Genomic DNA, 54,773 nt, shown 5'->3' with positions numbered 1-54,773 from the left:
GTACGCGGGTGCCTCCGGGGACTTCAACCCGATCCACTGGAACGAGCGGTTCGCCAAGGAGGTGGGTCTGCCGGACGTCATCGCGCACGGCATGTTCACCATGGCCGAGGCGATCCGCGTGGTCACCGACTGGACCGGGGACCCGGCCGCCGTCGTCGAGTACGGCGTCCGCTTCACCAAGCCCGTCGTCGTCCCCGACGACGACGACGGCGCCACGATCGAGGTCAGCGCCAAGGTGGCGGCCAAGCTCGACGACAACACCGTCCGCGTCGACCTGACGGCTACCAGCGCAGGGCAGAAGGTACTCGGCATGTCCCGGGCGGTCGTACGACTCGCCTGAGGGCCCGGCCGGAGGACGGACGGCAGACGTAAGGGGCACCCGCACTGGTCGGGTGCCCCTTACTTGTGGGGTGCTCGCCCGTGGGGTGCTTGCCTGTGAGGTCCCTGCTTGCTCGGGTCCTCCTTACGCGTCGGACGTCCCGCCCCCGCCGAACAGTGCCCCGGCGACGTGCAGACCGGCCGCCGTGAGCAGGGCGCCCGGCAGTGACCGCTCGGCCATCGGGCCCGCGGCCGCCGCGCCCAGGGCGAAGCCGGCGATCTTCAGGCTGGCGCCGGTGGTGAAGACCTGGCCGCGCAACCGCTCCGGCGCCTCCCGGTGCCGCACCGTGAAAAGCGCGGTGAGCTGTGGCCCCTCCCCGGCGCCGGAGAGCACCACCGTGACGGCCAGCAGCGCCGGGCGGCCGATCGCGGCCAGGGCGAGAGCGGCGGCCTGCAGCAGCGCGCCGACCCGGACCACCGCGTCCGGAGGAAGTCGGCGTCCGGGGGAGCGGGCGAGGGCGGCGTTCGCGGCGAGGGACGCGACGGCGATCCCGGAGAGCAGCAACGCGCCGCGCCCGGCTCCCCCGAAGAACCGCGCCCCGAGTAACGGCGTACAGGTGATCAGCACGCCCTGTGCCGCGCAGGAAGCGACCGACGTGAGCGTGGCCCCGGCCAGGGACGGGCTGCGCCCGATGCACTGCAGACCGGCGGCGAGGTCGGCCAACACCGTGCTTCGGTGCGGTACCCGTGCCGGGTGGCCGGTGCAGCGGCCGTCCGTCACGGCGTCCCGCCGCAGAACCCGCCCCGCCGCCGGTCGCCGCCCCGGCAGTGTCCAGGCGACCGGCAGTGCCGCCCCGATGAGTGTCACCGACAGCAGCACCGCGGCCGGGGCCCCCAGCAGCTCCGCCGTGGTGCCGGCGAGGGCGGGGCCGGTGAGGCTCGCGGCGCCGAAGGTCATGGCGTCGAGGGCGGTGGCGCGTGCCAGCCCGTCCGGCGGGGCGACGCGGGGCAGTTGGGCGGTCCAGCCGCCCGAAAGGGCGGGCCCGAACAGGCCGGTGCCGACGGCGATCACGACGAGGAGGGCGTAGGGCAGGCGCCCCAGTGCCGAGAGGACCAGCAGCAGTCCGGCCGCGTGCAGGGCCGATGCGACCGCCAGCAGCCGGCCCGGTCGCGTCGACCGGTCGAGGAACACCCCGAGCACGGGGCCGCCCACCGCCGCCGCGGCCGTCACGGCCGCGAGCAGCGACGACGCCTGGGTGGCCGGTCCGGCGGCGGCGAGTCCGGCCAGAAGCAGCGCCGGGCCGGACATCTCGTCGCCGGTGCGGGCGGCCGTCGCTCCCGCCAGGTAGACGCTCGTGTAACGCTTTTTCATCCGGCCGACGTTACGTAAGCAACGCAAAAGTGCTCAATATGCGTTACGTTTCCGGCATGCCGCCCCACGCCTCCGACTGGTCCACCCGGCACTCCGTGCTGACCAACGCCCGCCGCGCCGCCGCCCTGGTCAACGCCCTGACCGGCGACCCGGACCCTGATCCGGAGGCGGTCGCCGCCGTACTGCGCGAGTACGGCGAGACCGAACACCCGCACCTGACCGCCCAGGACGTCCGGTGTATGCGGGCGGCCGCGATGCTGCTCCGCGAGGTGTTCGCCGCCGATCACGTGGACACGGCCGCCGCCACCCTCAACCGCCTTCTCCAGGAGTGCGCCCGGCCGCTGCGGCTGACCTCGCACAGGGGTGGCGCGCCATGGCATCCGCATCTCGACCGCGACGACGACGCCCCCTGGGGCGAGTGGCTCCTCGCCTCCTCCTGTCTGGCGCTCGCCGTCCTCGTGTGGGATCACCAGCGCCCACCTGGCCGGGTCTGCGCCTCGCCCGCCTGCGGGAACGTCTTCATCACACAGGGGCAGGGGCCCGAGCGCCGGTACTGCTCCCGGCGCTGCGCGACCCGTGAACGGGTCGCGGCCCACCGTCGTTCACGGCCGGGTGCACAGACCCCTTGACGTAGTTAGTGATTGAGTACTAACTTATGGGCATGGTCAGGATGAGCGCAGACGAGAGGCGTGAGAGCGTCATCCGCGCGGCGATGAGCGAGTTCGCGCGGGGCGGCTATCACGGGACGTCCACCGAGGCGATCGCCAAGCGGGTCGGTGTCTCGCAGCCGTATCTCTTCCGGCTCTTCCCGGGCAAGAAGGCGATCTTCCTCGCGGCGGCCGAGCGGTGCATGGAGGAGACCATCCGTGCCTTCGAGGAGGCCGCCGACGGGCTGAAGGGCGAAGAGGCCCTGCATGCCATGGCGACCGCGTACATCCAGGTCATCGAGGAACGGCCCGAGCGGCTGATGATGCAGATGCAGATGTACGTCGCGGTCGCGGCGGCCGAGGAGGAGGGTGACACCGCCTTCGGCGAGTCCGTGCGGGCCGACTGGATGCGTCTTTGGGACGTCGTGCACCTGCCGCTCGGCGCGGACGTGAACGAGACGACCACCTTCATGGCGTACGGGATGCTGGTCAACTGCCTGGTGGCCATGGGTTTTCCTCCCGGGCACCGGGTGTGGGAAGGGCTGTACCCGTCGGCGCGCGTCACGGGCCGGCCGGAGAAGTAGCGCGGGTCGAGGGGGTGGCGTCGCCGCCGCATGGCCGCCAAAGTTAGTCAGTAATAACTAAGTAGCGAACCGTCAGCACTCCCAGGGGGAGAGATGTCAGAGCAGAGCACACGTCGCGGGGGAGCCGTCTGGGCCCTCGTCATCACCAGCGTCGCCGGATTCATGGCGGCCCTGGACAACCTCGTCGTCACCACCGCGCTGCCCTCGATCCGCAAGGACCTGGGAGGCGCTCTGGACGACCTGGAATGGACCGTGAGCGCCTACACGCTCACCTTCGCCGTCCTGCTGATGTTCGGAGCGGCCCTCGGCGACCGCTTCGGCCGCCGACGGCTCTTCCTCGCCGGGCTCACCGTCTTCACCGGAGCCTCCGCGGCCGCCGCCATGGCGCCCGGCATCGGTTCCCTCATCGCCGCCCGTGCGGTCCAGGGCGCCGGCGCGGCCGTGATGATGCCGCTCACCCTGACCCTGCTGACCGCGGCCGTGCCCGCCGCCAAACGCGGGATGGCGTACGGCATCTGGGGCGCCGTCAACGGCCTCGCGGTCGCCTCCGGGCCGCTGATCGGCGGCAGTCTCACCGAACACATCTCCTGGCACTGGATCTTCTGGCTGAACGTGCCGCTGGGCGTCGCCCTGCTGCCGCTCGCCCGTCTGCGCCTGGCCGAGTCCCACGGCGCCGGTGCCCGGCTCGACGTCCCCGGCACCCTGCTCGCCAGCGGCGGCCTCTTCGGGGTCGTCTACGGCCTGGTCCGCGGACCCGCCGACGGCTGGACCGACTCCGTCGTCCTCACCGGTCTGCTCGTCGGCACCGCGCTGCTGGCCGGGTTCGTGCTGCACGGCTCCCGGGCCGAGAACCCCATGCTCCCGATGCGGCTCTTCCGCTCCCGCGCCTTCGCCGGCATCAACGCCGCAAGCCTGCTGATGTTCCTCGGCATGTTCGGCTCGATCTTCCTGCTCAGCCAGTACATGCAGGGCGTGCTCGGTTACTCGCCCACCGAGGCCGGTCTGCGGATGCTGCCCTGGACCGGGATGCCGATGCTCGTCGCACCGATCGCCGGAATCCTCTCCGACCGCATCGGCGGCCGCCCGGTCGTGGCCGCCGGGCTGTTCCTCCAGGCAGTCGGGCTGGGCTTCCTGGCCGCCGTGGACACGGTCGACGTCTCCTACGCCGCGCAGCTGCCCGGCCTCATCGTCAGCGGCATCGGCATGGCCCTGTACTTCGCCCCGGCCGCCAACCTGGTGATGTCCAGCGTCCGCCCGCAGGAACAGGGCATCGCCTCCGGAGCCAACAACGCACTGCGCGAGGTCGGCGGCGCCCTCGGCGTCGCGGTCATGTCCTCGATCTTCTCGGCACAGGGCGGCTACGAGTCCGCACGGAACTTCGTCGACGGACTGCGGCCCGCCCTCGTGACCGGCGCCGCGGTGGTCGCCCTCGCGGCGGTCGCGGCCCTGGTGATCCCCGGGAGGCGCAGCGCCTCCCGCACCGCGGAGGCGACCGGTGACCAGACCGGCGAGCAGCCCGCCGACCAGACCGGCGAGCAGCCCGCCGACCAGGCCGGCGAGCCGGCCCTGCAGCCCGCCGCCCACTGACCGCCCACCGCCACCGCCCACGGCACGCGCGCGTACGGCCCCGTCCAGCCGACGGGGCCGTACGCGCGCGTGGCGGTCCGCCACGGGCTCGCCCGGGGCGAGCGGGCAGGGCTGTCGGTGCCGTCTCGTAGTCTTGAGCGCGTGCAGGAACTCCACGACGCCCCCCTCGCCCCGCTGACCACCTTCCGGCTGGGCGGCCCAGCGGCCCGCCTGGTCACCGCCACCACCGACGCCGAGGTGATCGACACCGTCCGCGAGGCCGACGCCACCGGCACCCCGCTGCTGGTCATCGGAGGCGGCTCGAACCTGGTCATCGGCGACAAGGGCTTCGACGGCACGGCCCTGCGCATCGGCACCACCGGCTTCGAACTGCGCGACAGCACGCTGGAGCTGGCCGCGGGCGAGGTGTGGACCGACGCCGTGGCCCGCACCGTGGAGGCCGGGCTCGCGGGCATCGAGTGCCTGGCCGGGATCCCGGGCTCGGCGGGCGCGACACCGATCCAGAACGTCGGCGCCTACGGCCAGGAGGTCTCCTCGGTCATCACCGAGGTGACCGCCTACGACCGCCGGGCCCACGAGACGGTCACGCTGACCAACGAGGAGTGCGCCTTCTCCTACCGCCACAGCCGCTTCAAGGCCGACCCCGAGCGCTACGTGGTGCTGCGCGTCCGCTTCCGGCTGCAGGACGCCGACGGACTGTCGGCGCCGATCAGGTACGCCGAGGCGGCCCGTGCGCTCGGCGTCGAGCCCGGCGAGCGGGTGCCGCTCGCCGCCGCCCGCGAGACCGTCCTGAAGCTGCGCGCCGGGAAGGGCATGGTCCTGGACCCCGACGACCACGACACCTGGTCGGCCGGATCGTTCTTCACCAACCCGATCCTCGAGGACGCCCGGTTCGAGGCCTTCCGCGCGCGCGTACGGGAGCGGCTCGGCGACGGCGTGGAGCCGCCGGCCTACCCCGCGGGGGAGGGCCGCACCAAGACCTCGGCCGCCTGGCTGATCGACAAGGCGGGCTTCACCAAGGGGTACGGCACCGGGCCCGCCCGGATCTCCACCAAGCACACCCTCGCCCTCACCAACCGGGGCGGCGCCACCACCGAGGACCTGCTGGCCCTCGCCCGCGAGGTCGTCGCCGGAGTCCGCGAGGCCTTCGGCATCACGTTGGTCAACGAGCCGGTGACAGTGGGCGTGAACCTGTAGGCAAGCCCCCCGGGGCCGCTTCATCGCGCTGTCAGTACGCCACCCCCACCCCCTGCCTCACCGTCCCCGGATCCTCGATCATCCGCAGCATCGCGTGGGCCACGTCCGCCCGCGCGATGAAGCGGCCCCGGGGCGGGAAACCGCCGACGACCGTCCGGTACGAACCGGTGAGGGGCTTGTCCCGCAGCCGTGGCGGCCGTACGGACGTCCAGTCCGTGCTACTGCGGGCCAGCTCGTCCTCCGTATCCCGCAGGTCGGCGTAGACGTCCTTCAGCAACGCCGACACGATCCTGCGCACACCCCTGTCGAGGAAGCCGTCACCCTCCGGCTCGGGCCCGACGGGACCCGCGCTCACCACGAGCACTCGCCGCACGCCCTCGGCCCCCATGGCCCGCAGGACCGTACGTGTCAGCCGGGCCGCGACCCCGGCGTCCTTGCGGCTCCGCGGGCCCAGGGCCGACAGGCGGCGGGATGGGGACCGCGCCAGAAAGGTGTCGCCGAGGGCCACTCGGTGCTGATGTCCGGGCTTCCGGTGCCGGCGCAGCCGCCCGGCGGCGGGCATCCAGTGGAGGTGCTGATCTGCTACAAGAGGGATCCTCACCACGACCGGTTCAGGCGGCCGGGCCGGCCAGCCAGTCGTCCACCCCGGCCAGCAGCCGGGCCTTGACGTCCTCCGGCGCAGCCGAACCCCGGACCGACTGCCGGGCCAGTTCCGCCAGTTCGGCGTCCGTGAAGCCGTGGTGCCGGCGGGCGATCTCGTACTGGGCGGCCAGCCGCGAGCCGAAGAGCAGCGGGTCGTCGGCGCCCAGCGCCATCGGGACCCCGGCCTCGAAGAGCGTGCGCAGCGGAACGTCCTCCGGTTTCTCGTACACACCCAACGCTACGTTCGACGCCGGGCACACCTCGCAGGTCACGCCCCGGTCGGCGAGCCGCTTCAGCAGCCGCGGGTCCTCCGCCGCGCGCACGCCGTGACCGATCCGGCTCGCGTGCAGGTCGTCCAGGCAGTCCCGGACCGAGGACGGACCGGTCAGCTCGCCGCCGTGCGGGGCCGACAGCAGACCGCCGTCCCTGGCGATGGCGAAGGCGCGGTCGAAGTCACGTGCCATGCCCCGGCGCTCGTCGTTCGACAGTCCGAAACCGACCACGCCCCGCTCGGCGTACCGCACCGCCAGCCGGGCCAGGGTGCGCGCGTCCAGGGGGTGCTTCATCCGGTTGGCCGCCACCAGCACCCGCATGCCGACGCCGGTGTCCCGCGACGCGGTGTCCACCGCGTCGAGGATGATCTCCAGCGTCGGGATCAGCCCGCCCAGCCGGGGCGCGTACGAGGTCGGGTCCACCTGGATCTCCAGCCAGCCGGAGCCGTCCGCGCGGTCCTCCTCGGCAGCTTCCCGCACCAGCCGCTGGATGTCCTCCGGCTGTCTGAGGCAGGAGCGCGCCGCGTCGTAGAGCCGCTGGAAGCGGAACCAGCCCCGCTCGTCCGTCGCCCGCAGCTTCGGTGGCTCCCCGCTGGTCAGTGCGTCGGTCAGCGCGTCGGGCAGGCGCACGCCGTACTTGTCGGCCAGTTCCAGCAGGGTGGTGGGCCGCATCGACCCGGTGAAGTGCAGGTGCAGATGGGCTTTCGGCAGCTCAGAGACATCACGTACACACGGGGGGTTCGGGGGGTTCCCCCCTGAAGAGCTCAGCATTGGAGGATCCTGCCGTACGTCTCCGGCGTCCCGGTAGCGGATTCCCCGAACGTGGTCTTGCTCGCACAAATGAAGGAGGACGGAGGGTAGTGGAACTACTACCCTCCGTCCTCCTCTGGCGGGGACGTCAGTCCTGCGCCTCCGCCAGCAGCTTCTGGATCCGGCTCACGCCCTCGACCAGGTCCTCGTCGCCGAGCGCGTACGACAGCCGCAGGTAACCAGGGGTGCCGAAGGCCTCGCCCGGGACGACCGCGACCTCGGCCTCCTCCAGGATGAGCGCGGCCAGCTCCACCGTGTTCTGCGGGCGCTTGCCGCGGATCTCCTTGCCGAGCAGGGCCTTCACCGACGGGTACGCGTAGAAGGCGCCCTCCGGCTCCGGGCACAGGACGCCGTCGATCTCGTTGAGCATCCGCACGATGGTCCTGCGGCGGCGGTCGAAGGCCTCGCGCATCCTCTCGACGGCCGACAGGTCGCCGGAGACGGCGGCCAGGGCCGCGACCTGGGCCACGTTGGACACGTTCGACGTGGCGTGCGACTGCAGGTTCGTCGCGGCCTTCACGACGTCCTTCGGGCCGATGATCCAGCCCACGCGCCAGCCCGTCATCGCGTACGTCTTCGCGACACCGTTGACCACGATGCACTTGTCCCGCAGTTCGGGCAGGACCGCGGGCAGCGAGGTGAACTTCGCGTCGCCGTAGACGAGGTGCTCGTAGATCTCGTCCGTCAGCACCCACAGGCCGTGCTCGACGGCCCAGCGGCCGATCGCCTCGGCGTCCTCGGCGCTGTAGACCGCGCCGGTCGGGTTCGAGGGGGAGACGAAGAGCACGACCTTCGTCTTCTCCGTGCGGGCCGCCTCGAGCTGGTCCACGCTCACCCGGTAGCCGGTCGTCTCGTCCGCGACGACCTCCACCGGGACACCGCCGGCCAGCCGGATCGACTCCGGGTACGTCGTCCAGTAGGGCGCCGGCACGATGACCTCGTCGCCGGGGTCGAGGATCGCGGCGAAGGCCTCGTAGATGGCCTGCTTGCCACCGTTGGTGACGAGGATCTCGGAGACGTCCGGCTCGTAGCCGGAGTCGCGCAGCGTCTTCGCGGCGATCGCGGCCTTCAGCTCGGGCAGGCCGCCGGCCGGGGTGTACCGGTGGTACTTGGGGTTCTTGCAGGCCTCGACGGCCGCCTCGACGATGTAGTCGGGAGTCGGGAAGTCGGGCTCGCCCGCGCCGAAGCCGATCACCGGACGCCCGGCGGCCTTGAGGGCCTTGGCCTTGGCGTCCACGGCGAGGGTGGCGGACTCGGAGATCGCGCCGATTCGGGCGGAGACCCGGCGCTCGGTGGGAGGGGTTGCAGCGCTCATGGGCCCCATGCTTCCAGACCGGAAACCTGCACGGCACGCCGGTTTCACCCACTGAACAGCATCGGGCCGAGTCGTGAACAAGGGTCCGAATTCCCCCCGCGGCCAGGACGATCTTCCGTGCGGTGGTCCCGAACGGGCACTTTCTGTTCGACGCCGGGCGCGGGACCACGTACACTCTCACCTCGTTGGCCTTCAGCAGCCGCGCCCCGACCGGTGCACACCGAGCACCCGGTCGTATGCGGTACGTTGGGGAGCACACAAAGGGTCGTAGCTCAATTGGTAGAGCACCGGTCTCCAAAACCGGCGGTTGGGGGTTCAAGTCCCTCCGGCCCTGCTACACACACCGCCAGGATGTGTGCGCATGTACGTACAGCAATGCACCGCCGTGCGGCTCAGTAACCGGGCGCGGCACGGCCACGACCCGGGATCAGGTGAGGACGAATGACGGACGCCGTGGGCTCCATCGACACGCCTGACGCGGACGAGGTGCAGGAGACCCAGAAGAAGTCCCGCAAGGGCGGCAAGCGCGCCAAGAAGGGCCCCCTGAAGCGCCTCGCCATCTTCTACCGCCAGATCATCGCGGAACTCCGCAAGGTCGTCTGGCCGACGCGCAACCAGCTGTCGTCGTACACCACCGTGGTGATCTTCTTCGTCGCCATCATGATCGCGTTGGTGACCGTGATTGACTATGGGCTCAACCACGCGGCCAAGTACGTCTTCGGCTGAGCCGAGAGCGAAGGGCGCCGTGGTACCGGCGCCCGTTTTCGCATGTTCCACCCCTATGTATCCAGGAAGAAGCAGCCATCGTGTCTGACCCGAACCTGAACGACGACGCCACCGAGCCTCGCGGGGCTGCTGCCGAGACGGTGGACGACGAGCTCGACATCGTCGAGGGCGCGGACGACGAGGACGAGTTCGAGGCTGCGGAAGCCGCACTGGGTGAGCCTGCCGAGGAAACCGCCCTGCACGTCGAGGACGACGAGGCGGAGACCGAGGCCGATGCCGAGGTCGAGGAGGCCGAGGTCGAGGAGGCCGAGCCCGTCGACCCCGTCCAGGCCCTTCGCGAGGAACTGCGCACCCTGCCCGGCGAGTGGTACGTGATCCACACCTACGCCGGTTACGAGAACCGCGTGAAGACCAACCTCGAGCAGCGCGCCGTCTCGCTGAACGTCGAGGACTACATCTTCCAGGCCGAGGTGCCGCAGGAAGAGGTCGTCCAGATCAAGAACGGCGACCGCAAGACGATCAAGCAGAACAAGCTGCCGGGTTACGTCCTGGTCCGCATGGACCTGACCAACGAGTCCTGGGGCGTCGTCCGCAACACCCCCGGCGTCACCGGCTTCGTCGGCAACGCCTACGACCCCTACCCGCTGACCCTGGACGAGATCGTCAAGATGCTCGCCCCGGAGGCGGAGGAGAAGGCCGCCCGCGAGGCCGCCGAGGCGGAGGGCAAGCCCGCGCCGCAGCGCAAGGTCGAGGTCCAGGTGCTGGACTTCGAGGTCGGCGACTCGGTCACCGTCACCGACGGCCCGTTCGCCACGCTCCAGGCGACCATCAACGAGATCAACCCCGACTCCAAGAAGGTCAAGGGCCTGGTGGAGATCTTCGGCCGCGAGACGCCGGTCGAGCTCTCCTTCGACCAGATCCAGAAGAACTAGTTCTTCCTGGACCAACCGCTTCCGCGCAGGTCAGGCGAACGCTCGAGCGGGCGCCTGACCTGCGCGGTTTTCAGCCGCGCATCTATACCCGTTATCGTTGTGCGGTATGCCTGCGTCCGGGTTGTCCCCCGCTCGCAGGCAGGACCCGAACCGAAAGGACCCGGAGAGTAATGCCTCCCAAGAAGAAGAAGGTCACGGGGCTCATCAAGCTCCAGATCAACGCCGGTGCGGCGAACCCGGCTCCGCCGGTCGGCCCGGCGCTGGGTCAGCACGGCGTCAACATCATGGAGTTCTGCAAGGCCTACAACGCCGCGACCGAGTCGCAGCGTGGCTGGGTCATCCCGGTGGAGATCACGGTCTACGAGGACCGTTCCTTCACCTTCGTGACCAAGACTCCGCCGGCCGCGAAGATGATCCTCAAGGCCGCGGGTGTGGAGAAGGGCTCCGGCGAGCCGCACAAGACCAAGGTCGCCAAGATCACCGAGGCGCAGGTCCGCGAGATCGCCCAGACCAAGCTGCCCGACCTCAACGCCAACGACCTGGACGCCGCGTCGAAGATCATCGCCGGCACCGCCCGTTCCATGGGCATCACGGTCGAGGGCTGAGCCCCGTACCCCGTAGCAGTCAAGCGGCCGTAGCCGGTCGCACGTGGCAGGGCCTGCTCGGCCCGTACCACGACTCCTTTCAGAACACACAGGAGCAGTTGTGAGCAAGCGCAGCAAGGCCCTCCGCGCTGCGGACGCCAAGATCGACCGGGAGAAGCAGTACGCCCCGCTCGAGGCCGTCCGTCTCGCCAAGGAGACCTCCACGACCAAGTTCGACGGCACCGTCGAGGTCGCCTTCCGTCTGGGTGTCGACCCGCGCAAGGCCGACCAGATGGTCCGTGGCACCGTGAACCTTCCGCACGGCACCGGTAAGACCGCCCGGGTCCTGGTCTTCGCGACCGGTGACCGTGCCGAGGCCGCGCGTGCCGCGGGCGCCGACATCGTCGGTGCCGACGAGCTGATCGACGAGGTCTCGAAGGGCCGCCTGGACTTCGACGCCGTCGTCGCCACCCCGGACCTCATGGGCAAGGTCGGCCGCCTCGGCCGCGTCCTCGGCCCGCGTGGTCTGATGCCGAACCCGAAGACCGGCACCGTCACCCCCGACGTGGCCAAGGCCGTCACGGACATCAAGGGCGGCAAGATCGAGTTCCGCGTCGACAAGCACTCGAACCTGCACTTCATCATCGGCAAGACGTCGTTCGACGACACGAAGCTGGTGGAGAACTACGCCGCGGCGCTCGAGGAGATCACCCGTCTCAAGCCGTCCGCCGCGAAGGGTCGTTACATCAAGAAGGCCGCCATCAGCACCACGATGGGCCCCGGCATCCCGGTCGACCCGAACCGCACCCGCAACCTCCTCGTCGAGGAGGACCCGGCCGCCGTCTGAGCCTCGCGCTCACCCCGGTAGCCGCGTCACGGACGTGACAAAAAAGGGCGGGCCCCGCAACCTTCCGAGGTGCGGGGCCCGTCCTTCTTTGCGCGGTCTTTCGCGTGGCCGTCAGTGGCCTGGGCTACGGTGCAGGCACACAACTCGCATAGGGGTGGGACGAGATGAAGAGCACGACCGTGCGCCGGGTGACCCTTTCCATAGCGGTGGTGACCGCCCTGACGGGGCTGCCCGCCTGCGGGACCGACGACGGGGGCTCCGGGAAGGCAGACAAGGCGGGTGGCGGGAGCGTCACGCACGTCAGCCCGATCGCCGCCCTGCGCTCGGCCGAGAAGTCCACCGACAAGGCCCTCTCGGCCAAGGTCCGCTCCACCACGACCATCGGCAACGTGATGTCCATGACGGGGAACGGCACCGTCGCATGGGGCGGCGGCATGCGGGGTGACCTCACCATCACCTACACCGGCGGCAAGCTGGCCGACGCGATGCGCCGGACCGGCTCCACGTCGATGGAGGCCCGCTATCTGCCGGACGCCTACTACGCGCAGATGAGCGGGAAGGCCGCCGAGCAGCTGGGCGGCAAGCACTGGCTCCGTTACGGCTACGACGACCTCGCCAAGCTCGGCGGCGCCTCGGGCTCGTACGTGAAGGACCAGATGCAGAACACCACGCCGAAGCAGTCGGTGAACATGCTCCTGGCCTCCGGTGACGTGAAGAAGGTCGGCGAGGAGAAGGTGTCCGGCGTGCGGACCACGCACTACTCGGGCACGGTGAACGTCGCCGACCTCGCCGGCAAGAACAGCAACCTCAGCGCCGGCCAGCTCGCCGACCTCAAGAAGCAGCTCAGGAAGGCGGGCGTCACCACGGACACCGTCGACATCTGGCTCGACGGCCAGGATCTCCTGGTCAAGAAGGTCGAGAAGGCGAACATGACGGTCGGCCTGATGACCAACACGGTGTACTACACCGACTACGGCGTGAAGGTCTCCGTCCAGGCGCCCCCGGCCAGTGACACCAAGGACTTCAAGGACCTGATGAAGTCGCTCGGGGTCCCGGGCGGCGGCAACACCTCCAGCGGGTCGGGCACGAGCTCCTCCTGACCCCGGCCGGGCGGCCCCGAACGGGGCCGAACGGGCGGATTTGCACGACCGCGATCCGTTCACGTACTCTCCTACAGAAGCCAAAGACCGCTGGTCGTTGCCGCGCGCTTGAATGAGGGCGCGGTGGCCGAAGGATCCGCTGAAAATGCGGGCGACCCGCGCAGGTGACTGTGGAAGAGCTCCCGGAGCAGGCGCGCAACAGCGCCGTCACCGGTCGAGCCCGCCCCGTGCGCCTGCGCCGGGGCGTTTCGTTTTCCCCAGTCCTCCTTCGGGTCCGCGCGGTCAGAATCACCCGGAAGGAGGCCGAGGCTCTATGGCGAGGCCCGACAAGGCTGCCGCGGTTGCCGAGCTGACGGACAAGTTCCGCAGCTCCAACGCCGCCGTGCTGACCGAGTACCGCGGTCTCACCGTGGCGCAGCTCAAGACGCTGCGCCGGTCGCTCGGTGAGAACGCCCAGTACGCCGTGGTGAAGAACACGCTGACCAAGATTGCGGCCAACGAGGCCGGGATCACGCTGGACGACCAGCTCTTCGCTGGTCCGACGGCTGTCGCCTTCGTCACCGGTGACCCGGTGGAGTCGGCGAAGGGTCTCCGTGACTTCGCCAAGGACAACCCGAATCTCGTCATCAAGGGCGGTGTCCTTGACGGCAAGGCGATGTCCGCCGACGAGATCAAGAAGCTTGCGGACCTCGAGTCCCGCGAGGTTCTGCTCTCCAAGCTGGCGGGTGCCTTCAAGGGCAAGCAGTCCCAGACTGCGCAGCTCTTCCAGGCGCTTCCCTCGAAGCTCGTCCGCACCGTGGACGCTCTTCGCGCCAAGCAGGACGAGCAGGGCGGTGCCGAGTAATTCGGCTCGCTTTCTGACCCCGGCCGCCTGACGCGGCAGAGGTCACAGCGGGCCAACGTACGCCCGCCACTCATGTACATCCGGCACCAGCCGAATTAGTGGAAGGATCGCCCATCATGGCGAAGCTCAGCCAGGAAGACCTGCTCGCGCAGTTCGAGGAGATGACCCTCATCGAGCTCTCCGAGTTCGTGAAGGCGTTCGAGGAGAAGTTCGACGTCACCGCCGCCGCCGCGGTCGCCGTCGCGGGCCCGGCCGGTCCGGCCGCCGCCGCCCCGGTCGAGGAGGAGAAGGACGAGTTCGACGTCATCCTCACCGGCGCCGGCGACAAGAAGATCCAGGTCATCAAGGTCGTGCGTGAGCTGACCTCCCTGGGTCTGAAGGAGGCCAAGGACCTCGTGGACGGCGCCCCGAAGCCCGTTCTCGAGAAGGTCGCCAAGGACGCCGCCGAGAAGGCCGCCGAGTCCCTGAAGGGCGCCGGCGCCTCCGTCGAGGTCAAGTAAGACCGCATTCAGGTCGAGCACGACCTGAGCGACGGCCGAAACGGCCCCCTGGGGCTGTAACGGTCACGCACCGAGGAGCGATCATCCATCCGGGTGGTCGCTCTTCGGCGTTCCGGGGGTCCGGCCACGGTTGCCTTGCGCCCGTGACGGCGAGGGGTAAGGTGATCTTCGTCGTGGCCCCGGGGTATCCGCTTCGGGCTCTGGGGGGCCTTGACGAACCGCACGCAGCGCGCAATTCTCAGGACGCGTCGTCACAACGATCCGAAATCCGAGGCATGGATCGACGACGAAGAGGGCAGTATCAACGTGCGTTGAGGGCAGGATGCCAAGGGCGTTGACAAGAGCGGTGAGCACAGCGAGGGTCTCGAGAAACCCGCACTGGACATCAGTGTGCCAAGTGGCTACACTGACCCTTTGCGCTGCCTGTTAGCTGTCCCCTGCCCGTCACCAGGGGTCTGCCCTCACTCGTACATCGTCGACGAACGTTCCCCGACCTGGGACTTTTGTCGCTATGTATGAGAGAGGGGCCGGTACGCGCGTAGTGAGTCCGAGCCCTCGGAAGGACCCCCTCTTGGCCGCCTCGCGCAACGCCTCGACCGCGAATACGAACAACGGCGCCAGCACCGCCCCGCTGCGCATTTCCTTTGCAAAGATCAAGGAGCCTCTCGAGGTTCCGAACCTGCTCGCGCTGCAGACCGAGAGCTTCGACTGGCTGCTCGGAAACACCGCCTGGCAGAGTCGGGTCGAGGAGGCTCTGGAGAACGGTCAGGACGTCCCCACCAAGTCCGGCCTCGAGGAGATCTTCGAGGAGATCTCCCCGATCGAGGACTTCTCCGGGTCGATGTCGCTGACGTTCCGCGACCACCGCTTCGAGCCGCCCAAGAACTCGATCGACGAGTGCAAGGAGCGCGACTTCACGTACGCCGCGCCCCTCTTCGTGACGGCCGAGTTCACGAACAACGAGACCGGCGAGATCAAGTCCCAGACCGTCTTCATGGGTGACTTCCCGCTCATGACGAACAAGGGCACCTTCGTCATCAACGGCACCGAGCGTGTCGTGGTGTCCCAGCTGGTCCGTTCGCCGGGTGTCTACTTCGACTCCAGCATCGACAAGACGTCCGACAAGGACATCTTCTCCGCCAAGATCATCCCGTCCCGGGGTGCCTGGCTGGAGATGGAGATCGACAAGCGCGACATGGTCGGTGTCCGCATCGACCGCAAGCGCAAGCAGTCCGTCACCGTCCTGCTCAAGGCGCTCGGCTGGACGACCGAGCAGATCCTCGAGGAGTTCGGCGAGTACGAGTCCATGCGCGCCACCCTGGAGAAGGACCACACCCAGGGCCAGGACGACGCGCTGCTCGACATCTACCGCAAGCTGCGCCCGGGCGAGCCCCCCACGCGTGAGGCCGCGCAGACGCTGCTCGAGAACCTCTACTTCAACCCCAAGCGCTACGACCTCGCCAAGGTCGGCCGCTACAAGGTCAACAAGAAGCTGGGTGCGGACGCTCCGCTCGACGCGGGCATCCTGACCGTCGAGGACGTCATCTCGACGATCAAGTACCTGGTGAAGCTGCACGCCGGCGAGACCGAGACCACCGGTGACTCCGGCGAGACGATCGTCGTCGAGACCGACGACATCGACCACTTCGGCAACCGTCGTCTGCGCAGCGTCGGCGAGCTCATCCAGAACCAGGTCCGTACGGGTCTGGCGCGTATGGAGCGCGTCGTGCGCGAGCGCATGACGACCCAGGACGTCGAGGCGATCACGCCGCAGACCCTGATCAACATCCGGCCGGTCGTCGCCTCCATCAAGGAGTTCTTCGGCACCAGCCAGCTGTCCCAGTTCATGGACCAGAACAACCCGCTGTCCGGGCTGACGCACAAGCGTCGTCTGTCCGCGCTCGGCCCGGGTGGTCTCTCCCGTGAGCGGGCCGGCTTCGAGGTCCGTGACGTGCACCCCTCGCACTACGGCCGCATGTGCCCGATCGAGACGCCCGAAGGCCCGAACATCGGTCTGATCGGCTCGCTCGCCTCGTACGGCCGGGTCAACGCGTTCGGTTTCGTCGAGACCCCGTACCGCAAGGTCGTCGACGGCCAGGTCACCGACGAGGTGGACTACCTGACCGCCGACGAGGAGGACCGCTTCGTCATCGCGCAGGCCAACGCCACGCTCAACGACGACCTGCGCTTCGCCGAGGCCCGCGTGCTCGTCCGCCGCCGTGGCGGCGAGGTCGACTACGTCGGCCCCGAGGACGTGGACTACATGGACGTCTCGCCGCGCCAGATGGTGTCGGTCGCGACCGCCATGATCCCCTTCCTCGAGCACGACGACGCCAACCGTGCCCTCATGGGCGCGAACATGATGCGTCAGGCCGTGCCGCTCATCAAGTCCGAGGCCCCGCTCGTCGGCACCGGCATGGAGTACCGCTCCGCCGTCGACGCCGGTGACGTGGTCAAGGCCGAGAAGGCGGGTGTGGTCCAGGAGGTCTCCGCGGACTACATCACCACCGCCAACGACGACGGCACGTACATCACGTACCGCCTGGCCAAGTTCGCCCGCTCCAACCAGGGCACCTCGGTCAACCAGAAGGTCGTCGTCGCCGAGGGCGACCGGATCATCGAGGGCCAGGTCCTCGCCGACGGTCCGGCCACCCAGAACGGTGAGATGGCGCTCGGCAAGAACCTGCTCGTGGCGTTCATGCCGTGGGAGGGTCACAACTACGAGGACGCGATCATCCTGTCGCAGCGCCTCGTGCAGGACGACGTCCTCTCCTCGATCCACATCGAGGAGCACGAGGTCGACGCCCGTGACACCAAGCTCGGCCCCGAGGAGATCACCCGGGACATCCCGAACGTCTCCGAGGAGGTCCTCGCCGACCTCGACGAGCGCGGCATCATCCGCATCGGCGCCGAGGTCATCGCCGGCGACATCCTCGTCGGCAAGGTGACCCCGAAGGGTGAGACCGAGCTGACCCCCGAGGAGCGCCTGCTGCGCGCGATCTTCGGTGAGAAGGCCCGTGAGGTCCGTGACACCTCGCTTAAGGTGCCGCACGGCGAGACCGGCAAGGTCATCGGCGTGCGCGTCTTCGACCGCGAGGAGGGCGACGAGCTTCCCCCCGGTGTGAACCAGCTGGTGCGCGTCTACGTCGCGCAGAAGCGCAAGATCACCGACGGTGACAAGCTCGCCGGCCGCCACGGCAACAAGGGCGTCATCTCCAAGATCCTGCCCATCGAGGACATGCCGTTCCTCGAGGACGGGACCCCGGTCGACATCATCCTCAACCCGCTGGGTGTGCCGTCCCGAATGAACCCGGGACAGGTTCTGGAGATCCACCTCGGCTGGCTCGCCAGCCGCGGCTGGGACGTCTCCGGTCTCGCGGACGAGTGGGCCCAGCGCCTGCAGGCCATCGGCGCCGACCGGGTCGACCCGGGCACGAACGTCGCGACCCCCGTCTTCGACGGTGCGCGCGAGGACGAGCTCGCGGGTCTGCTGCAGCACACCATCCCGAACCGCGACGGCGAGCGCATGGTGCTCCCGTCCGGCAAGGCGCGGCTGTTCGACGGCCGCAGCGGTGAGCCGTTCCCGGACCCGATCTCGGTCGGCTACATGTACATCCTGAAGCTGCACCACCTGGTCGACGACAAGCTGCACGCCCGCTCGACCGGTCCCTACTCGATGATCACCCAGCAGCCGCTGGGTGGTAAGGCCCAGTTCGGTGGCCAGCGCTTCGGCGAGATGGAGGTGTGGGCCCTCGAGGCCTACGGCGCCGCCTACGCCCTCCAGGAGCTGCTGACCATCAAGTCCGACGACGTCACCGGCCGCGTGAAGGTCTACGAGGCCATCGTCAAGGGCGAGAACATCCCCGAGCCCGGCATCCCCGAGTCCTTCAAGGTGCTCATCAAGGAGATGCAGTCGCTCTGCCTGAACGTGGAGGTGCTGTCCAGCGACGGTATGTCCATCGAGATGCGTGACACCGACGAGGATGTCTTCCGCGCTGCGGAGGAGCTCGGCATCGACCTGTCCCGGCGCGAGCCGAGCAGCGTCGAAGAGGTCTGACGGGAGTCCGGTAGGGGCCTCGCCACCGTGTGAGGCCCCCGCCGACCCCCAGGCCCCCGTTTCAGACCAAAGACTTACAACCCTGAGAGGGATTGACGCATAGTGCTCGACGTCAACTTCTTCGACGAGCTCCGGATCGGCCTGGCCACCGCTGACGACATCCGTCAGTGGAGCCACGGCGAGGTCAAGAAGCCCGAGACGATCAACTACCGCACGCTCAAGCCCGAAAAGGACGGACTCTTCTGCGAGAAGATCTTCGGTCCGACCCGGGACTGGGAGTGCTACTGCGGCAAGTACAAGCGCGTCCGGTTCAAGGGCATCATCTGTGAGCGCTGCGGCGTCGAGGTGACCCGCGCCAAGGTGCGCCGTGAGCGGATGGGCCACATCGAACTGGCCGCGCCCGTCACGCACATCTGGTACTTCAAGGGTGTCCCGAGCCGGCTGGGCTACCTGCTCGACCTGGCTCCCAAGGACCTCGAGAAGGTCATCTACTTCGCGGCGTACATGATCACGTACGTCGACGAGGAGCGCCGTACCCGCGACCTGCCCTCCCTGGAGGCGCACGTCTCCGTCGAGCGGCAGCAGATCGAGAACCGCCGCGACGCCGACCTCGAGGCCCGCGCCAAGAAGCTCGAGTCCGACCTGGCCGAGCTGGAGGCCGAGGGCGCCAAGGCCGATGTGCGCCGCAAGGTGCGCGAGGGTGCCGAGCGCGAGATGAAGCAGCTGCGCGACCGCGCGCAGCGCGAGATCGACCGCCTCGACGAGGTGTGGACCCGGTTCAAGAACCTCAAGGTCCAGGACCTCGAGGGCGACGAGCTGCTCTACCGCGAGCTGCGTGACCGCTTCGGCACGTACTTCGACGGTTCGATGGGTGCCGCTGCGCTGCAGAAGCGCCTGGAGTCCTTCGACCTCGACGAGGAGGCCGAGCGTCTCCGCGAGATCATCCGCACCGGCAAGGGCCAGAAGAAGACCCGTGCGCTGAAGCGGCTGAAGGTCGTGTCCGCGTTCCTGCAGACCTCCAACAGCCCCAAGGGCATGGTCCTGGACTGCGTGCCGGTCATCCCGCCGGACCTGCGTCCGATGGTGCAGCTGGACGGTGGCCGCTTCGCGACCTCCGACCTGAACGACCTGTACCGCCGTGTGATCAACCGGAACAACCGACTGAAGCGCCTTCTCGACCTCGGTGCGCCCGAGATCATCGTGAACAACGAGAAGCGCATGCTCCAGGAGGCCGTCGACGCCCTCTTCGACAACGGCCGTCGCGGCCGTCCGGTGACCGGTCCCGGTAACCGCCCGCTGAAGTCCCTCAGCGACATGCTGAAGGGCAAGCAGGGCCGTTTCCGTCAGAACCTGCTCGGCAAGCGTGTGGACTACTCCGCGCGTTCCGTGATCGTCGTCGGTCCGCAGCTGAAGCTGCACCAGTGCGGTCTGCCGAAGGCGATGGCGCTGGAGCTGTTCAAGCCGTTCGTGATGAAGCGCCTGGTCGACCTGAACCACGCGCAGAACATCAAGTCGGCGAAGCGCATGGTGGAGCGCGGCCGCACGGTCGTGTACGACGTCCTCGAAGAGGTCATCGCCGAGCACCCGGTGCTGCTGAACCGTGCTCCCACCCTGCACCGCCTCGGCATCCAGGCCTTCGAGCCGCAACTGGTCGAGGGCAAGGCCATCCAGATCCACCCGCTCGTCTGCACCGCGTTCAACGCGGACTTCGACGGTGACCAGATGGCCGTGCACCTGCCGCTGTCCGCGGAGGCGCAGGCCGAGGCCCGCATCCTGATGCTGTCCTCGAACAACATCCTCAAGCCGGCCGACGGCCGTCCGGTGACGATGCCGACCCAGGACATGGTCCTCGGTCTGTTCTTCCTCACCACCGACGGCGAGCTGCGTGACACCAAGGGCGAGGGCCGGGCGTTCGGCTCCACGGCCGAGGCGATCATGGCGTTCGACGCCGGCGAGCTCGCGCTGCAGTCGCCGATCGACATCCGCTTCCCGGTGGGCACCATCCCGCCGCGCGGCTGGACCCCGCCGGCGCGCGAGGAGGGCGAGCCCGAGTGGCAGCAGGGTGACTCGTTCCGCCTGCGCACCACCCTGGGCCGCGCGCTCTTCAACGAGCTGCTGCCCGAGGACTACCCGTTCGTCGACTACTCGGTGGGCAAGAAGCAGCTCTCCGAGATCGTCAACGACCTGGCCGAGCGCTACCCCAAGGTCATCGTGGCGGCGACGCTCGACAACCTGAAGGCGGCCGGCTTCTACTGGGCGACCCGTTCCGGCGTCACCGTGGCCATCTCCGACGTCGTCGTTCCCGAGGCGAAGAAGGAGATCGTCCGCGGTTACGAGGCGCAGGACGAGAAGGTCCAGAAGCAGTACGAGCGCGGTCTGATCACCAAGGAAGAGCGCACTCAGGAGCTCATCGCGATCTGGACCAAGGCGACCAACGAGGTCGCCGAGGCGATGAACGAGAACTTCCCCAAGACGAACCCCATCTTCATGATGGTTGACTCGGGTGCCCGAGGAAACATGATGCAGATGCGGCAGATCGCCGGTATGCGTGGTCTGGTGTCGAACGCGAAGAACGAGACCATCCCGCGTCCGATCAAGGCGTCCTTCCGTGAGGGCCTCTCCGTGCTGGAGTACTTCATCTCCACGCACGGTGCCCGTAAGGGTCTGGCGGACACCGCCCTGCGTACCGCCGACTCGGGTTACCTGACCCGTCGTCTGGTGGACGTCTCGCAGGACGTCATCATCCGCGAGGAGGACTGCGGCACCGAGCGCGGTCTGAAGCTGAAGATCGCCCACCGCGGTGCCGACGGCGTGCTGCGCAAGGCGGACGACGTCGAGACCAGCGTCTACGCCCGCATGCTCGCCGAGGAAGTCGTCATCGACGGCAAGGTGATCGCGCCGGCCAACGTGGACCTCGGCGACGTGCTGATCGACCAGCTCGTGCACCACGGTGTCGAGGAGGTCAAGACCCGCTCGATCCTGACGTGCGAGTCCCAGGTCGGCACCTGCGCCATGTGCTACGGCCGTTCGCTCGCCACCGGCAAGCTGGTCGACATCGGTGAGGCGGTCGGCATCATCGCCGCCCAGTCCATCGGTGAGCCCGGTACCCAGCTGACGATGCGTACCTTCCACACCGGTGGTGTGGCCGGTGACGACATCACCCAGGGTCTGCCGCGTGTCGTCGAGCTCTTCGAGGCCCGTACCCCGAAGGGTGTCGCCCCGATCTCCGAGGCCCAGGGCCGCGTGCGGATCGAGGAGACCGAGAAGACCAAGAAGATCGTCATCACGCCGGACGACGGCAGCGACGAGACGGCGTTCCCGATCTCGAAGCGCGCCCGACTCCTGGTCAGCGAGGGCGAGCACGTCGAGGTGGGCCAGAAGCTCACCGTGGGTGCCACCAACCCGCACGACGTGCTGCGCATCCTGGGCCAGCGTGCCGTCCAGGTCCACCTGGTCGGCGAGGTCCAGAAGGTCTACAACTCGCAGGGTGTGTCGATCCACGACAAGCACATCGAGATCATCATCCGGCAGATGCTGCGCCGTGTGACGATCATCGAGTCCGGCGACGCCGAGCTGCTGCCCGGCGAGCTGGTCGAGCGCTCGAAGTTCGAGACCGAGAACCGTCGTGTGGTCCAGGAGGGCGGTCACCCGGCCTCCGGTCGTCCGCAGCTCATGGGTATCACCAAGGCCTCGCTGGCGACCGAGTCCTGGCTGTCGGCGGCGTCCTTCCAGGAGACGACCAGGGTCCTCACGGACGCGGCGATCAACGCCAAGTCCGACTCCCTGATCGGCCTCAAGGAGAACGTCATCATCGGTAAGCTCATCCCGGCCGGTACGGGTCTGTCCCGCTACCGCAACATCCGGGTCGAGCCGACCGAGGAGGCCAAGGCCGCGATGTACTCGGCCGTCGGCTACGACGACATCGACTACTCGCCGTTCGGCACCGGCTCCGGCCAGGCCGTTCCGCTGGAGGACTACGACTACGGTCCGTACAACCAGTAAGCGAGCGATCGCATGACGGAGGGCGGCCATCCCGTTACGGGGTGGCCGCCCTCCGGCGTGTGCGAGGGGCCCACGGCTGAGTGTCAGCCGTACTGCTGCAGGTAGGGCTGCAGATGGTGCAGCCGGGTGTGGTGGTCCGGGTGCGAGGACAGCAGCCTGGCCAGGGAGCTCTCCTCGACGGGGACGCCGCCGTTGCGTGCGGTGAGCGCGGCCTTCTCCTGCTCCTCCGCCTGGTGGAGCTTGTGCAGCACGCCGACCAGCATGGGCGCGAAACCGAGGGCGGCCGCGTGCTCGTCGGCGCGCAGCTCGGAGCGCCGGCCGACGGCGGCGAGCGCGTACGGCACACCGAGGATCAGCAGCGGCAGACCGTACAGCGTGGTGACGGTCGCCGCGGCGAGGCCGCCGACGAGCATCACGACGAAGGCGACGCCGAGGCAGCCGAAGGCCTTGGAGACGTGGAAGGCGACGGTGGAGACGGCCTTCAGCACCCGCCAGGCGATGCGGCCGGGCAGCGCGTACCAGTAGCCGAGCAGGCCCGACCAGGCGTGTCCGCCCACGTGGTGGCCCAGCTCGTGGGCCAGAACGGCGGCGAGTTCGCCGTTGGGCAGGTTGTTCATGGCGAACCGGGTGACGCCGACGATATGACCGGCCGCCGCGACCGCGTTCAGGGCGTCGCTGTCCTCGACCCAGAGTTCGTAGGTGCGTCCCTCGATGCCGGCCCGTGCCGTGACTTCCCGCCAGACCGGTTCGAGTTTGGCTCGTTCTTGTGGAGTGGGGTAGCGCAAACGGAGCAGATGGCGCGCGAGGGCGCTTTCCGTGGGGCGGTGGAAGACGAGTGCGCCGCTGGCGAGCCAGAGCAGGATCACGACGAACGCGAGGTTGCCGAAGAAGAGGGAGATCAGGCCGATCACGAAGAGGCTGCAGAGGAAGTTCGGCAGGTAGAGCAGCAGGGCGCCGACCGCCGTGGCGTCCGTGCGGCGCTGGTGGGCCGAGATGTGGACGCGGCGGGCGTCGGTGCTGATGTGGTGGGGATGAGCGGTGTCGTCGGCCGCCGTCGGGGCGGACGGCGGGGCGCTCGGCGGGGCCGCGGGGGGCGTGAGCGGGTACTGCGGGGGCTGCGGGTACTGCGGCGGTATGGGCGCCGAGGACGTCGGGTACTGGGGCGCTGCCTGGGGATACTGCGGGCCGGACGGCTGCGGGTACTGCGGCGTGGCCTGCGGGTACTGAGGTGTGGCCTGCTGCGGGTACTGGGGCGCTGACTGCGGGTACTGGGGCGGGTGCTGGTGTCCCGGGTACTCCGGTGGTGAGGGCGGCGGCTGGGTCATGGTCGTTCCTTCGGTTCGTACTTGTCGAGCGGTGTGCGTCGTACTTCGGGGGCGGGGCCGGTGGGGCGGGGCGGTCAGCCGATCAGCAGGGAGGCGGGCAGCAGGACCGTGCCGGTGCAGAAGGCGATCAGCCCGGTGCGGATCCACTCGTGCTTGCGTGCGGCGATGCGGCTCATTTCGGCGAGGGCGGCCGTCAGCCCGGTCGTCGGGTCGCGGTGGGTGTCCGCGAGCGCGGTCTCCAGCCGGCCCGTCCGGACGGCCTGGCGGATGTCGCCGAAGTAGGACAGGGGACGGCCCGGCTCCCACGTCCCGGAGCCGAAGCGGGGCAGGACGGCCAGCAGCAGGGCGAAGAGCGACAGGCCGAGCGCCACGGTGCCGGCCCACCACAGCGCCGTACCGGCCCAGGACAGGTCGGACGGCGTCCAGTCGCGCCCGGCCAGCAGGCCGCTGAACACGCCCGCGGTCATCCCGAGCGCCGCGACCAGCACGGATGCCTTGCTGTCGGCCCTGGCGACCTCGTTGCGCAACTCGGCGAGGAGCCGCTCGCACACGGGGACCAGATCGGCGGGGGCGGGCGGATCCGGCGGCGGCGCGGCGGGCGCGGGGCCGGGCGCGGGGCCGGTCATGAGCCGCCGCCCGCCGGGTCACCGGGGCGAGTGTCACCGTCCGCCGCCTCGACGACGCCCGGAGCGCCCTCCTCGGGCCGGGTGGGAGCACTTCCGTAACCCGGCGGCGGCTGCCACGCGGGAGGCTCGGACGGCGGAGCGGGCGCGGGAGCGGGCGGTTGCGGGCCCGGTGCGGGCGCGGGGGCCGGGAAGCCCGGGTACGGCGCCGGAGCGGTCGGGGGCGCCGTCGGCGGCACGGGCGGCACGGGCGGCACGGGCGGCGGGAAGGCGCCCGCAGCGGGCGTCCCGTAGGGGCCGGGGAAGGGCGGCGGCGCGGCGGGAGTGCCGTACGGGCCCGGGAAGCCGGGCGCGGGGTGCTGCGGTGCGGCGGGCGGTCCCTGCCCGGGGCCCGTGGGCATCGACGGCGCCGCGCGGTGCTCCGCGTCCTCGGGCGTCGCGGCGGGCCCCGCCTGCGGGTAGGCCGGCCCGTCACCCGCTGCCAGCGGCGGCGGGGTCTGCGGCACGCCGGGCAGGCGCTGGTTGAGGATGTCGTTGACCGTGCGCAGGGCCAGTTGCTTGGGTCCCTCCAGCTCCCAGTTCTCCGCCGCGTCACCGTTCAGCAGCTGCTTCACCAGGTCCATCTGCGCCTGGATCATGCGGAGTTGGTCCTCCCGCATGCTGTTCATCACCAGCCCGGAGTCCTCGGGGTGCTGGGCGAGATGCAGCGCCCAGGCGTGCACGCCGCCCTGCTGGAGGTGGTACTGGTAGAAGTCGATCTTCTCGGCTTCCAGGCGCTGGAGTTCCAGCTGCTGCCGGCTCGCCAGCAGCGCCTGCTGGTGCTGCCACTGCTGCTGCTGGAGCAGATACGCCTGCTGCTGCTGGCCGTACGCCATCGCCCGTTCGATCTGCAGGGCGTCCTGCTGGCGGCCCCGCAGATCGATCGCGAGGTCGATGTCCATGCCCCGCTGCGCGGCCAGGATCTGCTCGGCGGCGGAGTGGCCGATGGCCTGCTTGCGCAGCTCGTGGTCGATGTTGGCCTGGTCCCGGCGTACCCGCAGGGTCCAGGTGACCTGGAGGCCGGCGGTCGACCCGAGGGGGGCCAGCAGTTTCATCCGCTCCAGCAGCTCCGCCTCCGCGGCCGCGCTGTCGGTCACGGCGAACCGGCGGGTCACCGGCCGGGCCGCCTCCTGGAGCTCGCCGAGCAGCAGCTTCGGCACGTCCCGGTACCCGGTGGCCACGAACCGGGCCGGGTCCAGCACCTGCCAGGACAGGTCGACCGCCGCCGTGAACTCGAGCGCGTCGTTGTCGCTGGGCAGCAGCAGGTCGGCGGTGTGCGGGTGCACGCCCATGTCGACCTCGTAGACGGACGTGTAGTGGTTGGCCACGATCTCGGCGCGCGTGGGCCGCTCGGGCGGCAGGTACGGCCGGTACTCACCGCGGGCGGTGGAGAAGACCAGGGCGTTGTCGATGCGGACGTACGACTTGAGGTTGAAGTCGAAGCGGGACAGCTGGCGCACGGTCAGGACCGGGTCGATCAGTTGCGAGTGCCGGTCGGCCTGTTGCTGCCAGTCGGGCTGGCGGAAGGTGGGCATGGGCGGATCTCTCCTGTGCGGCCCCGCGGACGGGCGGGAGGTGTTCTGGGCTCAGCGGGTGGGAAGCGTGGTCAGCAGACGGGCCGCCACCTCGGGCGGGGGATCGCCGTCCTCGCCGGGCATGGTGCGCAGCAGGTGGCTCAGCCGCTGGTGTTCGGTGGGCGACGTGACGAGCGTGGGCAGCAGCGCGGCCAGCGCCCACTCGGTGGCGGTGGCGCGGTCGGCGATCAGCACCCACTCGCGCAGCACCTCGAGCGCCGGCCGGGTGGAGCCCGGGTCTGCCAGCGCGGCCCGCCACAGGTACGGGATGCCCCGCGCCGCAGGGTCCCCGGCGGTCGCGGCGCGGGCGTACCAGGCGAGGACCAGCGGGGTGCCGTAGCGCTCGTCGCCCTCCTTGCGGCGGCAGGCGCCCACGAAGCCGGCGAGGGTGAGGTCGCGGACCGCACGGTCGTCGTCGAGGTGGCCGCGCAGTTCGGCGAGGACCCGCTCGCTGGCCGGGGACAGCAGCAACAGCTCGACCGCTTCGGCGAGTTCACGGGCCATCGACTCGTCGAGGTCGCCGGGTCCGTCCTCGTACAGCCGCCGTACGGCTCCGCGCAGCGCGGCCAGTGCCTGTTCCGGGCGCTCGGGGCCGATGAGGCCGTACGACCGCACGGCCACCCAGCGCAGCCGCGCGTCGTCGCCCTCGCACCAGGTGTCGAGGATGCGCGGGATGTTGGGGGTGTCGATGAGGTGGGCGAGGGTCAGCGCGTTGACCGCCACGAGCCGTTGCCGGAACCGTTTGGACGTCGCCCATGGCTCGATGACCAGGGCCATCGCCGACGGCAGGTCGGTGCGGGCGAGAACGGCGACGGTGGAGGCGGCGCGGGTGCGCACCAGCGGGCGGCCGTCGTCGGCGAGATGGCGCAGCCAGGCGATGAGGGCGGGCCGGGCGGAGGGGTGGCCGGTCCACACCTCGCGCAGCAGGACCAGGGAGGCCCGCTCGTCGCGGAACCTCGCCTTCTGCTGGGTGACGGGACCCCACTCGGTGTGCTCGTCGTCCTCGAACCGCTCGGCGCGGGCGAGTTGGAGGCGCTTGCCGACGTGTGTGCCGAAGACGGGGACCTCGGGGACGCGGGAGGGGTTCTCGGTCTCCTGCAGGAACCGGTAGAGCAGGTCGCTCAGTTCGGCGGTGAGCGCGTACGGGCCGCCGTCGAAGGCGGCCAGGGCGACGAGGAACGCCTTGTCGCGCAGATGGATCGCGCTCTCGTCCTCCTCGAACCACTCCTGGACCTGGCTCTCCAGCGAGCCCAGCGAGAAGTCGGCGACGGCCTGCTCGGACGCCTCTCCGGCCGCGTACTGGCCGAGGACCTGGGCGAAGGCGGTGACCTCGCGCAACTGGTGTCCGCGCGCCAGGAAGTCGGTGACGGCCGTGAGCCCGAGCAGCTTCTCGGCGGTCGCCTCGTCGGTGCGGGTGCGCAGCTGCGCGGCGAGGACGTCGGCGGCGGCGGGCGGCCGCCACTCCACGGCCGACACGTCCTCCAGCACGGCGGTGGGGCCGAGGGTGACGACCAGGTAGGCGTCCCGCTCGGCGAGACGGTCCCTGGCGGCGAGCAGATGCGGTTCGCGCAGCGGGCGGTCACGGCGGGTGGCGAGGTCGCACAGGACGTAGCCGCGGGCCTGGTCCTCGGCGGTGAACCGCTCGGCGAGCGCGCTCGGGTCGGTGTCGCGCACCAGGGTGCGCACGGGGTCGGCGGCCAGGCGGTGCAGCAGCATCAGGGCGGCGGTGCGCCGGCCGGTGAACCGGGCGCCGGACAGGACCAGTACGCGGTCGCGGCGCAGCCGGTCGAGCAGGCCGGCCATGAACTCCTCGTCGGCGACGAAGGTCCGCGCCAGGCGTTCCAGTGTGGTCCGCGGGACCTCGCCGGAGGCGGAGGCGGGCGCGGACAGGCCGGGTATCGCGAAGTGGTACTCGGTCTTGCTGCCCATGATGACGTCGCCGGTGACCCGGCCGCCGCTGACGCCGTGCTGGTCGCGCCCGGCGAGGCCGCCGCCGAAGCGGGACCGGTCGCCGACGTTCATGGTGCGCGGGCTGTGGTCGATGAGGTCGCGGCGGGCGGCCCACGCGTCCTGCGGCTGGTCGCGTTCCCCGTCGGTCTCGGCGGGGCGCTGCTGCCGTTCCTCGTCGGGGGCGGGCGGCTCGGCGGGCTCCGGGCCGTTCCCCGGGGCGGGTCTGCCGCTCTCCGGCTGTTCGGACGTGCTCACGCGCGCTCACCCCGTTCGTGGCCGCCCAGGCTGACGTCGCCGTTGACGGTGCCGCCGCTGACGCCGTGCTGGTCGCCGCCCACCAGGCTGCCGCCGAAGGAGGGCGCGCCGCCGTTGAAGTGGAAGACCGCACCCGGCGCCGGGGCTCCCCGTTGTCCGTCCGGCGCCGGGCGGTCCTCGGGGGGCCCGCCCTGCATGGGCACCCGAGGCGCCGGGCGGTCCCCCGATCCGCCCGGCGCCTCCCCGTCCCCCGTCCCACGGTGGTTCGTGACGTCTTCGGCTGCTGCGGACTCTCCGGTTCCTTCGGCAGCTTCGCCGGCTTCGGCAGCTTCGCCGGCTTCGGCAGCTTCGGCGCCGGCCGGCACCGGGCCGTGCAACCACGCCGTCAGCGGGCCGTTCTTGCTGCGCACGGTCACCCGGTTGAAGTCGGTGACCGGGATGCCCGGGTGGTCGTGGCGCACGACCCCCTCGTACAGGGCGTGCGAGACGCACAGGGCGAAGTCGCCGGTGCGCTCGCGCAGGGCGGCGCGCAGCATGTCCGCGTCCAGCAGGCGGCAGGCGTGGTTGAGGTCGGAGCCGACCCAGCCGCCGTGCCGGTCCACGGCGACCCAGCCGGTGGCCAGGACTCCGCGCAGCCGGATCTGCGCGGAACGGGACGCCATGCGGTTGACCGTCCGCAGCTGGGCCGGCACCTCGGTGAGCAGGGCCCGCAGCAGGGCGATCACCGGGGCACCCGCGTCGATCAGTTCCATCACGGAGTCCCCGCGGTCGGCCCGCAGCCGCCGGGTCACGTCGACGCCCGCGCTCTCCAGCGTGCGGTCCGTGATGTCGTAGAGCATCCGCCGCAGATAGGCCTGCTCCACATCGTCCCGGTCGCTGAACCTCTCGATGTCGAGCAGCAGGATCGTCCGGATAACGGGGTCGCTCATCGTCGCCTCTCGAGGGGGTGGACCGGGCAGACCTGAAGCCTGCTGGTCCTGGCGGTGTCGCTGTGAGGGCGGATGACCCACTCGGAGTGTGACGGGATGCACAGAAGACGTGGTGGGGCACTTGCGTCGGCTGTTCCGGACGGGGCCGGGCGCCGCTCGCCCGGGCGGTGTTCACCGCTCGCTCGGTCCCGGGGGCGACGGGATCCCGGGCGCCGGGTCCGTCGCCGCGATACGGCGCAGGACGTCGGGCCGCATGATCAGCAGCGCACGGCGGCCCGTGGCGACGGCGTCCTTGTCACGCAGCTCCTTCAGCAGGCGCTGCACCATCTCCCGGGAGGCGCCCACCGAACCGGCGAGCTCCTGTTTGCTCAGCGGGACGGCGAGTTCGATGCCCGCCGGTGTCCGGCGGCCGTGGGTGCGGGCCAGATCGAGGAGCAGGATCGCGAACCGCTCCCGCACGCTCAGCGACGCGAACTCCAGCCGGCGCCGGTCGGCCGCACGGGTGCGGTCCGCGGTGAGGCCGAGCAGGGCGAAGGAGACGGCGGGGGAGCGGCCCAGGAAGTCCCGGAAGCGCTCGCGCTCCACCGCCACCGCCCGTACCCCCTCCAGCGCGGTGACCGTCGCCGACCGGGAGCGCCCGGTCAGCGCGGCCGACTCGCCGACCACGTCGCCGGGGCCGCGCAGTGCGAGCAGGGCCTCGTAGCCGTTGGCCGCTGAGGCGGTCACCTTCGTCCAGCCGTGCACCAGGAAGAGCACGTGCGCCGAGGGCTCGTGCTGCCGGATGAGAACCGTGCGGGGGGTGAAGTCCAGGGTGCGGCCGAGGGCCAGCAGCGTGGAGCGGTCCTCGCTCTCCAGCCGGGCCAGGAACGGCACCCGGTCGTCCAGGCCACCGTCGTCAGGTGAGTACGCCGGCGTCCACGTCGTCATGTTCGGCCCCCCGAATACCCGCAGCGGACGGATCAACGTACAGAAAGCGTGCGGACGCGGAGCGTGGAAGAGCGCGAACCAGCCAATGACTGAAGATCATTCCGGTCACGGGGACAAGTGGGGTGAATCACAGCAGTACGGGCGGGGCACCCGGCGTGTCGTGGCGCGCTCCATTTGTTTTGACCGAAGTCCGTGAGCTAGGTACGCTCAGACCTTGTGCCTGGGGTGTGCCCTGGCTCCCGTGCGTGCCTTCAAACCGCATAGTGAGCCGTTATCGGCCACCGTAATCTGCGCCTTCCTCGCCTCACGGTGAGAGTCTGCCGGATTCGACACACCCGACCGCGTGGGTCGGCGACGTTCCAGGTTAGCTTCACCATTCGGCACACAGAAACCGGAGAAGTAGTGCCTACGATCCAGCAGCTGGTCCGCAAGGGCCGGCAGGACAAGGTCGAGAAGAACAAGACGCCCGCACTCGAGGGTTCCCCTCAGCGTCGCGGCGTCTGCACGCGTGTGTTCACGACCACCCCGAAGAAGCCGAACTCGGCCCTGCGTAAGGTCGCGCGTGTGCGTCTGACCAGCGGGATCGAGGTCACCGCTTACATTCCGGGTGAGGGACACAACCTGCAGGAGCACTCCATCGTGCTCGTGCGCGGCGGCCGTGTGAAGGACCTGCCGGGTGTTCGCTACAAGATCATCCGCGGCTCGCTCGACACCCAGGGTGTCAAGAACCGCAAGCAGGCTCGCAGCCGTTACGGCGCCAAGAAGGAGAAGTAAGAATGCCTCGTAAGGGCCCCGCCCCGAAGCGCCCGGTCATCATCGACCCGGTCTACGGTTCTCCTCTGGTGACCTCCCTCATCAACAAGGTGCTGCTGAACGGCAAGCGCTCCACCGCCGAGCGCATCGTCTACGGCGCCATGGAGGGTCTGCGTGAGAAGACGGGCAACGACCCGATCATCACGCTGAAGCGCGCACTGGAGAACATCAAGCCGACCCTCGAGGTCAAGTCCCGCCGTGTCGGTGGTGCGACGTACCAGGTTCCGATCGAGGTCAAGCCCGGTCGTGCCAACACGCTCGCGCTGCGCTGGCTGGTCGGTTACTCCCGCGCCCGTCGCGAGAAGACCATGACCGAGCGTCTGCTCAACGAGCTTCTCGACGCCTCCAACGGCCTCGGTGCCGCTGTGAAGAAGCGCGAGGACACGCACAAGATGGCCGAGTCCAACAAGGCCTTCGCGCACTACCGCTGGTAGTCGCTACCCACATCGAGACCGAGAGAAGACTGAAGCCTTATGGCTACCACTTCACTTGACCTGGCCAAGGTCCGCAACATCGGGATCATGGCCCACATCGACGCGGGCAAGACGACCACCACCGAGCGGATCCTGTTCTACACCGGTGTGTCGTACAAGATCGGTGAGGTCCACGACGGCGCTGCCACCATGGACTGGATGGAGCAGGAGCAGGAGCGTGGCATCACGATCACCTCTGCTGCCACCACCTGTCACTGGCCGCTGGAAGACGTCGATCACACCATCAACATCATCGACACGCCGGGTCACGTCGACTTCACCGTCGAGGTGGAGCGTTCGCTGCGCGTGCTCGACGGTGCCGTGACGGTGTTCGACGGCGTCGCCGGTGTTGAGCCGCAGTCCGAGACCGTGTGGCGTCAGGCGGACCGCTACGGCGTTCCGCGTATCTGCTTCGTGAACAAGCTCGACCGCACGGGCGCCGAGTTCCACCGCTGCGTGGACATGATCTCGGACCGCCTGGGCGCGCAGCCGATCGTCATGCAGCTCCCGATCGGTGCCGAGGCCGACTTCAAGGGCGTCATCGACCTCGTGACGATGAAGGCCCTGGTCTGGTCCGCCGAGGCCACCAAGGGCGAGATGTACGACACCGTCGACATCCCGGACACGCACGCCGAGGCTGCCGAGGAGTACCGCGGCAAGCTGCTCGAGGCCGTGGCCGAGAACGACGAGGAGCTCATGGAGCTGTACCTGGAGGGCCAGGAGCCTTCCGTGGAGCAGCTCTACGCCGCGATCCGTCGTATCACCATCGCGTCCGGCAAGGGCACCGGCACCACCGTGACCCCGGTGTTCTGCGGCACCGCGTTCAAGAACAAGGGCGTCCAGCCCCTGCTCGACGCGGTCGTGCGCTACCTGCCCTCCCCGGTCGACATCGAGGCCATCGAGGGCCACGACGTCAAGGACCCCGAGGTCGTCGTCAAGCGCAAGCCGTCCGACGAGGAGCCCCTCTCGGCGCTGGCGTTCAAGATCATGAGCGACCCGCACCTCGGCAAGCTCACCTTCGTCCGGGTCTACTCGGGCCGCCTGGAGTCCGGCACCTCGGTGCTGAACTCCGTCAAGGGCAAGAAGGAGCGCATCGGCAAGATCTACCGCATGCACGCGAACAAGCGTGAGGAGATCGACGCGGTGGGCGCCGGCGACATCATCGCCGTCATGGGTCTGAAGCAGACCACGACCGGTGAGACGCTGTGCGACGAGAAGAACCCGGTGATCCTGGAGTCCATGGACTTCCCGGCGCCGGTCATCGAGGTCGCGATCGAGCCCAAGTCCAAGGGTGACCAGGAGAAGCTGGGTGTCGCCATCCAGCGTCTCGCGGAGGAGGACCCCTCCTTCCAGGTGCACACCAACGAGGAGACCGGCCAGACCGTCATCGGCGGTATGGGCGAGCTGCACCTCGAGGTGCTCGTCGACCGCATGAAGCGCGAGTTCAAGGTCGAGGCCAACGTCGGCAAGCCGCAGGTGGCCTACCGCGAGACGATCCGCAAGGCCGTCGAGCGCGTCGACTACACGCACAAGAAGCAGACCGGTGGTACGGGTCAGTTCGCCAAGGTGCAGATCGGCATCGAGCCCCTCGAGGGCGGCGACGTCTCGTACGAGTTCGTGAACAAGGTGACCGGTGGTCGTATCCCGAAGGAGTACATCCCTTCGGTCGACGCCGGTGCGCAGGAGGCCATGCAGTTCGGCATCCTCGCCGGCTACGAGATGACCGGCGTGCGCGTCATCCTCCACGACGGTGCCTACCACGAGGTCGACTCCTCCGAGCTCGCCTTCAAGATCGCCGGTTCGCAGGCCTTCAAGGAGGCCGCGCGCAAGGCCAGCCCCGTGCTGCTCGAGCCGATGATGGCCGTCGAGGTCACCACGCCCGAGGACTACATGGGCGAGGTCATCGGCGACATCAACTCCCGCCGTGGCCAGATCCAGGCCATGGAGGAGCGGGCTGGTGCCCGCGTCGTGAAGGGCCTCGTGCCCCTGTCGGAGATGTTCGGCTACGTCGGCGACCTCCGCAGCAAGACGTCGGGTCGCGCAAGCTACTCGATGCAGTTCGACTCCTACGCCGAGGTTCCGCGGAACGTCGCCGAGGAGATCATCGCGAAGGCCAAGGGCGAGTAACACTCTCCGTTTACACGCCGTAGGCTTGACTCCGGAGCCTCAAGGGGCATTCAGCCGTGATCCACGGATGAATGCCCCGGGTTCCGGGACATCCAGCAAAGATCACCTGGCGCCGATGAAGTAAGGCGTACAGAACCACTCCACAGGAGGACCCCAGTGGCGAAGGCGAAGTTCGAGCGGACTAAGCCGCACGTCAACATCGGCACCATCGGTCACATCGACCACGGTAAGACGACCCTCACGGCCGCCATTACCAAGGTGCTGCACGACGCGTACCCGGAGCTGAACGAGGCCACCCCGTTCGACAACATCGACAAGGCTCCTGAGGAGCGCCAGCGCGGTATCACCATCTCCATCGCGCACGTCGAGTACCAGACCGAGGCGCGTCACTACGCCCACGTCGACTGCCCGGGTCACGCGGACTACATCAAGAACATGATCACGGGTGCGGCGCAGATGGACGGCGCCATCCTCGTGGTCGCCGCCACCGACGGCCCGATGCCGCAGACCAAGGAGCACGTGCTCCTGGCCCGCCAGGTCGGCGTTCCGTACATCGTCGTCGCCCTGAACAAGGCCGACATGGTGGACGACGAGGAGATCATGGAGCTCGTCGAGCTCGAGGTCCGTGAGCTCCTCTCCGAGTACGAGTTCCCGGGCGACGACCTGCCGGTCGTCCGTGTCTCCGCGCTGAAGGCGCTCGAGGGCGACGCGAAGTGGACCGAGTCGGTCCTCGAGCTGATGAACGCCGTCGACACCTCCATCCCGGAGCCCGAGCGTGACGTCGACAAGCCGTTCCTGATGCCGATCGAGGACGTCTTCACGATCACCGGTCGCGGTACGGTCGTCACCGGCCGTATCGAGCGTGGTGTCCTCAAGGTCAACGAGACCGTGGACATCATCGGTATCAAGCAGGAGAAGACCTCCACCACGGTCACCGGCATCGAGATGTTCCGCAAGCTGCTCGACGAGGGCCAGGCCGGTGAGAACGTCGGTCTGCTGCTCCGCGGCATCAAGCGCGAGGACGTCGAGCGCGGCCAGGTCATCATCAAGCCGGGCTCGGTCACCCCGCACACCGAGTTCGAGGCGCAGGCCTACATCCTCTCCAAGGACGAGGGTGGCCGCCACACGCCGTTCTTCAACAACTACCGTCCGCAGTTCTACTTCCGTACGACGGACGTGACCGGCGTCGTGACCCTCCCCGAGGGCACCGAGATGGTCATGCCGGGTGACAACACCGAGATGAAGGTGGAGCTCATCCAGCCCGTCGCCATGGAAGAGGGCCTGAAGTTCGCCATCCGTGAGGGTGGCCGGACCGTGGGCGCCGGCCAGGTCACCAAGATCAACAAGTGATCTTGAGCTGACCCGGCAGGTCTCTGCCCGGTACCTCTGAAGGGGCCCGTACGACTTCGGTCGTACGGGCCTCTTCGCTTTTCCCTGCGCTTCGGCCCTGGCTTTCCCGGACTTCGAAAGTATTCGCCGCGTACGACCCGTTGTCCCCTCGCGCCACACGCCCCAGCATTTGTCATGCCGCTGACCAAATTCCGGGTGGAGGGGTGAGGTATGCCTGTCAGTCGCAGGGCGGTAATCGGTGCGGGGCTGGCCTCGGTGCCGGTACTGGCCTCGGGGGTCGCGTGGGCCGGAGACGGGAGCGGAAGTCCGCGGGTGACGGACCCCGGCGCGTACATCTCGTTCAGCGGCGGAGCGTTCTCGCTGGTCGGCGCGCCGGTGGTGGTGCACGCCGAGGACCACCCGGGAGTCGTTCGGGTGGCGGGCGACCTGCGGGACGACCTCGAACGGGTCACGGGCGTACGCCCCGGCACCACCATCGCCCGCTTCGCCGTGCTCGTCGGCACGATCGGCCGGAGCCCGCTGATCGACGGCCTGGTGAAGTCCGGCAAGCTGGATGTGACGGGTGTGCGCGGCAAGTGGGAGACCTCGCTGCAGACGGTCGTGGACCACCCCGTGCCGGGGGTGGAGCGCGCCCTCGTCATCGCGGGCAGCGACCCCCGCGGCACGATCTTCGGCGCGTACGACGTCTCGTACGGCATCGGGGTCTCCCCCTGGCAATGGTGGGACGACGTGCCCCCGGTGCGCCGCAGTGGGGTCTGGGTGCTGCCCGGCCGGTACACGCAGGGCACTCCGGCGGTGAAGTACCGCGGCTTCTTCGTCAACGACGAGAACCCGGCCCTCGGCACCTGGGCGCCGGCGTACTTCGGCCCCGGGAAGGCGCCTGGCTACCCGGGCGGCTTCAACGCGGACTTCTACGCGAAGGTGTTCGAGGTGCTGCTGCGCCTGAAGGGGAACTACCTGTGGCCGGCGGTGTGGGGGCGGGCCTTCGCCGAGGACGACCCGGAGAACCACAGGCGGGCCGCGGAGTACGGCGTTGTCATGGGCACGTCTCACGAGGCGCCGATGATGCGCGGCATCGAGGAGTGGAACCGCCACGCGAGCGGCGGCAAGGACCCCTACGGCGGCACGGGGGAGTGGTCGTACCGCCGCAACGCCGAGGCGATCAGGAAGTACTGGCGGGCCGGCATCCAGCGCATGGTCGACGAGGGCTTCGAGGGCGTCGTGACCCTGGGGATGCGCGGCAACGGCGACACCAGCCTCCCCGACGGGGACGGCATCGAACTGATGCAGGAGATCATCGCGACGCAGCGGCAGATCATCGAGGAGGTGACGGGCAGACCCGCCGCCGAGACCCCGCAGGTGTGGACGCTGTACAAGGAGGTGCAGCGGTACTGGGACCGGGGCCTGCGAGCCCCGGACGACGTCACGGTCGTCCTCACCGACGACAACTGGGGCAACATCCGCAAGCACCCGGACCCCGCGGAGGGGACGAGGACCGGGGGCTACGGCCTGTACTACCACTTCGACTACGTCGGCGCGGGCCGGAACTACAAGTGGGTCGACACGGCGAACCTGCGCAACACCTGGGACCAGCTCCACCAGGCGCACGCCCACGGCAACCACGGCCTGTGGGTGGCCAACGTCGGTGACCTGAAGGGCAACGAGCTGCCGATCGAGTTCTTCCTCACCTACGCCTGGAACCCCGACCGCTGGGACCTGGACCGGCTGGGCGAGTGGGAGCGCCGGTACGCCCGCCAGAACTTCGGCGGGGGCGAGGCGGAGGCGATCGCGTCGGTGCTGGCCGAGTACGGCCGCCTGCAGGCCCGCCGCAAGCCGGAACTCCTGAACCGCCGGATCACACTGAACGACGCCGGCCAGGTGGAGAACGACGACCAGCAGACCCCGTACTACTTCCGGCACCGGGAGCTGGAGCGGGTGACGGCGGAGTGGAACGGACTGGCGCGGCAGGCGGACCGGATCGCACGGAAGCTGCCGCCCGTGGTCCAGGACGCGTGGTTCGAGCTGGTGGGCTACGAGGTGGCGGCGACCGCGAATCTGTACGCGCTGCGGGAGGCCGAGTTCGAGAACCTCCTCTACGCCAGGCAGGGCAGGGCGGCGACGAACGACAGGGCGGCGGATGCGGAGGCCGGACTGCAGGAGGACCTTGCACTGGCCGACCGCTTCAACTCCCGTGTGGCCGGGGGAAAATGGAAGGGCTTCCAGACCCAGCCGCACATCGACTACGGGGACGTGGACCGATACGGCCCGAACGCGCCGTGGCAGCAGCCGGAGAAGGACAACGTGGCCCTGCCGGACGTGCTGTTCCCGGCGGTGCAGCGGGTGGAGGTGCCGGTCGCCGCGGAACTGGGCGTGTCGCTGGACGGCTCCGAGGACTCGGGGGAGTGGTGGCCGGGCGGCGCGTCGGACCGGCCGGCGGCACTGCCGGAGTTCAGCCCGTACCAGACGCGGCCGCGGCAGTACGTGGAGCTCTTCAACCGGGGCCGTACCCCCTTCGACTACCGGGTGCGGACCTCGGCTCCGTGGCTGGTGGTGGACCGTCCACGGGGACGGGTGGAGCAGCAGGTGCGGGTCGAGGTGAGCGTGGACTGGTCGAGGGCTCCGCGCGGCAGGTCGGAGGCGTCGTTGACGGTGACCGGCGCGGGGGGTTCGGTGACCGTCGCGTGCGTGACGGACAACCCGTCCCGCCGAGGCCTGCGCGGCTTCGTCGAGGCGGGCGGTTACGTGGCGATCGACGCGGACCACTACGACCGTGCGGTGGGGAAGTGGCGGTGCCTGGAGGGCATCGGCCGCACCGGGGCGGGCATGACGCCGTGGCCGGTGACGGGGGCGCGGAGGGTGCCCGGGGGGTCCTCGCCGCGGCTGGAGTACGAGGTGAGCCTGCTGTCGGCGGGTTCGGGTTCGGGGGAGGTGACGGTCTGGGCGTACCTGTCCCCGCGGAACCCGGTGCTGCCGACGGGTGGCCTCCAGTACGGAGTCTCCCTCGACGAGGGCCCCATCCAGACCGTCGACATCAACGTGGGCGCGGACGACGGCCTGCTGAACGCCGTCTGGGCCCGCAACACCTCCGACAACGTGAACCGCACGGCCACGAGACACACCGTGAGCCGGGCCGGGGTGCACCGGCTGAAGTTCTGGATGGTGGACCCGACGGTGGTGCTCCAGAGGCTGCTGATCGACACGGGCGGGCTGGAGCCGACGTACTTGGGGCCGCTGGAGAGCTGGCGGGTTTGAGCAGGGCCTTCGAGGCGGGGGGAGCTGGGCGCTGGTTGGGTGGTCGCGGCGGCCTGCCCTCAGCCTCCTACTCGCCTTCGGTGAAGACCTGCCTTGCCGAGGTCGCGCTGATCGCCCGGTCGAACCATAGGTCCAGCAGATCAAGGTCGTCGCACGTCGCGATGCGCTCGCGCTCCTTATCGGAAACCTCGATGCCGCGCCGATCCAGGAGTCGCAGTATGGCCTCGGCCTTGCCCTCGGCCCTGCCTTCGTCGCGCAGTTCCTCGGCGAGGGGGGACTTGAAGAACGAGGTGTCGACGGCCACGAGGCGCCTCCAAAGCTCGGCAGCCGGGGTCTTGCCCAGGCCTTGTGCGGTCAGTTCGATGAAGATGTCTGCGGTGTCCTCGTCATGTCCCTGCAGGTCTCGGAGGACCGGGGCCATTGCCTCCAGTATGGCCTTGACCTCCGGGTCCCGACGGTGCAGCACGGCGGAGAGGACCGTCATGGGGAGGTCGTCGGCCACCGTGGCCGGCGTAGTCATGACTGGGACGTTGTCCGGGCCCAGGACCAGGGGGCGGAGTGTCAGCGCGGGCCACTGAGAGGGGCCGATCTCCACGTGCCGGGCGGCCCAGGCGGCGGTGGCCCGGTCGTTGCACACGACGACCAGGAGCGGGGGCAGCTGGTACTTGGCATAGAGGTGAGCGAGGTAGTAGCACCAGCTCGCCGGCTTGTCGGGGTCCTTCGCCCCTTGGGCCTCCACGGCGAGGAGGTAGCTACCGGAGTCGGCGGTGTCGATCCGGAGCAAGGTGTCGACTCGCCGTTCCACCGGGTGGTTCTCGGTGAGGTCGGTCGGGAGTGGCGTGCTGGACACCGGATCGGGGAACGGGACACCGATCCTCCTGGCGGCCCGGGCGAAGAGCCCCGGGTCCTGCTGGAAGATCCGGTGCATCGCCTCATGCGGAGAGCTGACCATGAGGAGACTTCAGTACCTCAGCTCCAGGTGCGTCCAGCGGAGTTGGGGACGTTGACCCCTACGGGTGATCAAAGCGTCAGGAGGGCGTCACGGGGGCGAGCACTGAGGCGGCCGCGCCCTGATCGTGAGCGCGAACCAGTCTCCCCCGCGTCGTCTGCACTGCGAAATGGCGGGGAATCGCCCGGCCGGAATGCCACCCTCGTTTGACCTGCGTCACTCTCGGGGTATTCTCTCCGGCTCGATTGGCGGAGGCCCCGCCCCATATGGCAGACTGTCCGAGTTGCTCGGTCGAGTGTTGATGCTGTGCGCCTCCCGCCGGGAGGACCGGAAGCGAGTCCCACAGTACTCGTCGCCCTAACTGCCACACGGCAGCGCTGGGGCGGACGTACGGGAATCTTTCGGGAAGTGCGGTGCGGCACCGGCCAGGCACCCGGTGGGCCTTCCGCCCTCGGTCTGCGGTTCCGGAAGGGCCGTGTGCATTCCGCAGGGATGTTCGAACAAGGGACATCTGTGTCAGTGGAAGCGCGACACGCCCGACCGCGTGGGTCGGAGAAGTGAAGGCAGCAGAGGGAATCCACCGGGTTCCAGAGCGTAAGAGAGACAGGACTACTGAGTAGCCATGGCGGGACAGAAGATCCGCATCCGGCTCAAGGCCTACGACCACGAGGTCATCGACTCCTCGGCGAAGAAGATCGTCGAGACGGTGACCCGCACTGGTGCGTCGGTCGCGGGCCCGGTGCCGCTGCCCACTGAGAAGAACGTGTACTGCGTCATCAAGTCGCCGCACAAGTACAAGGACTCGCGCGAGCACTTCGAGATGCGCACGCACAAGCGCCTGATCGACATCCTCGACCCGACCCCCAAGACCGTTGACTCTCTGATGCGACTCGACCTCCCGGCCGGTGTCGACATCGAGATCAAGCTCTGAGGCCGGTGATCTGAGAATGGCTAAGCAGATCAAGGGCATCCTGGGCGAGAAGCTCGGCATGACGCAGGTGTGGGACGAGAACAACCGCGTTGTTCCGGTCACCGTCGTCAAGGCCGGCCCCAACGTCGTCACCCAGGTCCGCACGAACGACGTCGACGGCTACGAGTCCGTCCAGATCGCGTTCGGCGAGATCGACCCGCGCAAGGTGAACAAGCCCCTCAAGGGCCACTTCGCCAAGGCCGACGTCACTCCCCGCCGCCACCTCGTCGAGATCCGCACCGCGGACGCCTCCGAGTACACGCTGGGCCAGGAGATCTCCGCTGAGGTCTTCGAGGCCGGCGTCAAGGTCGACGTGACCGGCAAGAGCAAGGGCAAGGGCTTCGCCGGTGTCATGAAGCGTCACAACTTCAAGGGCCTCGGCGCCGGACACGGCACCCAGCGCAAGCACCGCTCGCCCGGTTCCATCGGTGGCTGCGCCACCCCGGGCCGCGTGTTCAAGGGCCTCCGCATGGCGGGTCGCATGGGCAACGAGCGGGTCACCACCCAGAACCTGACCGTCCACGCCGTTGACGCGGAGAAGGGTCTGCTGCTCATCAAGGGCGCGGTTCCCGGTCCGAACGGCGGCCTCGTCCTGGTCCGCACCGCGGCCAAGGGGGCCTGAGGTAACCGATGAGCACTGTTGACATCCTTTCGCCGGCTGGCGACAAGGCCGGTTCCGTCGAGCTCCCCGCGGAGATCTTCGACGCCAAGGTCAGCGTTCCGCTGATCCACCAGGTCGTCGTCGCACAGCTGGCCGCTGCCCGCCAGGGCACCCACAAGACCAAGACGCGTGGCGAGGTCCGCGGCGGCGGCAAGAAGCCGTACCGCCAGAAGGGCACCGGTCGCGCCCGCCAGGGTTCGACCCGCGCCCCGCAGTTCGCCGGTGGTGGCGTCGTCCACGGCCCGCAGCCGCGTGACTACTCGCAGCGCACCCCGAAGAAGATGAAGGCCGCCGCCCTGCGCGGTGCCCTCACGGACCGGGCGCGTCACAACCGCATCCACGTCGTCTCCGGCGTGGTCGAGGGCGGGACCCCCAGCACCAAGGCCGCCAAGAGCCTGTTCGGCAAGATCAGCGAGCGCAAGAACCTGCTCCTGGTCGTCGACCGCGCCGACGAGGCCGCGTGGCTGTCCGCCCGCAACCTGCCCCAGGTCCACATCCTGGAGCCGGGCCAGCTGAACACGTACGACGTTCTCGTCTCGGACGACGTGGTCTTCACCCAGGCCGCTTTCGAGTCCTTCGTGTCTGGCCCCAAGGCCGCTGACACCGAAGGGAGCGAGGCCTGATGGCTACGCGTCACCCGAGCATTGCCTCGAAGGCCGCCAAGGCCGCCAAGGCCGCGCGCGTCGCCAAGGCGCGTCGCCACGCCACCGAGGGCAAGAACACCGTCGAGACCCCGCTGAGCAAGTCGTACACGGACCCCCGTGACGTCCTGCTGAAGCCGGTCGTCTCCGAGAAGAGCTACGCGCTCCTCGACGAGAACAAGTACACGTTCATCGTCGACCCGAACGCCAACAAGACCCAGATCAAGCAGGCCGTCCAGGCGGTCTTCTCGGTCAAGGTCACCGGGGTCAACACGATCAACCGCCAGGGCAAGCGCAAGCGGACCCGCACCGGCTTCGGCCAGCGCGCCGGCAGCAAGCGCGCGATCGTGACCCTCGCCGAGGGCGACCGTATCGACATCTTCGGCGGTCCGACCGCCTGAGGGCGGTCCGGATCGTCCGATATCGGACGAGGACTGAGAAATGGGAATCCGCAAGTACAAGCCGACTACGCCGGGCCGTCGTGGCGCCAGCGTCGCCGACTTCGTCGAGGTCACGCGGTCCACGCCGGAGAAGTCGCTGGTCCGCCCCCTGCACAGCAAGGGCGGCCGTAACAACGCCGGTCGTGTGACCGTTCGTCACCAGGGTGGCGGACACAAGCGCGCCTACCGCGTGATCGACTTCCGTCGTCACGACAAGGACGGCGTGCCGGCGAAGGTCGCGCACATCGAGTACGACCCCAACCGCACCGCGCGCATCGCGCTGCTGCACTACGCCGACGGCGAGAAGCGCTACATCCTCGCCCCGCGCAACCTGCAGCAGGGTGACCGCGTCGAGAACGGTCCCGGGGCCGACATCAAGCCGGGCAACAACCTGGCCCTGCGCAACATCCCGGTCGGTACCACGATCCACGCGATCGAGCTCCGTCCCGGTGGCGGTGCCAAGTTCGCCCGCTCCGCCGGTGCCTCCGTGCAGCTGCTCGCGAAGGAGGGCTCGATGGCCCACCTCCGCATGCCGTCCGGCGAGATCCGCCTGGTCGACCAGCGCTGCCGCGCCACCGTCGGCGAGGTCGGCAACGCCGAGCAGAGCAACATCAACTGGGGCAAGGCGGGCCGCAAGCGCTGGCTGGGCGTTCGCCCGACCGTCCGCGGTGTCGTGATGAACCCGGTTGACCACCCGCACGGTGGTGGTGAGGGCCGGACCTCCGGTGGTCGCCACCCTGTGTCCCCGTGGGGCAAGAAGGAAGGCCGTACTCGTTCGCCCAAGAAGGCGTCGAACAAGTACATCGTCCGCCGCCGCAAGACGAACAAGAAGCGCTAAGGACGGGTTGAGATGCCTCGTAGCTTGAAGAAGGGACCCTTCGTCGACGACCACCTGATCAAGAAGGTGGACGTCCAGAACGAAGCCGGTACCAAGAACGTCATCAAGACCTGGTCCCGTCGCTCGATGATCGTCCCGGCCATGCTTGGCCACACGATCGCGGTGCACAACGGCAAGACCCACATCCCGGTGTTCGTCACCGAGTCGATGGTCGGCCACAAGCTCGGCGAGTTCTCGCCGACGCGCACCTTCCGGGGCCACGTCAAGGAAGACCGGAAGTCGAAGCGCCGCTAGCAGCGGATCGCATTCAGACACGTAAGTAACTGAAGGGACAACCATGGAAGCCAGGGCCCAGGCGCGGTACATCCGCGTCACGCCCATGAAGGCCCGCCGCGTGGTGGACCTCATCCGTGGCATGGATGCCACGGAGGCCCAGGCTGTTCTGCGATTCGCTCCGCAGGCAGCCTCCGTGCCGGTCGGCAAGGTGCTCGACAGCGCCATCGCCAACGCCGCGCACAACTACGACCACACCGACGCCGACAGCCTCTACATCTCCGAGGCGTACGTCGACGAGGGCCCGACCCTGAAGCGGTTCCGGCCGCGCGCCCAGGGCCGTGCCTACCGGATCCGCAAGCGGACCAGCCACATCACCGTGGTCGTCAGCAGCAAGGAAGGAACCCGGTAATGGGCCAGAAGGTTAACCCGCATGGGTTCCGGCTCGGTGTCACCACGGACTTCAAGTCCCGGTGGTACGCCGACAAGCTGTACAAGGACTACGTCAAGGAAGACGTCGCCATCCGTCGGATGATGACGTCCGGCATGGAGCGCGCCGGCATCTCGAAGGTTGAGATCGAGCGCACCCGTGACCGCGTGCGTGTGGACATCCACACCGCTCGTCCGGGCATCGTCATCGGCCGCCGTGGCGCCGAGGCCGACCGCATCCGCGGCGACCTCGAGAAGCTCACCGGCAAGCAGGTCCAGCTGAACATCCTCGAGGTCAAGAACCCCGAGACCGACGCTCAGCTGGTGGCCCAGGCCGTTGCCGAGCAGCTCTCCTCCCGCGTCTCCTTCCGCCGCGCCATGCGTAAGAGCATGCAGTCGGCGATGAAGGCCGGCGCCAAGGGCATCAAGATCCAGTGCGGTGGCCGCCTCGGCGGCGCCGAGATGTCCCGCTCGGAGTTCTACCGCGAGGGCCGCGTGCCCCTGCACACGCTCCGCGCGAACGTGGACTACGGCTTCTTCGAGGCCAAGACGACCTTCGGCCGCATCGGTGTGAAGGTCTGGATCTACAAGGGCGACGTCAAGAACATCGCCGAGGTCCGCGCCGAGAACGCTGCCGCCCGTGCGGGTAACCGCCCGGCTCGCGGTGGCGGTGCCGACCGCCCGGCCCGTGGTGGCCGCGGTGGCGAGCGGCGCGGTCGCAAGCCGCAGCAGGCTGCCGGCGCCGAGGCCCCCAAGGCCGAGGCTCCCGCGTCCGCTCCGGCTGAGAGCACCGGAACGGAGGCCTGACCGAAATGCTGATCCCCCGTAGGGTCAAGCACCGCAAGCAGCACCACCCGAAGCGCCGTGGTCAGGCCAAGGGCGGTACGACGGTTGCGTTCGGCGAGTACGGCATCCAGGCCCTCACGCCGGCGTACGTGACCAACCGCCAGATCGAGGCGGCCCGTATCGCGATGACCCGCCACATCAAGCGTGGCGGCAAGGTCTGGATCAACATCTACCCGGACCGCCCGCTGACCAAGAAGCCCGCCGAGACCCGCATGGGTTCCGGTAAGGGTTCGCCGGAGTGGTGGATCGCGAACGTTCACCCGGGTCGGGTGATGTTCGAGCTGTCCTACCCGAACGAGAAGATCGCCCGTGAGGCGCTCCTTCGTGCCGCCCACAAGCTGCCGATGAAGTGCCGGATCGTCAAGCGCGAGGCAGGTGAAGCGTGATGTCGGTCGGTACCAAGGCGTCCGAGCTGCGCGAGCTGGGCAACGAGGAGCTTCTGGGCAAGCTCCGCGAGGCCAAGGAAGAGCTGTTCAACCTCCGCTTCCAGGCGGCGACCGGTCAGCTCGAGAACCACGGTCGGCTGAAGGCCGTCCGTAAGGACATCGCGCGGATCTACACCCTGATGCGTGAGCGCGAGCTGGGCATCGAGACGGTGGAGAGCGCCTGATGAGTGAGAGCAACGTGACTGAGCAGACTGCAGAGGCCCGCGGCTTCCGCAAGACCCGTGAGGGTCTCGTCGTCAGCGACAAGATGGACAAGACCGTCGTCGTCGCCGTCGAGGACCGCGTCAAGCACGCGCTGTACGGCAAGGTCATCCGCCGTACGAACAAGCTCAAGGCCCACGACGAGCAGAACGCCGCGGGTGTCGGCGACCGCGTCCTCCTGATGGAGACCCGGCCGCTGTCCGCCACGAAGCGCTGGCGCGTCGTCGAGATCCTCGAGAAGGCGAAGTAATCAAGCGGGGCTCCGCCCCGCTGCCCCCGCCGGGGGCTCCGCCCCCCAGGCCCCCGGGCCTGGCCGCGGTGAGGTCCCCGGCGTGGTTTTCCGCCCTCGGAGGCGCAAGTAATTCCTGCGGAGCATCCCCGCAGGACAGTTCCGCCAGGCTCGCAGGTTCGGCCCGACAAGGTCCCTGCGGGAACCGGCAGACGATCAGGAGATAGACGTGATCCAGCAGGAGTCGCGACTGCGTGTCGCCGACAACACTGGTGCGAAGGAGATCCTTTGCATCCGTGTGCTCGGTGGCTCCGGTCGCCGCTACGCGGGCATCGGTGACGTCATCGTCGCCACCGTCAAGGACGCGATCCCCGGTGGCAACGTGAAGAAGGGTGACGTCGTCAAGGCGGTCATCGTTCGCACCGTCAAGGAGCGCCGTCGTCCGGACGGCTCGTACATCCGCTTCGACGAGAACGCCGCCGTCATTCTGAAGAACGACGGCGACCCTCGGGGCACCCGCATCTTCGGCCCGGTCGGCCGTGAGCTGCGCGAGAAGAAGTTCATGAAGATCATCTCGCTGGCTCCGGAGGTGCTGTAAGCATGAAGATCAAGAAGGGCGACCTGGTCCAGGTCATCACCGGTAAGGACAAGGGCAAGCAGGGCAAGGTCATCGCGGCCTACCCCCGCGAGGACCGTGTCCTGGTCGAGGGTGTCAACCGGGTCAAGAAGCACACCAAGGCCGGTCCGACCGCCAGCGGTTCCCAGGCCGGCGGCATCGTGACCACCGAGGCCCCGATCCACGTGAGCAACGTTCAGCTCGTCGTGGAGAAGGACGGCAACAAGGTCGTCACGCGTGTCGGCTACCGCTTCGACGACGAAGGCAACAAGATCCGCGTTGCCAAGCGGACGGGTGAGGACATCTGATGGCTACCACCACCACTCCGCGTCTGAAGACGAAGTACCGCGAGGAGATCGCGGGCAAGCTGCGTGACGAGTTCAAGTACGAGAACGTCATGCAGGTTCCCGGCCTCGTCAAGATCGTGGTCAACATGGGTGTCGGCGACGCCGCCCGTGACTCGAAGCTGATCGAGGGCGCGATCCGCGACCTGACCACCATCACCGGTCAGAAGCCGGCCGTCACCAAGGCCCGCAAGTCCATCGCGCAGTTCAAGCTGCGTGAGGGCCAGCCGATCGGTGCCCACGTCACGCTCCGTGGCGACCGCATGTGGGAGTTCCTGGACCGCACCCTGTCGCTCGCGCTGCCGCGCATCCGCGACTTCCGCGGCCTGTCCCCCAAGCAGTTCGACGGCCGTGGCAACTACACCTTCGGTCTCACGGAGCAGGTCATGTTCCACGAGATCGACCAGGACAAGATCGACCGTACCCGGGGCATGGACATCACCGTGGTCACCACGGCGACCAACGACGCTGAGGGCCGCGCGCTCCTTCGTCACCTCGGCTTCCCGTTCAAGGAGGCGTGAGCGAGATGGCGAAGAAGGCTCTGATTGCCAAGGCTGCTCGCAAGCCCAAGTTCGGTGTGCGTGGCTACACCCGCTGCCAGCGCTGCGGCCGTCCGCACTCCGTGTACCGCAAGTTCGGCCTGTGCCGCGTGTGCCTTCGTGAGATGGCTCACCGTGGCGAGCTGCCGGGCGTGACCAAGAGCTCCTGGTAATCCCGGTAATCAGGGATTCCTGAGACTCTCGGTAAGCATCTGGGTGGGCAGGGGCCCTTCTCCGCATGCCTTAGGCTTGTGGGGTTGGGCGTCTGCCACGCCCGTACGACTTACTACGCCGTAGGTCCACCGCGCCGCACCCGTCCCGTCTCGGATCGGGGAGAGGGATGGCGCACCAGGAAACCCCGGCGAGAGAGGCCGAAGGCCAATTCATGACCATGACTGATCCGATCGCAGACATGCTTACGCGTCTGCGGAACGCGAACTCGGCATACCACGACTCCGTGACGATGCCGGCATCGAAGATCAAGTCGCACATCGCGGAGATCCTCCAGCAGGAGGGCTTCATCACGGGCTGGAAGATCGAGGACGCCGAGGTCGGCAAGAACCTCGTTCTCGAGCTGAAGTTCGGCCCGAACCGTGAGCGCTCCATCGCGGGCATCAAGCGGATCTCCAAGCCCGGTCTCCGGGTGTACGCGAAGTCCACCAACCTGCCGAAGGTGCTCGGCGGCCTCGGCGTGGCGATCATCTCCACGTCGCACGGGCTCCTCACCGACAAGCAGGCCGGCAAGAAGGGCGTGGGTGGGGAAGTCCTCGCCTACGTCTGGTAGCGGAAGGGAACGGAGGAAACAGCTATGTCGCGTATTGGCAAGCTCCCCATCACGGTTCCCGCCGGCGTGGACGTCACCATCGACGGCCGTACGGTCTCGGTCAAGGGCCCCAAGGGCACGCTGACCCACACCATCGTCGCGCCGATCGACATCGCCAAGGGTGAGGACGGCGTTCTCAACGTCACCCGCCCCAACGACGAGCGTCAGAACAAGGCCCTGCACGGCCTGTCCCGCACGCTGGTGGCGAACATGATCACCGGCGTGACCCAGGGTTACGTGAAGAAGCTCGAGATCAGCGGTGTCGGTTACCGCGTGCAGGCCAAGGGTTCGAACCTCGAGTTCGCTCTCGGTTACAGCCACCCGATCACCGTCGAGGCGCCCGAGGGCATCACCTTCAAGGTGGAGACCCCGACCCGCTTCCAGGTCGAGGGCATCGACAAGCAGAAGGTCGGCGAGGTTGCGGCCAACATCCGCAAGCTGCGCAAGCCCGACCCGTACAAGGCCAAGGGCGTCAAGTACGAGGGCGAAGTCATCCGCCGCAAGGTCGGAAAGGCGGGTAAGTAAGCCATGGCATACGGGCAGAAGATCCTCAAGGGCGACGCCTACAAGCGCGCCGCGATCAAGCGCCGTCACATCCGGATCCGCAAGAACCTTTCCGGTACGGCGGAGCGCCCCCGTCTGGTCGTGACCCGCTCCAACCGTCACATCGTGGCGCAGGTGATCGACGACCTCAAGGGCCACACCCTGGCGTCGGCGTCCACCCTGGACAGCTCGATCCGCGGTGGCGAGGGCGACAAGTCCGCGCAGGCCAAGCAGGTCGGCGCCCTGGTCGCCGAGCGTGCGAAGGCCGCCGGTGTCGAGGCCGTCGTGTTCGACCGTGGTGGTAACCAGTACGCCGGGCGCATCGCCGCTCTGGCGGACGCCGCCCGCGAAGCCGGGCTCAAGTTCTGAGCCGCTTGTAGCTAGCGGAAAGAGAGAGGTAATCCAATGGCTGGACCCCAGCGCCGCGGTGGCGGTGCCGGTGGCGGCGAGCGGCGGGACCGGAAGGGCCGTGACGGCGGCGCTGCTGCCGCCGAGAAGACCGCGTACGTTGAGCGCGTCGTCGCGATCAACCGCGTCGCCAAGGTTGTGAAGGGTGGTCGTCGCTTCAGCTTCACCGCGCTGGTCGTGGTGGGCGACGGTGACGGCACCGTGGGTGTCGGATACGGCAAGGCCAAGGAGGTGCCGGCCGCCATCGCCAAGGGCGTTGAGGAGGCCAAGAAGCACTTCTTCAAGGTCCCCCGGATCCAGGGCACCATCCCGCACCCCATCCAGGGTGAGAAGGCTGCCGGCGTCGTGCTGCTCAAGCCCGCGTCCCCCGGTACCGGTGTTATCGCCGGTGGTCCGGTGCGTGCCGTGCTCGAGTGCGCCGGTATCCACGACGTGCTGTCGAAGTCGCTCGGCTCCGACAACGCGATCAACATCGTGCACGCGACCGTGGCGGCCCTGAAGGGCCTGCAGCGTCCCGAGGAGATCGCGGCGCGCCGTGGTCTGCCGCTCGAGGACGTCGCCCCCGCGGCCCTGCTGCGTGCGCGTGCCGGGGCGGGTGTGTGATCATGGCGCAGCTCAAGATCACGCAGGTCAAGTCCTACATCGGCAGCAAGCAGAACCACCGTGACACCCTGCGCTCCCTTGGTCTCAAGGGGATCAACACGCAGGTCGTCAAGGAGGACCGCCCCGAGTTCCGCGGCATGGTGCACACCGTCCGCCACCTCGTGACGGTCGAGGAGGTCGACTGATCATGGCGGAGCAGAACCCGCTCAAGATCCACAACCTCCGTCCCGCCCCCGGCGCCAAGACCGCCAAGACCCGTGTCGGTCGTGGTGAGGCGTCGAAGGGTAAGACGGCCGGTCGTGGTACCAAGGGTACGAAGGCCCGTTACCAGGTTCCGGAGCGCTTCGAGGGTGGCCAGATGCCCCTCCACATGCGCCTCCCGAAGCTGAAGGGCTTCAAGAACCCGTTCAAGACCGAGTACCAGGTCGTGAACCTCGACAAGCTGGCCGCGCTCTACCCCGAGGGTGGCGAGGTCACCGTCGAGGGTCTGGTGGCCAAGGGTGCCGTTCGCAAGAACAGCCTCGTCAAGGTCCTGGGCCAGGGCGAGGTCTCCGTGGCGCTGCAGGTGACGGTCGACGCCGTCTCCGGCTCCGCCAAGGAGAAGATCACCGCCGCCGGCGGTACGGTCACCGAGCTCGTCTGACCCGATCAGGCGCCTCGATGACGTGAGCGATCCCGACCGGGGATACCCCACAAAAGGGGTATCCCCGGTTGGTCGTTCCAGAGGGGGCGGTCTCGCCGGTAAGGTGGCCTGCACTGCCCACTTTCACGGGGTGCTCACATAGGGCACTCTGAGCGGCAGTTGACCGTTACGTATTTGTCGAACCTCAGACTCACCCTTGACGCAGTTGCGCGGGGGTCGCAGGAGGCACCGTGCTCACCGCGTTCGCCCGGGCGTTCAGGACGCCCGACCTGCGCAAGAAGCTGCTCTTCACGCTGGGCATCATCGTGGTGTACCGGGTCGGTACCCACGTTCCGATCCCCGGCGTCAACTACCAGGCCGTCCAGCAGTGCGTGAACGAGGCGTCCGGCAACCAGGGCCTGTTCGGTCTGGTCAACATGTTCAGTGGCGGGGCGCTGCTGCAGATCACGATCTTCGCGCTGGGGATCATGCCGTACATCACGGCGAGCATCATCCTGCAGCTGCTGACCGTGGTCATCCCGCGCCTCGAGGCCCTGAAGAAGGAGGGTCAGGCGGGTACCGCGAAGATCACGCAGTACACCCGCTACCTGACCGTGGCGCTGGCGATCCTGCAGGGTACCGGCCTGGTGGCCACCGCCCGCAGCGGCGCCCTGTTCAACGGCTGCACCGCCGCCAGCCAGATCGTCCCGGACCAGGCGATCTTCACCACCATCACCATGGTCATCTGCATGACCGCCGGTACGGCCATGGTCATGTGGCTCGGTGAGCTGATCACCGACCGCGGTATCGGCAACGGCATGTCGATCCTGATGTTCATCTCGATCGCCGCGACCTTCCCGTCCGCGCTGTGGGCCATCAAGAAGCAGGGCACCCTGGCCGACGGCTGGATCGAGTTCGGCACCGTGATCCTCGTGGGTCTGGTCATGGTCGGCCTGGTGGTCTTCGTGGAGCAGGCCCAGCGCCGCATCCCCGTGCAGTACGCGAAGCGGATGATCGGCCGCCGCTCCTACGGCGGTACGTCCACCTACATCCCGTTGAAGGTGAACCAGGCGGGTGTGATCCCTGTCATCTTCGCCTCGTCGCTGCTCTACATCCCGGCGCTGGTGGCGCAGTTCTCCGGGAGCAATTCGGGCTGGAAGCAGTGGATCGAGACCAACCTGACCAAGGGCGACCACCCGATTTACATCGTTTCGTACTTCTTGCTCATCGTTTTCTTCGCGTTCTTCTACGTGGCGATCTCCTTCAACCCCGAGGAAGTCGCCGACAACATGAAGAAGTATGGTGGCTTCATCCCGGGCATCCGGGCTGGCCGACCGACCGCTGAGTACCTCAGCTACGTGCTCAACCGGATCACCTGGCCGGGTTCGCTGTATCTGGGTCTGATCGCTCTCGTACCGACAATGGCGTTGGTCGGCTTCAACGCAAGCGGGAACTTCCCGTTCGGCGGGACGAGCATCCTCATCATCGTGGGTGTCGGTCTCGAGACGGTGAAGCAGATCGAGAGCCAGCTCCAGCAGCGCAATTACGAAGGGTTCCTCCGCTGATGCGAATCGTCCTCGTCGGGCCGCCGGGTGCCGGTAAGGGAACGCAGGCAGTGCGCCTTGCCGAGAAGCTGCGCATCCCGCACATCTCCACGGGTGACCTGTTCCGCGCCAACATCAGCCGGAAGACGGAGCTCGGGACGCTCGCGAAGTCCTACATGGACGCCGGCAACCTCGTCCCCGACGAGGTCACCATCGCCATGGCGAAGGACCGCATGGAGCAGCCGGACGCCCAGGGGGGCTTCCTGTTGGACGGCTTCCCGCGCAACGTCTCCCAGGCCGAGGCGCTGGACGAGCTGCTCGAGAGCGAGGGCATCACGCTCGACGCGGTACTCGACCTCGAGGTGCCGGAGGAAGAGGTCGTGAAGCGGATCGCCGGCCGGCGGATCTGCCGCAAGGAGTCGGCCCACGTCTTCCACGTGACGTACAGCCCGCCCAAGCGGGAGGGCGTCTGCGACGTCTGCGGCGGTGAGCTCTACCAGCGCGACGACGACTCCGAGGAGACCGTCCGCAAGCGGCTGGAGGTCTACCACACGCAGACCGAGCCGATCATCGACTACTACAAGACCCAGGGCCTGGTCGTGACGATCTCGTCCCTGGGACCGGTGGACGAGGTCACGAAGCGGGCGCTGGACGCGCTGAAGCGCGAGGACGCCACCCAGTAGTTCTCACGTCCGTCGCAGCCGCGGTTCCTTCCTGGGGCCGCGGCTGCGCTGTGGGGCGGGTGCGCGCCCCCGTATCTTTGGAAGCGTCCGTTCTTCCCGGTCCAGAAAGGCCCTCGCCCCCATGGTGCAGATCAAGACCCCGGAGCAGATCGCCAAGATGCGTGCGGCGGGGCTGGTCGTCGCCGCGATCCACGCGGCCACCCGGGAGGCCGCGGTGCCCGGAGCGACCACCAACGATCTGGACCAGGTCGCGCGCAAGGTCCTGGCCGAGCACAACGCCAAGCCGAACTTCCTGGGGTACGGCGGCTTCCCCGCGACGATCTGCACCTCCGTGAACGAGGTCGTCGTGCACGGCATCCCCTCCGACGACGTCGTCCTCAAGGACGGCGACATCATCTCCATCGACTGCGGCGCGATCGTCGACGGCTGGCACGGTGACGCGGCGTACACCGCGTTCGTCGGCTCGGGGCACGCCCCGGAACTGGTCGAGCTGTCCCGGGTGACCGAGGAATCCATGTGGGCCGGCATCGCCGCGATGAAGCAGGGCAACCGGCTCGTCGACGTGTCGCGGGCGATCGAGACGTACATCCGCCGCCAGCCCAAGCCCGGCGGCGGCCGGTACGGGATCATCGAGGACTACGGCGGTCACGGCATCGGCACCGAGATGCACATGGACCCGCACCTGCTGAACTACGTCGACCGCCGGCGCGGCAAGGGACCCAAGCTGGTCCCGGGCTTCTGCCTGGCCATCGAGCCCATGGTGTCCCTGGGCACCCCGAAGACAGAGGTCCTCTCGGACGACTGGACGGTCATCACCACCGACGGCACCTGGTCCTCCCACTGGGAGCACTCGGTGGCCCTCATGGAGGAGGGCCCCCTGGTCCTCACGGCCCCGGACGGAGGCAAGGCCAAGCTGGCCGAGTACGGCGTCACGACGGCACCGGACCCCCTGGCCTGACGAGGGGCCCGGGTCATGGCGGCCGGTCGGAGGCCGGCGCGGCCGCTGGAAGCCCGTCCCGTACCCCGGCGGCTCGGTCCTGCCGCCGGCCCTACCCCTCTCGCCCGACCGGGGCCGAGCCCGCGAGTACGGCGCCGAGGCGGTCGGTGCCGCCTCGTGAGGGTGAGTCCGAGATCGCCGGCGCATCCCGTGCATACCGATCTTGAGCGCCGGGCAGGCTCTCCCGATTCGTGTTTCCGGGTGCGCTGACGTAGACTGACTCGTCGGCTCTCGTGCACCCGCATGTCCGCATGCGCCCGTAAGGGACAGCTCGGGAGTCGATCAAGGTAGTCGATTCGAAGGGCGAAGCGTGGCCAAGAAGCAAGGTGCCATCGAGATCGAGGGCACTGTCGTCGAGTCTCTGCCGAACGCCATGTTCAAGGTCGAGCTCCAGAACGGCCACCAGGTCCTGGCACACATCAGCGGCAAGATGCGTATGCACTACATCCGCATCCTCCCTGACGACCGGGTCGTGGTGGAGCTGTCTCCGTACGACCTGACGCGTGGCCGGATCGTCTACCGGTACAAGTAGATCTTGCCCGAGCCCCGGGCCCGCCCGGAGCGCTGGCACTGACCCGGAGAACCTCACCCAATGAAGGTCAAGCCGAGCGTCAAGAAGATCTGCGACAAGTGCAGGGTGATCCGCCGTCACGGCCGGGTCATGGTCATCTGCGAGAACCCGCGCCACAAGCAGCGCCAGGGCTGACGCACGACCGATCCCTCTGCATCCGACGCAGAGTTTCGCGCGACGCAAGCTGAATATGTTCATACGCAGGACCCGGGCGAGCGATCGCCTGACACCCCCGGTTCGGAGGCCGGGGACCCAGTTCGTACCTAGTACGGCGGCTGGGAGCCGGTCCTGTGGAAGACCTCCGAAGATCAAACTGGAGCCATTGAATGGCACGCGTTTCCGGTGTTGACATCCCGCGCGAAAAGCGCGTGGAGATCGCCCTCACCTACGTGTTCGGCATCGGCCGGACTCTTTCTCAGCAGACGCTGGCCGCCACCGGCGTCGACCCGAACACCCGCGTTCGCGACCTCTCCGAGGAGCAGCTCGTCGCGATCCGCGAGTACGTCGACAACAACATCAAGACCGAGGGTGACCTCCGTCGCGAGATCCAGGCCGACATCCGCCGCAAGGTCGAGATCGGCACGTACCAGGGTCTGCGTCACCGCCGCGGTCTGCCCGTCCGCGGTCAGCGCACCAGCACCAACGCCCGCACCCGCAAGGGCCCGCGTCGCGCCATCGCCGGCAAGAAGAAGCCGGGCAAGAAGTAGTCCGCAGCGGACCGCCTGTCCACGGTCTTCGCTGTAGGACCGACCACCTCCCGTAGGAGTTAAGAGATGCCCCCCAAGGGACGTCAGGGCGCTGCCAAGAAGGTGCGCCGCAAGGAAAAGAAGAACGTCGCTCACGGCCACGCGCACATCAAGAGCACGTTCAACAACACGATCGTGTCGATCACGGACCCGTCCGGCAACGTGATCTCCTGGGCCTCCGCCGGCCACGTCGGCTTCAAGGGCTCCCGGAAGTCCACGCCGTTCGCCGCGCAGATGGCCGCCGAGTCGGCTGCCCGCCGCGCCCAGGAGCACGGCATGCGCAAGGTCGACGTGTTCGTCAAGGGCCCGGGCTCCGGTCGTGAGACCGCGATCCGCTCCCTGCAGGCCACGGGCCTCGAGGTCGGCTCCATCCAGGACGTCACCCCGACCCCCCACAACGGCTGCCGTCCGCCGAAGCGCCGCCGCGTCTGACGCACGGTTGTCTTGAGGGTCCGGGCGGTACGGCTCCGTAAGGGGCGTACCGCCCGTACCCTTGCAGTACCCGCACTTCTCACGGGTGCGGTTTCCGTCGGGCGTCAAATAGCGGGCGTCCACGAAAGAAGGATCTGATCCACACATGCTGATCGCTCAGCGTCCCTCGTTGACCGAAGAGGTCGTCGACGAGTTCCGCTCCCGGTTCGTGATCGAGCCGCTGGAGCCGGGCTTCGGCTACACCCTCGGCAACTCGCTCCGCCGCACCCTCCTGTCGTCGATCCCCGGTGCCGCTGTCACCAGCATCCGCATCGACGGCGTCCTGCACGAGTTCACCACCGTGCCGGGCGTCAAGGAGGACGTCACCGACCTGATCCTCAACATCAAGCAGCTGGTCGTCTCCTCG

58 protein-coding genes, 1 tRNA gene and 1 pseudogene (1 of these 60 running past the window's edge) are annotated in these 54,773 nt (G+C 68.6%); 49 read left to right on the top strand and 11 right to left on the bottom strand.

The window, feature by feature from the left end; translation table 11 throughout:
* Window positions 1-340, top strand: partial view of a MaoC family dehydratase gene (locus ACWC21_RS12200; protein WP_450880752.1) — the 3' portion only. The gene continues 89 nt to the left of window position 1, outside the view; the window shows 340 of its 429 coding nt (coding positions 90-429); the start codon falls outside the window, past its left edge; it ends in the stop codon at window positions 338-340.
* A gap of 123 nt (window positions 341-463) precedes the next feature.
* Here ACWC21_RS12200 and ACWC21_RS12195 read toward each other — a convergent pair whose 3' ends face one another.
* Window positions 464-1,690 carry an MFS transporter gene (locus ACWC21_RS12195; protein WP_450880750.1) on the bottom strand — a complete coding sequence of 409 codons (1,227 nt, stop codon included), beginning with the start codon at window positions 1,688-1,690 and terminating at the stop codon, window positions 464-466.
* A 56-nt stretch (window positions 1,691-1,746) separates the two neighbouring features.
* On the opposite strand from ACWC21_RS12195, the gene ACWC21_RS12190 reads away from it, so the two are divergent.
* From ACWC21_RS12190 to ACWC21_RS12175, 4 genes are all read left to right on the top strand, one after another.
* Complete coding sequence (locus ACWC21_RS12190; protein WP_450880748.1) at window positions 1,747-2,319, top strand: CGNR zinc finger domain-containing protein; 573 nt, start codon at window positions 1,747-1,749, stop codon at window positions 2,317-2,319.
* Window positions 2,320-2,351: 32 nt separating this feature from the next.
* A complete protein-coding gene (locus ACWC21_RS12185) occupies window positions 2,352-2,921 on the top strand; it encodes a TetR/AcrR family transcriptional regulator (protein ID WP_450880746.1) in 570 nt (189 codons plus the stop codon).
* Between the two features lie 93 nt (window positions 2,922-3,014).
* The gene (locus tag ACWC21_RS12180) at window positions 3,015-4,508 is read left to right on the top strand and encodes a DHA2 family efflux MFS transporter permease subunit (protein WP_450880744.1); all 1,494 of its coding nucleotides are present in this window, start codon (window positions 3,015-3,017) and stop codon (window positions 4,506-4,508) included.
* Window positions 4,509-4,649: 141 nt separating this feature from the next.
* Window positions 4,650-5,705, top strand: coding sequence for a UDP-N-acetylmuramate dehydrogenase (locus tag ACWC21_RS12175; protein ID WP_450880742.1), 1,056 nt, complete (start codon window positions 4,650-4,652; stop codon window positions 5,703-5,705).
* Window positions 5,706-5,736: 31 nt separating this feature from the next.
* On the opposite strand, the gene ACWC21_RS12170 is transcribed toward ACWC21_RS12175, so the two are convergent.
* The 3 genes from ACWC21_RS12170 to ACWC21_RS12160 form a co-directional block, all read right to left on the bottom strand.
* Window positions 5,737-6,267 carry an NAD(P)-dependent oxidoreductase gene (locus tag ACWC21_RS12170; RefSeq protein WP_450880740.1) on the bottom strand — a complete coding sequence of 177 codons (531 nt, stop codon included), beginning with the start codon at window positions 6,265-6,267 and terminating at the stop codon, window positions 5,737-5,739.
* A gap of 49 nt (window positions 6,268-6,316) precedes the next feature.
* Entirely contained in the window at window positions 6,317-7,390 is a 1,074-nt protein-coding gene (locus ACWC21_RS12165) for an adenosine deaminase (RefSeq protein WP_450880738.1), read from the bottom strand.
* Between the two features lie 127 nt (window positions 7,391-7,517).
* Entirely contained in the window at window positions 7,518-8,744 is a 1,227-nt protein-coding gene (locus tag ACWC21_RS12160) for a pyridoxal phosphate-dependent aminotransferase (RefSeq protein WP_450880736.1), read from the bottom strand.
* Between the two features lie 261 nt (window positions 8,745-9,005).
* On the opposite strand from ACWC21_RS12160, the gene ACWC21_RS12155 reads away from it, so the two are divergent.
* From ACWC21_RS12155 to ACWC21_RS12110, 10 genes are all read left to right on the top strand, one after another.
* A tRNA-Trp gene (locus ACWC21_RS12155) sits at window positions 9,006-9,078 on the top strand.
* Window positions 9,079-9,185: 107 nt separating this feature from the next.
* Window positions 9,186-9,470 (top strand): preprotein translocase subunit SecE, encoded by a 285-nt coding sequence (gene secE / locus ACWC21_RS12150; RefSeq protein ID WP_450880734.1) that lies wholly within the window; start codon window positions 9,186-9,188, stop codon window positions 9,468-9,470.
* A gap of 80 nt (window positions 9,471-9,550) precedes the next feature.
* A complete protein-coding gene (nusG, locus tag ACWC21_RS12145) occupies window positions 9,551-10,402 on the top strand; it encodes a transcription termination/antitermination protein NusG (protein WP_450880732.1) in 852 nt (283 codons plus the stop codon).
* A gap of 170 nt (window positions 10,403-10,572) precedes the next feature.
* Window positions 10,573-11,007: a 50S ribosomal protein L11 gene (gene rplK, locus ACWC21_RS12140; protein WP_037858373.1), complete on the top strand. Its 435-nt coding sequence runs from the start codon at window positions 10,573-10,575 to the stop codon at window positions 11,005-11,007.
* A gap of 100 nt (window positions 11,008-11,107) precedes the next feature.
* Window positions 11,108-11,833, top strand: coding sequence for a 50S ribosomal protein L1 (gene rplA, locus ACWC21_RS12135; RefSeq protein WP_388798459.1), 726 nt, complete (start codon window positions 11,108-11,110; stop codon window positions 11,831-11,833).
* A gap of 164 nt (window positions 11,834-11,997) precedes the next feature.
* Window positions 11,998-12,933, top strand: coding sequence for a hypothetical protein (locus tag ACWC21_RS12130; RefSeq protein WP_450880730.1), 936 nt, complete (start codon window positions 11,998-12,000; stop codon window positions 12,931-12,933).
* 313 nt (window positions 12,934-13,246) lie between these two features.
* The gene (gene rplJ / locus ACWC21_RS12125; protein ID WP_388798465.1) at window positions 13,247-13,777 is read left to right on the top strand and encodes a 50S ribosomal protein L10; all 531 of its coding nucleotides are present in this window, start codon (window positions 13,247-13,249) and stop codon (window positions 13,775-13,777) included.
* Between the two features lie 116 nt (window positions 13,778-13,893).
* A complete protein-coding gene (gene rplL, locus ACWC21_RS12120) occupies window positions 13,894-14,277 on the top strand; it encodes a 50S ribosomal protein L7/L12 (protein ID WP_094215523.1) in 384 nt (127 codons plus the stop codon).
* A gap of 571 nt (window positions 14,278-14,848) precedes the next feature.
* Window positions 14,849-18,334 (top strand): DNA-directed RNA polymerase subunit beta, encoded by a 3,486-nt coding sequence (gene rpoB, locus ACWC21_RS12115; protein ID WP_450880728.1) that lies wholly within the window; start codon window positions 14,849-14,851, stop codon window positions 18,332-18,334.
* Between the two features lie 102 nt (window positions 18,335-18,436).
* Window positions 18,437-22,336, top strand: coding sequence for a DNA-directed RNA polymerase subunit beta' (locus ACWC21_RS12110; protein ID WP_450880726.1), 3,900 nt, complete (start codon window positions 18,437-18,439; stop codon window positions 22,334-22,336).
* A gap of 83 nt (window positions 22,337-22,419) precedes the next feature.
* Here the strand turns inward: ACWC21_RS12110 and ACWC21_RS12105 are convergent, their stop codons facing one another.
* The 6 genes from ACWC21_RS12105 to ACWC21_RS12080 all read right to left on the bottom strand — a co-directional run bounded on the left by ACWC21_RS12105 (window position 22,420) and on the right by ACWC21_RS12080 (window position 29,958).
* On the bottom strand, window positions 22,420-23,661 hold the full coding sequence (locus tag ACWC21_RS12105) for a M48 family metalloprotease (protein ID WP_450880724.1): 1,242 nt from the start codon (window positions 23,659-23,661) through the stop codon (window positions 22,420-22,422).
* A gap of 74 nt (window positions 23,662-23,735) precedes the next feature.
* On the bottom strand, window positions 23,736-24,287 hold the full coding sequence (locus ACWC21_RS12100) for a Pycsar system effector family protein (protein ID WP_450880722.1): 552 nt from the start codon (window positions 24,285-24,287) through the stop codon (window positions 23,736-23,738).
* Window positions 24,284-25,858 carry a hypothetical protein gene (locus ACWC21_RS12095; protein ID WP_450880720.1) on the bottom strand — a complete coding sequence of 525 codons (1,575 nt, stop codon included), beginning with the start codon at window positions 25,856-25,858 and terminating at the stop codon, window positions 24,284-24,286. Before ACWC21_RS12095 ends, ACWC21_RS12100 begins: the two co-directional genes overlap by 4 nt.
* 51 nt (window positions 25,859-25,909) lie before the next feature.
* The gene (locus tag ACWC21_RS12090; protein WP_450880718.1) at window positions 25,910-28,102 is read right to left on the bottom strand and encodes a hypothetical protein; all 2,193 of its coding nucleotides are present in this window, start codon (window positions 28,100-28,102) and stop codon (window positions 25,910-25,912) included.
* A complete protein-coding gene (locus ACWC21_RS12085; RefSeq protein WP_450880716.1) occupies window positions 28,099-29,031 on the bottom strand; it encodes a hypothetical protein in 933 nt (310 codons plus the stop codon). The genes ACWC21_RS12090 and ACWC21_RS12085 overlap by 4 nt, the downstream gene beginning before the upstream one ends.
* 171 nt (window positions 29,032-29,202) lie before the next feature.
* A complete protein-coding gene (locus ACWC21_RS12080; protein WP_450880714.1) occupies window positions 29,203-29,958 on the bottom strand; it encodes a Crp/Fnr family transcriptional regulator in 756 nt (251 codons plus the stop codon).
* Between the two features lie 402 nt (window positions 29,959-30,360).
* Between ACWC21_RS12080 and rpsL the strand changes: the two genes are divergently transcribed.
* From rpsL to ACWC21_RS12055, 5 genes are all read left to right on the top strand, one after another.
* Window positions 30,361-30,732 (top strand): 30S ribosomal protein S12, encoded by a 372-nt coding sequence (rpsL, locus tag ACWC21_RS12075; RefSeq protein WP_003948652.1) that lies wholly within the window; start codon window positions 30,361-30,363, stop codon window positions 30,730-30,732.
* Between the two features lie 2 nt (window positions 30,733-30,734).
* The gene (gene rpsG / locus ACWC21_RS12070) at window positions 30,735-31,205 is read left to right on the top strand and encodes a 30S ribosomal protein S7 (RefSeq protein WP_003992340.1); all 471 of its coding nucleotides are present in this window, start codon (window positions 30,735-30,737) and stop codon (window positions 31,203-31,205) included.
* Between the two features lie 39 nt (window positions 31,206-31,244).
* Window positions 31,245-33,371, top strand: a complete 2,127-nt coding sequence (gene fusA, locus ACWC21_RS12065) for an elongation factor G (protein WP_388798491.1) — start codon at window positions 31,245-31,247, stop codon at window positions 33,369-33,371.
* A gap of 156 nt (window positions 33,372-33,527) precedes the next feature.
* Window positions 33,528-34,721: an elongation factor Tu gene (tuf, locus tag ACWC21_RS12060; RefSeq protein WP_389150280.1), complete on the top strand. Its 1,194-nt coding sequence runs from the start codon at window positions 33,528-33,530 to the stop codon at window positions 34,719-34,721.
* A gap of 210 nt (window positions 34,722-34,931) precedes the next feature.
* Window positions 34,932-37,973, top strand: a complete 3,042-nt coding sequence (locus ACWC21_RS12055; RefSeq protein ID WP_450880711.1) for a glycosyl hydrolase 115 family protein — start codon at window positions 34,932-34,934, stop codon at window positions 37,971-37,973.
* A 67-nt stretch (window positions 37,974-38,040) separates the two neighbouring features.
* On the opposite strand, the gene ACWC21_RS12050 is transcribed toward ACWC21_RS12055, so the two are convergent.
* Complete coding sequence (locus ACWC21_RS12050) at window positions 38,041-38,925, bottom strand: hypothetical protein (RefSeq protein WP_450880709.1); 885 nt, start codon at window positions 38,923-38,925, stop codon at window positions 38,041-38,043.
* A gap of 619 nt (window positions 38,926-39,544) precedes the next feature.
* Between ACWC21_RS12050 and rpsJ the strand changes: the two genes are divergently transcribed.
* From rpsJ to ACWC21_RS11905, 29 genes and pseudogenes are all read left to right on the top strand, one after another.
* A complete protein-coding gene (gene rpsJ, locus ACWC21_RS12045; RefSeq protein WP_003948644.1) occupies window positions 39,545-39,853 on the top strand; it encodes a 30S ribosomal protein S10 in 309 nt (102 codons plus the stop codon).
* A gap of 16 nt (window positions 39,854-39,869) precedes the next feature.
* The gene (rplC, locus tag ACWC21_RS12040; RefSeq protein WP_005481233.1) at window positions 39,870-40,514 is read left to right on the top strand and encodes a 50S ribosomal protein L3; all 645 of its coding nucleotides are present in this window, start codon (window positions 39,870-39,872) and stop codon (window positions 40,512-40,514) included.
* An 8-nt stretch (window positions 40,515-40,522) separates the two neighbouring features.
* Window positions 40,523-41,176, top strand: a complete 654-nt coding sequence (gene rplD / locus ACWC21_RS12035; protein ID WP_388798511.1) for a 50S ribosomal protein L4 — start codon at window positions 40,523-40,525, stop codon at window positions 41,174-41,176.
* Window positions 41,176-41,595, top strand: a complete 420-nt coding sequence (gene rplW, locus ACWC21_RS12030) for a 50S ribosomal protein L23 (protein WP_450880707.1) — start codon at window positions 41,176-41,178, stop codon at window positions 41,593-41,595. Before rplD ends, rplW begins: the two co-directional genes overlap by 1 nt.
* Before the next feature lie 40 nt (window positions 41,596-41,635).
* The gene (rplB, locus tag ACWC21_RS12025) at window positions 41,636-42,472 is read left to right on the top strand and encodes a 50S ribosomal protein L2 (RefSeq protein ID WP_388798514.1); all 837 of its coding nucleotides are present in this window, start codon (window positions 41,636-41,638) and stop codon (window positions 42,470-42,472) included.
* Between the two features lie 12 nt (window positions 42,473-42,484).
* Window positions 42,485-42,766 carry a 30S ribosomal protein S19 gene (rpsS, locus tag ACWC21_RS12020; RefSeq protein ID WP_009190133.1) on the top strand — a complete coding sequence of 94 codons (282 nt, stop codon included), beginning with the start codon at window positions 42,485-42,487 and terminating at the stop codon, window positions 42,764-42,766.
* Between the two features lie 43 nt (window positions 42,767-42,809).
* Window positions 42,810-43,157, top strand: a complete 348-nt coding sequence (gene rplV / locus ACWC21_RS12015) for a 50S ribosomal protein L22 (protein ID WP_019329637.1) — start codon at window positions 42,810-42,812, stop codon at window positions 43,155-43,157.
* Window positions 43,157-43,981, top strand: coding sequence for a 30S ribosomal protein S3 (gene rpsC, locus ACWC21_RS12010; protein ID WP_094215512.1), 825 nt, complete (start codon window positions 43,157-43,159; stop codon window positions 43,979-43,981). Before rplV ends, rpsC begins: the two co-directional genes overlap by 1 nt.
* Before the next feature lie 5 nt (window positions 43,982-43,986).
* Window positions 43,987-44,406 (top strand): 50S ribosomal protein L16, encoded by a 420-nt coding sequence (rplP, locus tag ACWC21_RS12005; protein ID WP_132857211.1) that lies wholly within the window; start codon window positions 43,987-43,989, stop codon window positions 44,404-44,406.
* Window positions 44,406-44,630 carry a 50S ribosomal protein L29 gene (gene rpmC / locus ACWC21_RS12000; RefSeq protein ID WP_389012224.1) on the top strand — a complete coding sequence of 75 codons (225 nt, stop codon included), beginning with the start codon at window positions 44,406-44,408 and terminating at the stop codon, window positions 44,628-44,630. Before rplP ends, rpmC begins: the two co-directional genes overlap by 1 nt.
* The gene (rpsQ, locus tag ACWC21_RS11995) at window positions 44,630-44,917 is read left to right on the top strand and encodes a 30S ribosomal protein S17 (protein WP_003992363.1); all 288 of its coding nucleotides are present in this window, start codon (window positions 44,630-44,632) and stop codon (window positions 44,915-44,917) included. Before rpmC ends, rpsQ begins: the two co-directional genes overlap by 1 nt.
* A 208-nt stretch (window positions 44,918-45,125) precedes the next feature.
* Window positions 45,126-45,494 (top strand): 50S ribosomal protein L14, encoded by a 369-nt coding sequence (rplN, locus tag ACWC21_RS11990; RefSeq protein ID WP_003998823.1) that lies wholly within the window; start codon window positions 45,126-45,128, stop codon window positions 45,492-45,494.
* A 2-nt stretch (window positions 45,495-45,496) separates the two neighbouring features.
* Window positions 45,497-45,820, top strand: coding sequence for a 50S ribosomal protein L24 (gene rplX, locus ACWC21_RS11985; RefSeq protein WP_310764877.1), 324 nt, complete (start codon window positions 45,497-45,499; stop codon window positions 45,818-45,820).
* Entirely contained in the window at window positions 45,820-46,377 is a 558-nt protein-coding gene (gene rplE, locus ACWC21_RS11980; RefSeq protein ID WP_015658460.1) for a 50S ribosomal protein L5, read from the top strand. Before rplX ends, rplE begins: the two co-directional genes overlap by 1 nt.
* A gap of 5 nt (window positions 46,378-46,382) precedes the next feature.
* Window positions 46,383-46,568, top strand: a complete 186-nt coding sequence (locus ACWC21_RS11975; protein WP_003948630.1) for a type Z 30S ribosomal protein S14 — start codon at window positions 46,383-46,385, stop codon at window positions 46,566-46,568.
* Between the two features lie 212 nt (window positions 46,569-46,780).
* Window positions 46,781-47,179, top strand: a complete 399-nt coding sequence (rpsH, locus tag ACWC21_RS11970) for a 30S ribosomal protein S8 (RefSeq protein WP_007494756.1) — start codon at window positions 46,781-46,783, stop codon at window positions 47,177-47,179.
* Window positions 47,180-47,203: 24 nt separating this feature from the next.
* A complete protein-coding gene (rplF, locus tag ACWC21_RS11965; RefSeq protein ID WP_132857212.1) occupies window positions 47,204-47,743 on the top strand; it encodes a 50S ribosomal protein L6 in 540 nt (179 codons plus the stop codon).
* A 3-nt stretch (window positions 47,744-47,746) separates the two neighbouring features.
* The gene (rplR, locus tag ACWC21_RS11960; RefSeq protein WP_030745253.1) at window positions 47,747-48,130 is read left to right on the top strand and encodes a 50S ribosomal protein L18; all 384 of its coding nucleotides are present in this window, start codon (window positions 47,747-47,749) and stop codon (window positions 48,128-48,130) included.
* A gap of 36 nt (window positions 48,131-48,166) precedes the next feature.
* Window positions 48,167-48,772 carry a 30S ribosomal protein S5 gene (gene rpsE, locus ACWC21_RS11955; RefSeq protein ID WP_030860989.1) on the top strand — a complete coding sequence of 202 codons (606 nt, stop codon included), beginning with the start codon at window positions 48,167-48,169 and terminating at the stop codon, window positions 48,770-48,772.
* 2 nt (window positions 48,773-48,774) lie between these two features.
* On the top strand, window positions 48,775-48,957 hold the full coding sequence (rpmD, locus tag ACWC21_RS11950; protein ID WP_003974250.1) for a 50S ribosomal protein L30: 183 nt from the start codon (window positions 48,775-48,777) through the stop codon (window positions 48,955-48,957).
* 2 nt (window positions 48,958-48,959) lie between these two features.
* Window positions 48,960-49,415: a 50S ribosomal protein L15 gene (gene rplO, locus ACWC21_RS11945; protein ID WP_030745257.1), complete on the top strand. Its 456-nt coding sequence runs from the start codon at window positions 48,960-48,962 to the stop codon at window positions 49,413-49,415.
* Between the two features lie 230 nt (window positions 49,416-49,645).
* A complete protein-coding gene (secY, locus tag ACWC21_RS11940) occupies window positions 49,646-50,959 on the top strand; it encodes a preprotein translocase subunit SecY (protein ID WP_450880701.1) in 1,314 nt (437 codons plus the stop codon).
* The gene (locus ACWC21_RS11935; protein ID WP_450880699.1) at window positions 50,959-51,621 is read left to right on the top strand and encodes an adenylate kinase; all 663 of its coding nucleotides are present in this window, start codon (window positions 50,959-50,961) and stop codon (window positions 51,619-51,621) included. Before secY ends, ACWC21_RS11935 begins: the two co-directional genes overlap by 1 nt.
* 121 nt (window positions 51,622-51,742) lie before the next feature.
* Window positions 51,743-52,579, top strand: coding sequence for a type I methionyl aminopeptidase (map, locus tag ACWC21_RS11930; protein WP_450880697.1), 837 nt, complete (start codon window positions 51,743-51,745; stop codon window positions 52,577-52,579).
* A 349-nt stretch (window positions 52,580-52,928) separates the two neighbouring features.
* Entirely contained in the window at window positions 52,929-53,150 is a 222-nt protein-coding gene (gene infA, locus ACWC21_RS11925) for a translation initiation factor IF-1 (protein ID WP_003948620.1), read from the top strand.
* Between the two features lie 60 nt (window positions 53,151-53,210).
* Window positions 53,211-53,324: a 50S ribosomal protein L36 gene (gene rpmJ / locus ACWC21_RS11920; RefSeq protein ID WP_003998809.1), complete on the top strand. Its 114-nt coding sequence runs from the start codon at window positions 53,211-53,213 to the stop codon at window positions 53,322-53,324.
* 191 nt (window positions 53,325-53,515) lie between these two features.
* The gene (gene rpsM, locus ACWC21_RS11915; protein ID WP_004984507.1) at window positions 53,516-53,896 is read left to right on the top strand and encodes a 30S ribosomal protein S13; all 381 of its coding nucleotides are present in this window, start codon (window positions 53,516-53,518) and stop codon (window positions 53,894-53,896) included.
* 66 nt (window positions 53,897-53,962) lie between these two features.
* On the top strand, window positions 53,963-54,367 hold the full coding sequence (gene rpsK, locus ACWC21_RS11910; RefSeq protein ID WP_003956432.1) for a 30S ribosomal protein S11: 405 nt from the start codon (window positions 53,963-53,965) through the stop codon (window positions 54,365-54,367).
* 145 nt (window positions 54,368-54,512) lie between these two features.
* Window positions 54,513-54,773 (top strand): annotated as a pseudogene (locus ACWC21_RS11905) (DNA-directed RNA polymerase subunit alpha); the annotation flags it as partial.

Source organism: Streptomyces sp. NPDC001348 (assembly GCF_053597535.1).
The sequence above is the reverse complement of the archived record's forward strand: the minus strand, read 5'-3'. Positions and strand labels throughout refer to the sequence as shown.

Coding starts and splice junctions, on each gene's coding strand:
- rpsK (WP_003956432.1), top strand. CDS start 53,963: ATGCCCCCCAAGGGACGTCAGGGCGCTGCCAAGAAGGTGCGCCGCAAG.
- rplK (WP_037858373.1), top strand. CDS start 10,573: ATGCCTCCCAAGAAGAAGAAGGTCACGGGGCTCATCAAGCTCCAGATC.
- rplJ (WP_388798465.1), top strand. CDS start 13,247: ATGGCGAGGCCCGACAAGGCTGCCGCGGTTGCCGAGCTGACGGACAAG.
- ACWC21_RS11935 (WP_450880699.1), top strand. CDS start 50,959: ATGCGAATCGTCCTCGTCGGGCCGCCGGGTGCCGGTAAGGGAACGCAG.
- ACWC21_RS12170 (WP_450880740.1), bottom strand. CDS start 6,267: ATGCCCGCCGCCGGGCGGCTGCGCCGGCACCGGAAGCCCGGACATCAG.
- rplF (WP_132857212.1), top strand. CDS start 47,204: ATGTCGCGTATTGGCAAGCTCCCCATCACGGTTCCCGCCGGCGTGGAC.
- ACWC21_RS12130 (WP_450880730.1), top strand. CDS start 11,998: ATGAAGAGCACGACCGTGCGCCGGGTGACCCTTTCCATAGCGGTGGTG.
- ACWC21_RS12055 (WP_450880711.1), top strand. CDS start 34,932: ATGCCTGTCAGTCGCAGGGCGGTAATCGGTGCGGGGCTGGCCTCGGTG.
- ACWC21_RS12105 (WP_450880724.1), bottom strand. CDS start 23,661: ATGACCCAGCCGCCGCCCTCACCACCGGAGTACCCGGGACACCAGCAC.
- map (WP_450880697.1), top strand. CDS start 51,743: ATGGTGCAGATCAAGACCCCGGAGCAGATCGCCAAGATGCGTGCGGCG.
- rpsJ (WP_003948644.1), top strand. CDS start 39,545: ATGGCGGGACAGAAGATCCGCATCCGGCTCAAGGCCTACGACCACGAG.
- ACWC21_RS12160 (WP_450880736.1), bottom strand. CDS start 8,744: ATGAGCGCTGCAACCCCTCCCACCGAGCGCCGGGTCTCCGCCCGAATC.
- rplO (WP_030745257.1), top strand. CDS start 48,960: ATGGCGGAGCAGAACCCGCTCAAGATCCACAACCTCCGTCCCGCCCCC.
- rplW (WP_450880707.1), top strand. CDS start 41,176: ATGGCTACGCGTCACCCGAGCATTGCCTCGAAGGCCGCCAAGGCCGCC.
- ACWC21_RS12190 (WP_450880748.1), top strand. CDS start 1,747: ATGCCGCCCCACGCCTCCGACTGGTCCACCCGGCACTCCGTGCTGACC.
- rpsH (WP_007494756.1), top strand. CDS start 46,781: ATGACCATGACTGATCCGATCGCAGACATGCTTACGCGTCTGCGGAAC.
- fusA (WP_388798491.1), top strand. CDS start 31,245: ATGGCTACCACTTCACTTGACCTGGCCAAGGTCCGCAACATCGGGATC.
- secE (WP_450880734.1), top strand. CDS start 9,186: ATGACGGACGCCGTGGGCTCCATCGACACGCCTGACGCGGACGAGGTG.
- rpsQ (WP_003992363.1), top strand. CDS start 44,630: ATGAGTGAGAGCAACGTGACTGAGCAGACTGCAGAGGCCCGCGGCTTC.
- ACWC21_RS12185 (WP_450880746.1), top strand. CDS start 2,352: ATGGTCAGGATGAGCGCAGACGAGAGGCGTGAGAGCGTCATCCGCGCG.
- rplE (WP_015658460.1), top strand. CDS start 45,820: ATGGCTACCACCACCACTCCGCGTCTGAAGACGAAGTACCGCGAGGAG.
- rpmJ (WP_003998809.1), top strand. CDS start 53,211: ATGAAGGTCAAGCCGAGCGTCAAGAAGATCTGCGACAAGTGCAGGGTG.
- rpsM (WP_004984507.1), top strand. CDS start 53,516: ATGGCACGCGTTTCCGGTGTTGACATCCCGCGCGAAAAGCGCGTGGAG.
- ACWC21_RS12165 (WP_450880738.1), bottom strand. CDS start 7,390: ATGCTGAGCTCTTCAGGGGGGAACCCCCCGAACCCCCCGTGTGTACGT.
- ACWC21_RS12195 (WP_450880750.1), bottom strand. CDS start 1,690: ATGAAAAAGCGTTACACGAGCGTCTACCTGGCGGGAGCGACGGCCGCC.
- rpsG (WP_003992340.1), top strand. CDS start 30,735: ATGCCTCGTAAGGGCCCCGCCCCGAAGCGCCCGGTCATCATCGACCCG.
- rpsE (WP_030860989.1), top strand. CDS start 48,167: ATGGCTGGACCCCAGCGCCGCGGTGGCGGTGCCGGTGGCGGCGAGCGG.
- rplL (WP_094215523.1), top strand. CDS start 13,894: ATGGCGAAGCTCAGCCAGGAAGACCTGCTCGCGCAGTTCGAGGAGATG.
- rplV (WP_019329637.1), top strand. CDS start 42,810: ATGGAAGCCAGGGCCCAGGCGCGGTACATCCGCGTCACGCCCATGAAG.
- ACWC21_RS12050 (WP_450880709.1), bottom strand. CDS start 38,925: ATGGTCAGCTCTCCGCATGAGGCGATGCACCGGATCTTCCAGCAGGAC.
- ACWC21_RS11975 (WP_003948630.1), top strand. CDS start 46,383: ATGGCGAAGAAGGCTCTGATTGCCAAGGCTGCTCGCAAGCCCAAGTTC.
- rpsC (WP_094215512.1), top strand. CDS start 43,157: ATGGGCCAGAAGGTTAACCCGCATGGGTTCCGGCTCGGTGTCACCACG.
- ACWC21_RS12085 (WP_450880716.1), bottom strand. CDS start 29,031: ATGAGCGACCCCGTTATCCGGACGATCCTGCTGCTCGACATCGAGAGG.
- rpsS (WP_009190133.1), top strand. CDS start 42,485: ATGCCTCGTAGCTTGAAGAAGGGACCCTTCGTCGACGACCACCTGATC.
- ACWC21_RS12100 (WP_450880722.1), bottom strand. CDS start 24,287: ATGACCGGCCCCGCGCCCGGCCCCGCGCCCGCCGCGCCGCCGCCGGAT.
- rplX (WP_310764877.1), top strand. CDS start 45,497: ATGAAGATCAAGAAGGGCGACCTGGTCCAGGTCATCACCGGTAAGGAC.
- rplC (WP_005481233.1), top strand. CDS start 39,870: ATGGCTAAGCAGATCAAGGGCATCCTGGGCGAGAAGCTCGGCATGACG.
- rpmC (WP_389012224.1), top strand. CDS start 44,406: ATGTCGGTCGGTACCAAGGCGTCCGAGCTGCGCGAGCTGGGCAACGAG.
- ACWC21_RS12180 (WP_450880744.1), top strand. CDS start 3,015: ATGTCAGAGCAGAGCACACGTCGCGGGGGAGCCGTCTGGGCCCTCGTC.
- rplB (WP_388798514.1), top strand. CDS start 41,636: ATGGGAATCCGCAAGTACAAGCCGACTACGCCGGGCCGTCGTGGCGCC.
- rplR (WP_030745253.1), top strand. CDS start 47,747: ATGGCATACGGGCAGAAGATCCTCAAGGGCGACGCCTACAAGCGCGCC.
- rplD (WP_388798511.1), top strand. CDS start 40,523: ATGAGCACTGTTGACATCCTTTCGCCGGCTGGCGACAAGGCCGGTTCC.
- rplP (WP_132857211.1), top strand. CDS start 43,987: ATGCTGATCCCCCGTAGGGTCAAGCACCGCAAGCAGCACCACCCGAAG.
- ACWC21_RS12080 (WP_450880714.1), bottom strand. CDS start 29,958: ATGACGACGTGGACGCCGGCGTACTCACCTGACGACGGTGGCCTGGAC.
- ACWC21_RS12095 (WP_450880720.1), bottom strand. CDS start 25,858: ATGCCCACCTTCCGCCAGCCCGACTGGCAGCAACAGGCCGACCGGCAC.
- rpmD (WP_003974250.1), top strand. CDS start 48,775: ATGGCGCAGCTCAAGATCACGCAGGTCAAGTCCTACATCGGCAGCAAG.